Origin of the sequence: Pseudomonas cavernicola (assembly GCF_003596405.1) — a bacterium.
Taxonomy (GTDB): Bacteria; Pseudomonadota; Gammaproteobacteria; order Pseudomonadales; family Pseudomonadaceae; genus Aquipseudomonas; species Aquipseudomonas cavernicola.
Genome location: NZ_QYUR01000002.1, coordinates 1,535,010 through 1,591,761 on the forward strand (window position 1 = coordinate 1,535,010; position 56,752 = coordinate 1,591,761).

The window sequence follows — 56,752 nt, forward strand, 5'->3', positions numbered from 1 at the left end:
ATCGCTTTGCATTCAGTCATGGCTTTCTCCTCAGTTCTATTTTGGAACCCTGTCGAATAGTCAGTTCCTTTTTGGAACCTGTCAAGCTATGGTGAGCCATCGGCTTACAGAGGTTTCGTCATGCGTTGGGAAGAACTCGATCAACAGCCTTGCTCTTTGGCGCGCACGTTGTCGGTGGTGGGGGATCGTTGGACCCTGCTGGTGCTGCGGGAAAGCTTTCTTGGTGTGCGGCGTTTCGATGATTTTGAAAAACGCCTGGGCATCACCCGGCATGTGCTCGCCGATCGGCTGAAGAAACTGACCGAGGCCGCGGTGCTGGTTAAGCAGGCGTATCAGCAGCGTCCGCTGCGCGAGGAATATCGGCTGACCGACAAGGGCCACGAGTTATACCCGGCGGTGCTGGCGCTGGTGAACTGGGGCGACCGGCATATGAGCGGTGTCGAAGGGGCGCCGATTCGGCATGTGCACAAGGCTTGCGGGCAGGCCATGCACGGCGTGCTGGTGTGCTCCGAGTGTGGTGAGCCGCTGGTGTCGCGGGATGTGGATCTGCACGAGGCGCCGGCCTTGCAGGGCCAGTTGTTGCCGGCGCACTGGCACGCCAAGTCGCGGGCCTAGAGCCTGTTCACGATCCGTTGCCGAACTAGATTAGTCGGGTGGAATCCCCGGAGGGGCTCCCACCGCCTGCCCGAACCAACTGGCCACTAGGGCTTCGGATCGTTTGAGCGTCTCGCGTTTGCCCGATTTGGTGGATTAGAACAGCCGGGCGATGAGCGCGGTGACGGCGGTTTCCACCCGCAGGATGCGCTCGCCGAGCTGTACCGGCTGCAATCCAGCAGCGTGCAACTTCTCGACTTCGTAAGGAATCCAGCCACCTTCCGGGCCGATGGCCAGGGTCACCGGTTGTTCGACGGCACGCGGGCAGGCCGGGTAGTCGCCGGGGTGGCCGACCAACCCGAGACTGCCCGCCGCCAGTTGTGGCAGGCGATCTTCGACGAAGGGTTTGAAGCGTTTCTCGATCAGCACTTGTGGCAACCGCGTATCGCGCGCCTGCTCAAGGCCGAGGATCAGTTGTTCATGGATCGCTGCAGGTTCGAGAAACGGTGTCTGCCAGAAGCTTTTTTCCACCCGGTAGCTGTTCAGCAGAATCAGCCGTGGCACACCCATGCTGGCGACGGTCTGCAGTACCCGCCGGAGCATCTTCGGTCGCGGCAGGGCGAGCAGTAGGGTCAGCGGTAATTTGGCCGGCGGCGGCTGATCCAGGCTGATCTGTAGCTCGGCCTCCTGGGTATCGAGACGCAGCAGCTGGCCTCGGCCCATCAAACCGTTGAGGCGACCAACGCGCAGGCTGTCGCCGGACTCGGCGCGATGCACTTCCTGCAGGTGCTTGAGACGGCGGTCGCGCAGAATCACGCGATCCGCCGCGACGAAGTCGGCATCCTCCAGCAGCAGTAAATTCACGGCTGGGTAGCGGGCGGTTGGTCGCCGTCGTCAGGGCTGACTGGGTCATCGTCCGGGTGCTCGCCGCGCTTGCGGATCATGCCACCGAAGAACAGACCGATCTCGAACAGCAGCCACATCGGCACCGCCAGCAGGGTCTGCGAGAAGATATCCGGCGGGGTCAGCACCATGCCGACCACGAAGCAGCCGATTACCACATAGGGGCGGATCTTGCGCAGGTAGACGACGTCGACCACGCCAATCCAGATCAGTAGCACCGTCGCCACCGGAATCTCGAAGGCCACGCCGAAGGCAAAGAACAGCGTCAGGACGAAATCCAGGTAGCTGTTGATGTCGGTCATCATCGACACCCCTTCGGGGGTGACGCTGGCGAAGAAGTGGAATATCAGCGGGAACACCAGGAAATAGGCGAAAGCCATGCCGGCGTAAAACAGCACGATGCTGGAGACCAGCAATGGCATGGCTATGCGCTTCTCGTGCTTGTACAGGCCGGGTGCGATAAAGCCCCAGACCTGATGCAGGATCACCGGCATGGCGAGGAACAATGCCACCACCATGGTCAGCTTGAACGGCGCGATGAACGGTGAGGCCACGTCGGTGGCGATCATCGTGGCGTTTTCCGGCAGGTAGGCGCGCAGCGGGGCAGAGACGAAGGTGTAGATCTTCTGGGCGAAGTAGAACAGCCCGGCGAAGATCAGGAAGGTCGCGGCGACGCAGCGCAGCAGACGCGTGCGCAGTTCGGTGAGGTGCGAGACCAGCGGCATTTGCTGGTCGTGTTCCGGGGTTTCGGCGCTCATGGGGCTCGCGGTGGCTGTTGCGGATCGGTGGCAATGGGCATGGCTGCAGCCGGGCTGACGGTGCTGGGTTGCGCAGCTGCCGGAGTGTCGGCAACCAGCGTCTCGCTGGCGGCAGGCTCGCTGATAGGCGCCGGCGGCTGTGGCGGGGCGATGAGGTTTTTCGCTTCTTGCTCCAGCGCCATGATGTGCTCGTTGTGCAGTTGGCGGCGAATCTCGTCGGCGCCGATCTCGCGCTCGACTTCCTGCTTGATCGCGTTGAAGCTGCGCTTCAGCCGACCGATCCACAGGCCGGCCGTGCGCGCCGCTCCAGGCAAGCGCTCGGGGCCGAGCACCAGCAGCGCGACCAGGGCTACCAGCAGCAACTCACTGAAGCTAATGCCGAACATGTTGCTAGTCCTTTCTGGCCGGCTCTTCGACCTTCTGCGCTTGCGCGTCGATGGTGTGTGGCGGGTTCAGCGGTGCGGACGGTTGCACCGGCGGCTCGCTGGGTTTCTCCTCGTCGCTCATGGCCTTGCGAAAGCCTTTGATCGACTCGCCGATATCGCTGCCCAGGCCCTTGAGCTTCTTGGTGCCGAAGACCAGTAAGACGACGATCAGAATGACGAGCCAGTGTTTCCAGTCAAAAATACCCATGGTGCCGCTCCTCTCAATAAATGCGTTATGCCGAAGGTTCGCGGGCGGCCTTTTCGGCATGCCCGGACAGACCGAAACGCCGATCCAGCTCATCCAGCACTGCCTGGGGATGCTGGCCGAGGGCGGCGAGCATGACCAAGCTGTGGAACCAGAGGTCGGCGGTTTCGTAGATCAGGTCACTGCAGTCGCCGCTGACGGCGGCGTCTTTGGCGGCGAGGATGGTTTCCACCGACTCTTCGCCGACCTTTTCCAGAATCTTATTCAGGCCCTTGTGGTACAGGCTGGCCACGTAGGAGCTGTCGGCCGCGGCACCTTTACGGGCTTCGAGCACTTCGGCCAGGCGGGTCAGGGTGTCACTCATGGCTGTGTCCTGCTGAGCTGTGTGGCGCACTGTAGATGGCGTGCGGGTCTTTCAGGACGGGGTCGACAATCTTCCAGGCGCCATGTTCGAACACCCGATAGAAGCAGCTTTCCCGTCCAGTGTGGCAGGCGATGCCGCCGATCTGCTCGACCATCAGGATGATGACATCGGCATCGCAGTCCAGGCGTAGTTCATGCAATTTTTGCACATGGCCGGACTCTTCGCCTTTGCGCCAGAGTTTGCCGCGTGAGCGTGACCAGTAGATGGCGCGGTTCTCACTGGCGGTGAGGCTCAGCGCTTCACGGTTCATCCAGGCCATCATCAGTACGCGGCCGGTTTTGTGGTCTTGGGCAATGGCGGGAACCAAGCCCTCGGCATTCCAGTTGATGTCGTCCAGCCAGTCGTTCATGCGTTATCCGTTAATGCGTATGTAGGGGGTAGCGCCGCGCGTCACCCGCCGTAATCCTGAGCGGTTAATAAGCTCAGTGTGCCAGCGCGCCGCCGCCCTGGCTATCGGCGCACGACCAGGTAAAGCCCGGCGCCGAGCATGATCCAGGCCGGCCAGGCGCTCAGAGCCGCCAGTGAGGCGCTGGTTGCCGCCAGACTGGCGCCGCCGACCATTAGCGCGGCACCGGTCAGGCGCAATAGCCAGCCATGGCGCTGTTCGCCCCCGGTTGGCGCAGGGGCCGTGGGCTGCGGCTGAGACAGGCGTTCGAGCAGCTCACGGGTCATGTGCGCCAGGTGCGGCACCTGCTCGACCTGAGCCTGTAGGCTATGCAGCAGACTTTTCGGGCTGATCCGGTCGCGCATCCATCGTTCGAGGAACGGCTGCGCGGTGCTCCACAGATCCAGGTCCGGGTAAAGCTGGCGACCCAGGCCTTCGATATTCAGCAGGGTCTTCTGTAGCAGCACCAGTTGCGGCTGGACTTCCATATTGAAGCGTCGCGCGGTCTGGAACAGGCGCATCAGCAACAGGCCAAAGGAAATGTCTTTCAGCGGCCGCTCGAAGATCGGCTCACAGACGGTGCGAATCGCCGCCTCGAAATCATTAACTTTGGTTTCCGCCGGCACCCAGCCGGAGTCGATATGCAGCTGCGCGACCTTGCGGTAGTCGCGTTTGAAGAAGGCGATCAGATTGCGCGCCAGGTAGTCCTGATCTTCCGGGGTCAGGCTGCCGATGATGCCGCAGTCGACCGCAATGTATTGCGGGCTCCACGGTTGGCGGGTGCTGACGAAGATGTTGCCGGGGTGCATGTCGGCATGGAAAAAACTGTCGCGAAACACCTGGGTGAAGAAAATTTCTACGCCGCGTTCGGCCAGCAGTTTCATGTCGGTGCGCTGATCGGCGAGGGTCGCCAGATCGGTCACCTGAATGCCGTAGATGCGCTCCATCACCAGCACTTGCGGCCGGCACCAGTCCCAGTACACCTGCGGTACATAGAGCAGCGGTGAGCCTTCGAAGTTACGCCGCAGCTGGCTGGCATTGGCCGCCTCGCGGAGCAGATCGAGTTCGTCGAAGATGGTTTTCTCGTAGTCGCTGACCACCTCGACCGGGTGCAGGCGGCGCGCTTCAGCGGAGATGCGTTCGGCCAGTTTGGCCAGCAGGAACAGCCAGGCCAGATCCTGGCGGATGACGGGCTTGAGGCCCGGGCGAATCACTTTGACCACCACTTCCTCGCCGCTTTTCAGCTGCGCGGCATGCACCTGGGCGACCGACGCCGAGGCCAGCGGCTGACTGTCGAAGCGCGCAAACACGCTGCCGACCTTGGCGCCCAGTTGCTCCTCGATCAATGCCAATGAGTGTGCGGGGTCGAAGGGCGGTACTTGATCCTGCAACTTGGCCAGTTCGTCGGCTATATCCACGGGTAGCAAGTCGCGGCGGGTGGAGAGCAACTGGCCGAACTTGATAAAGATCGGCCCGAGGTCTTGCAGCGCCAGGCGCACACGCTCGCCGCGCGATAGCGGCAGCGCTGTGCGCGGCAACCAGCGCCAGGGCAGGGTATAGCTCAGCGCGCGCAGCCACCAGGGGAGCGGCAGCTCGAGCAGCAAGTCATCGAGGCGGTAGCGGATGACCACGCGCTGGATGCGCAACAGACGGCGGACGGCAAGCAGCTTCATGCGGGTTCGCTAGGCTTTTGGGTGAGGGGGAGTTTGACGGTGAGGCGTTCAAAACGCGCGTCGAGGCGATCGAGGGCGAGTTTGAGGCTATCCAGTTCGGCGAAGCGCGCTTCGGCTTCGCGCTGGCCGACCAGACTGCGCGACTCCTCGTTGAGGTAGTCGGCGAGGTTCTGGCGCAGGCTGCCGAGGCTTTGGCCGGTCCAGCGCACGCGGCTTTTCAGGTGGCTACCGAGCAGTTGGCTACCCAGCGGACCGAGCCAGCGGGACAACTCGTATTCCCAGTCCAGCTCGAGATCCTGAAGGATGCCGGCGAGCTCCAGTAATACGCCGCTGTCACCGTGCAGTTCGACTGCCGGGCTGTGCAGCACGGCGGTTTTATCTTTGCTGGTGGCCAGGCGCAGCAAGCTGGCAGCCGGCGCGCGCAGTTGGCACGCGACGGCGCCTTCCCAGTTCGCCGCCAAGCGCAGGCCAGCGCCATCGGCGAGGATGAACAGCTGCGCCGCCGGGGCGCTGCAGTCCACCGCGATGACTTTGCCAGCCAAGCGCTCAAGTCGTGGCAGCGCAGTGCTGTCCAAGCGCAGCATGCGATTGACGCCGTGCTCCACGCCGGCCAGCAGAGCCTGAGTCAGCATCAGGGCTTGATGCCGCGGTGCAGCGCGACGATGCCGCCAGTCATGTTGTGGTAGGTGGCGCGCTCGAAACCGGCCTCGACCATCATCGCCTTGAGGGTTTCCTGATCCGGGTGCATGCGGATCGACTCGGCGAGGTAGCGGTAGCTTTCCGAGTCGTTGGTGATCAGCTTGCCCATCATCGGTAGCAGGCTGAACGAATAGGCGTCATAGGCCTTTGACAACAGGCTGCTGGTTGGCTTGGAGAACTCCAGCACCAGCAGGCGGCCACCTGGTTTGAGCACGCGCAGCATCGAGCGAAGGGCGTCTTCCTTGTGGGTGACGTTGCGCAGGCCGAAGGCGATGGTCACGCAGTCGAAATGGTTGTCCGGAAACGGCAGCTTCTCGGCGTCGGCCTGGACAAATTTGACGTTGCCGGCCACGCCCAGATCGAGCAGGCGATCGCGGCCGACTTTCAGCATCGAAGCGTTGATATCGGCCAGCACCACCTCGCCGGTCGGCCCGACCAGGCGGGCGAATTGCTTGGTCAGGTCGCCGGTGCCGCCAGCGATATCCAGCACGCGGTTGCCGGTGCGCACGCCTGACAGTTCGATGGTGAAGCGTTTCCACAGGCGATGCACGCCGGCGGACATCAGGTCATTCATCAGGTCGTACTTGGCCGCCACGGAGTGGAAAACCTCGGCGACCTTGTCGGCCTTCTGGCTTTCCGGCACGTTTTGGTAGCCGAAATGGGTGGTCGGTTCGGCATCACTGCCTTTGCGCGGATCGTTCATATCGCTGTCACCGGAAGAAAGTGCCGGCCATTCTAATCCCGGTGACCGGCTTTGTCTTGGCAACGGACGCCAGCGGTTGGCGTGCAAGGTGGTGTGGGCTGCTATAGTCGCGCGACCTAAGGTCGCAGTCAGGAGTTACCCATGGCCCGTTTTACCGTCGAGCGTTCGCATTCCCTTGGTCGTGAGGCCGCCCGCGCGAAAGCGGAGAAGCTCGCAGCGCGCCTGGCCAGTGAGTATGACGTGCGCTACCAGTGGGCTGGCGATGCTCTCGAGTTCAAGCGCAGCGGCGCTGAGGGGCGGATTGTGGTCGGTGATGATCGGGTGCGCGTCGAGCTGAGCCTGGGGCTGTTGCTGTCGGCCATGAGCGGCACAATCAAGCGCGAAATCGAAAAAGGCCTGGATGAGTATCTGGTCTGACGCGATAGCGGGCGCAGGCTGGATTAGCGGCGTGAACGCGCCGGTTTCGATCAATGCGATTGCTGCTGCCGCGTAACCCGGCATTGCGGTGGCGCTGGCACCTGTGTATCGCTGGGTTACGGCGCGCCTAACCCAGCCTGCGTTCCGGTTTGGCGTACAGAACCTAGGGCGTACAGAACCTAGTATGTAGATTCTAATTTTCCTCGTTACCTTGCGCTCAAGCCTGCATTTCGTGGGCGTTTCCTCAAACCTTTTGAGCGTGAGGTGCACCATGGCCAAAGTTGCTGTCAAAAAGAAAGCCGCAAGCAAAACCAACCTGCTGACCGACGTTAAGCATTACGGTCGTCAAATCTGGCTGGCGGGCCTGGGTGCCTACGCCAAAGCCGGTCAGGAAGGCGCAGGCTACCTGAAAGAGCTGGTCAAGGCCGGCGAAGGCGTTGAGAAGCAAGGGAAGAAACTGGTCACAGGTCAGGTCGAAGCGGCGAACAGCCAGATCGATACGGTGAAGAGCAGCGTGAGCGATAACGTGACTAGCGTTAAAAGCAAAGTTGAAGTGCAGCTCGACAAAATCGAGAAGGCTTTCGATCGCCGGGTTGCTAGTGCGCTGAATCGCTTCGGGATTCCTTCTCGTCAGGACGTTGATGCGCTCTCTGCTAAGCTGGACGTGTTGAATGAGTTGGTTGCACGCGTCGCTAAGACTCAATAAGGAGAGCGGGATGGTCGCTAAAAAGAAAGTCGAAAAAGAGAACAGCTCTTGGATTGGCGAAGTTGAAAAATACTCGCGCCAAATCTGGCTGGCCGGCTTAGGTGCTTACTCGAAGATCAGCAAGGACGGCAACAAGCTGTTCGATACCCTGGTCCAAGATGGCGAGAAAGCCGAGAAGTTGGCCAAGAGCGAAGTCGAGAAACAAGTCGGTGCCGTGAAGTCATCGGCCAAGTCGGCCAGATCCAAGGTCGATGAAGTTAAAGGTCTGGCCTTGGGCAAGTGGGGCGAGCTGGAAGAGGCGTTTGATAAGCGTCTGAACAGCGCGATCTCGCGTCTGGGCGTGCCGAGTCGCAACGAAGTGAAAGAGTTGCACGGCAAGGTGGAAACCCTGACCAAGCAGCTGGAAAAACTGACCGGGATTTCCGCCAAGTCGGTGAAGCCGGCGGCTAAGCCTGCCGTTAAAGCGGCGGTCAAGCCCGCCGCTAAGCCCGCCGCAAAAGCTGCGGCGAAACCTGCGGCCAAGGCGGTAGCTAAACCAGCCGCCAAGCCCGCGGCTAAACCAGTGGCAAAAGCTGCCGCCAAGCCAGCCGCGAAACCGGCAGTCAAAGCCGCGCCAAAAGCAGCTGCCAAACCCGCAGTGAAGCCGGCCGCGAAACCTGCGGCTAAAGCTGCCGCTAAACCTGCTGCCGCTAAGCCAGTAGCTGCCAAACCTGCTGCGCCTGTAGCAACGCCGGCTACCGCGCCTGCCGCAGCGCCTGCTGCAACGCCGGCGGCAACCACCGCAGTGGTGACGCCAAGCAACCCGTCCTGAGTCTTTCAGGATCAAAAACGCCCGGCCTAGCGCCGGGTGTTTGCGTTTGGTGCTCGGGTAGTATTCGTAGGCTGGTGTAGAGCGAAGCGAAACCCAGCGGGGTATGGGTTGAGTTTTGCCTAGCTCTACCCAACCTACGCGTCTAAATAGCGCTGCGCCAACTGCTCAGCCGCCTGGCGGGATTCGGCGCGGAGGTGCGGCGCTACCAGCATCATCACTTGGAATACCACCAGACGAATCTCGCCACTGCTGCCGAGGATGCGTTGGTAGTCGAGGGAGAACAGTAAGGTCAGGGTTATCTGCTCGACCAGCACGCCGAGCGCCTGGGTATCGCTGACCAGCTGATTCTCGGCCTTCAGGCGGGCCAACAGTGAGGCGAGGGTGCGCTTCAAGGCGTTCAGCCAATTGCGGATGCCACGCGCCAGCTTAGGTAGGCGCCCGGCGAGGTTGGACAGGTCTTGGAACAGAAAGCGGTAGTGCGCCAGGCGTTCGACGATCAGGTGCAGGAACAGCCAATAGTCCTCGACATCCAAGCGTGCATCAGCGGGCGGGTCGAGCAGCGGTGCCAGTTCATTCTGGAAGCGCTCGAACAGCTCCATGATCAGCGGCTCTTTGCCGTGGAAGTGGTAGTAAAGGTTGCCCGGGCTGATCTCCAGTTCATTGGCGATCTCCAGCGTGGAGACGTTGGGTTCGCCCTGCTGATTGAACAGCGTCAGGGCGCATTCGAGGATGCGGTCGCGGGTTTTCATCCAATCTTCTTATGTTGGCCGCCAGGCGGCAGACGGTAACTGGCCGGGTGGTCTCCGGCCGGCCTTCTCAAGGTTTAAGCCAAGGTTTAACGCACATGCACATAGGTGCCGGGGGCTGCCTCCATCGGCGGATGGTTCTGGCTGCCCAGCGCCAGCAGGGTTTCCCGTTGCTCGCCGGAGCGTTGCTGAATCCAGTCCAACCATTGCGGCCACCAGCTGCCACTGGCTTGTTTGGCGTCGTAGTACCAGGCACGCGGGTCGGAGCTGAGTTTGCCGCTTTCGAAATAGTTGGCCTTGGGATTACCCGGCGGATTGAGGATGCTCTGGATATGCCCGCTGTTGGACAGTACGAAGCGACTGTCGCCGCCGAGCAGCAGGGTCGAGCGATAGACCGCGTCCCAGGGCGTGATGTGGTCGTTGATGCCGGCGATGCTGAAGCTGTCGACCGTGACCTTATGCAGGTCGATCGGGGTGCCGCAGACCTCCAAACCGCCAGGATGGGTGAGTGGGTTGTGCTTGAAGAAGTCCAGCAGATCGCCGTGCAGGGCGGCCGGTAGGCGCGTGTTGTCGTTGTTCCAGTAGAGAATGTCGAAGGCCGGGGGTTGCTTGCCGAGCAGGTAGTTGTTGACCCAATAGTTCCAGATCAGATCGTTCGGGCGCATCCAGGCGAAGACCTTGGCCATGTCGCGGCCATCCAGCACGCCTTTCTGATAGGAGCGGCGCTTGGCGGCCTCGAGGGTTTTCTCATCGGCAAATAACATGGCCGGGCTGTCGATCTGACTGTCCAGCAGGCTGACCAGGTAGGTGGCGCTGGAGACTTTGCGCAGCTGCCGTTTGGCTTGCAGGTGGCCTTGCAGGGCGGCGATGCTCAGGCCGCCGGCGCAGGCGCCCATCAGGTGGGCCTCTTTGCTGCCGCTGATGGCGCGGGTCACATCGAGGGCTTCTTCGATGGCCTGTACATAACTCGAGAGACCCCACTCGCGATGGCGGGCGTCCGGGTTGCGCCAACTGATGATAAACACCTGCAAGCCGTTCTTCAGTGCGTACTGGACGAAGCTCTTCTCCGCGCTGAGGTCGAAGATGTAGTACTTGTTGATCTGCGGCGGCACGATCAGCAGCGGGCGGGCGTACTGCTTTTCGCTCATCGGCTTGTACTGGATCAGCTCCAGTAGTTCGTTGCGAAATACCACCGCACCCGGAGTGGCGGCCAGGTTGCGGCCAACTTCGAAGGCCTGTTTGCTGACCTGGCTGGGCAGGCCATGGTTGTGCAGGAGGTCATCGTATAAGTGGCCCAGGCCCTTGAACACGCTGCTGCCGCCACTGTTGAGCAGTTCCTTGATCGCCAGCGGGTTGAGCAAGCTGTTGGAGGGCGCCAGCGCATCGCTGAGCAGGGTGGCGACGAAGCGCGCGCGGGTGCGGTCATCCGCCGGCAGGTCGCTCTCGTCGATCCAGCTGTTCAACTGCTGCTGCCAGGCCAGATAGGCCTGCAGGCTGCGGCGATAGAAGGGGTTGAGACGCCAGGCCGGATCGGCAAAGCGTGGATCGTCGGGGTTGTGCTTATGCAGCGTGTCGCCAAGCAACACGCGGCCCAGTTGGCCGCCGAGGGCCAGCGCATGCTTGGCGCTGTACACCGGTCGACGCAGGCCCTGCAGGGTCAGGGAGCGCACGGTGGCAAACAGATCTCGGCCGCGCAGGCCGAGCATGGCGTTTTGCGCATTCATAAAGGCTGCGGGTACGGGCACAGGGTCCGCAGCAGATTTGTCTCGCATGGGGGCAACACTCCGTCGTCAAACCATTAAGGGAATCAACGTCAATTGGTAAGCAGCAAGGCTTGTACCAAGGCGCGCCGGAGGTGCATTCCAGACAGCCGCGCAAAGAAACAACGGTGTTACATGAGGCCCACTATTGGGTCAAGTGGGTAGGCGTCGTACTAAATTGGTGCGCGTGTTCAAGGCGCTGCTCAGTGACTGCGCAGTGGGGTCGGCTGCGGGTGCATCACCGCGCGCTGCCGCTCCTCCTGCAGAAACTTCATGATGATCGGCGCGACGGCCTCGGCCCGGGTGATCAAGAATAGGTGACCGTCGTCGATCACATGCAGTTCGGCATTCGGAATCCGCCAGGCCAGCAGGCGCATGTTGATGAGCGGAATGAGCGGGTCATCGTCGCCGGCCAGCACCAGGGTTGGCTGGCTGATCTTGTGCAGCCAGTGGATGCTCGTCCAGCCGAAACCGGCGAACAGCTGCCAGTAGTAGCCGAGCTTGCCCGAGGAACGCACTTTGCTGGCGTGCGCCAGGGCCAGATTGGGGTCGCGGCGGAACGCCCCGCCGTAGATATCCGGGGCGATCTGCACGCCGTAAGACGGCTGGATGTAGCGCCGTGGGCTGGCCATGCGCCAGAGCACCTTGGGCTTGCCCGGCACCATGATGGCGCCGGCCGAGGTGGCGGCGAGCACCAGCTTCTTGCAGCGTTCGGGATAGTCGTGGGCGAACTGTTGCGCCAGGGCACCACCCCAGGACACCCCAATTGCATTGACTTGGCCGTAATCCAGGTAATCGAGCATGCGCGCGACGAGTTTGGCCAGGCCCGGGAAGCGGTAGGGCTGGCTGGGCGTCGAGGAACCACCCACGCCTGGCACGTCGAAGGCGATCACTTCCTGATCGGGGTCGAGGGCCTGAACGAACGGAAATACCAGCTCCAGGTTGGCGCCGATGCCATTGAAGATCAGTAGCGGGGTCAGGTGCGCCTTGCCTGGGCGGACGGCCGTGCGGATGGTCTGCCCGTCGAGGTCGATGGTGCGAAAAACGAATGGTAACGGCATGCGCAGAGCCCTATGGATTGAACTGCTGGGAACGCGGTCCGGCGCTTCCCAGAATGACGAAGCTAGCCGTCCTGCAGGCTTCGTGGCTGTCGCCTCAGCCGGTAAGGGCTGGAGCGGCGGGCGGCACTTCCGAGTACCGCGGGCAGTGTGACGCAAGCTGTTGCGCTTTTAGGGTGCAGGCTCGGTAGCCGAGGCTGCACGCTGAGCGTTCATCCTTCCCCAGGAGTCTGTTGGCCTTTCTCGCTACTGACGTTTAAGCCCGACAGGCTCCTAGCGCTCATGTACATACGTGCCCGGCGCCGCCTCGGCAGCCGGATAGGCTTTGTTGCCAAGGGTACCCGGGGCTTTTTTCAGTTTGCCGGAGCGCTCGGCCATCCATGCTTGCCAGTGCAGCCACCAGGAGTCGGCATGTTTGGTGGAGGCGTCTTGCCAGACTTTCGGGTCGGCCGGCAGCTTGTCGCTGGTCATAAAGCGCGCTTTCGGGTTGCCTGGTGGATTGAGGATGCTCTGGATATGTCCGCTGTTGGACAGCACGAATTCGATCTTGCCGCCGAACAGCAGCGCCGAGCGGTAGCAGGCTTCCCACGGAGTGATATGGTCGTTGGTGCCGGCCAGGCAGAAGATGTCCGTGGTCACCTGCTTCAGGTCGATCGGCGTGCCGCAGACTTCCAGGGCGTTCGGCCGCGTCAGCGGGTTGCTTTTGAACAGCTCGATCAGGTCGCCGTGGAAGGCCGCGGGCAGGCGGGTGGTGTCGTTGTTCCAGTAGAGGATATCGAACACCGGCGGCTCGTTGCCGAGCAGGTAGTTGTTGACCCAGTAGTTCCAGATCAGATCATTCGGGCGCATCCAGGCGAACACCTTGGCCATGTCGCTGCCTTCCAGCACGCCGGCCTGATAGGAGCGGCGCTTGGCGGCTTCCAGAGTCTGGTCATTGATGAATAGGGCTACCGAGGTATCCAGCTTCGTATCCAGCACGCTGACCAGCAGGGTCAAGGCGTTGACCTTCTTCTCGCCGATCGCGGTGTAATGGCCGAGCAGGGCGGCGGTGGTGATGCCGCCGGAGCAGGCGCCGAGCATGTTGACGTCCTTGCTGCCGGTGATGGCGATGATCACGTCGATGGCTTCTTTCAGCGCTTCGATATAGGTCGACAGGCCCCATTCGCGCTGGGCCTTGGTCGGGTTGCGCCAGCTGACGATAAAGGTCTGCAGGCCGTTGCGCAGGCAGAAGCGCGCCAGGCTCTTCTCTTGCGACAGGTCGAACACATAGAACTTGTTGATCTGCGGGGGCACCACCAGCAGCGGGCGTTCGTGCACTTGTTCGGTGCTCGGCTTGTACTGGATCAGCTCCAGCAAGTCGTTGCGAAACACCACTGAGCCTTCGGTCGTGGCCAGGCTCTTGCCGACTTCGAAGGCGTCCATGTTGACCTGGCTGGGCATGCCGCCGTTGTTGACGATGTCCTTGGCCAGGTGGGAGAGGCCATCGAGCAGGCTTTTGCCGCCGGTTTCGAAGAAGCGTTTGAGCGCAGCCGGGTTAGCCATGCTGTTGCTCGGTGCCATGGCTTCGGTCATCAGGTTGATCACGAAGTGGCCGCGGTTGGTGTCGGTTTCGGACAGGTTGCTCTCCTCAACCCAGTCGTGCAGTTCTTTGCGCCACGCCAGGTAGCTCTGCAGGTAGCGCTTATACAGCGGGTTGTGGCTCCAGGCGGGATCGGCGAAGCGGCGATCACCGTCTTCCGGCTGGAGTTCTGAGCTGCCGAGCAGGACGTTTTTCAGCTCCAGGCCGAAGTGGGCAACGTGCTTGGCGCTGTGGATAGGTTGTTTGATGGCCTGGGTCAGGACCATGCGGGCAGTAGCCAGAATGTCTTTGCCGCGCAAGCCGATCACCGGGTTGAGCCCTAGGGTGTTTTCCGAGGCTTGACGCTGCAGATCTTCGTTACTCTTGTTGCTCATCTACGACGCTCCATTGTCCTGAGACAGATACCGGCGTGCGGCTGTGCGCGGCGACACAGGGCTTAGGGCCTAGTACTGCTCGGGTTACCGGGGGCGGAGCGAACTCCGCATCATTCATTGCATGTGGCTCAGCCAAATGCAGGGAACCTGCCAGTTCCTTGGTTACCCGAGTTTACGAGTTTGCGCAAGCTGGCCAGTCAGTTGGCCATGCGCGCGGGAGAGTATGCCGAGACGGATTAGAAAGTTCGCCCTAACCACGGGCGAGCTGCAACTTAGAGCATCAGCTTGACCACCGACTCGGCGGGATCACGGGATTTTCCGGCGTGCGCCAGTTCGGCGAGGTAATCGGCCCACAGCTGTTCCTGGCGTTGCGCCAGCTGGTCGAGGTAATCCCAGGTGAACAGGCCGCTGTCATGGCCGTCATCGAAGCACAGTTTTAGTGCGTACTGCCCGGCCGGCTCGATCTTGCTCAGGCCGACACCGAGCTTGCCGACTTGCAGGATGGGTTTGCCGTGGCCCTGCACTTCGGCCGACGGTGAGTGCACACGGAGGAACTCGGCGGACAGGTTGTAGATCTCGTCGGGCCCATATTTCAGGGTTAGGGTCTTCGAGGCTTTGTGCAGCTCGATGGCAGAGGGAATGCGCATCTTCGAGCCTCCGGCTAGAAGTAGGGCGGATAACGAGCAAGGTTACCCGCCGGGTTTTCTGACACATAACACTTAGTTGTGCATCGAAGTCGTTGCGGCGACTAAAGCGCTTCAGGCTTTAGCCGCCCTGCAAGGCCTGGCCCCTTACAGAATATAACGCGACAGGTCTTCGTCTCGCGCCAGTTCGCCGAGGTGGCTATTCACATAGGCCTCGTCAATATGGATCGGCTTGTCGCTGTGCTCGCTGGCCAGATCGGCGGCGCTGAAAGAAACTTCTTCCAGCAGGCGTTCCAGGACGGTGTGCAGGCGTCGCGCGCCGATGTTCTCGGTCTTCTCGTTGACCTGCCAGGCAATCTCGGCGAGGCGCTTGATAGCGTCCTCGGTGAATTCGATTTCCAGGCCTTCGGTCTTCAGCAGCTCGCGGTATTGCTCGGTCAGCGAGGCGTACGGCTCGGTGAGGATGCGCTCTAAGTCCTGCGGGCTCAGCGCCTTCAGCTCGACGCGAATCGGCAAGCGGCCTTGCAGCTCCGGCACCAGATCGCTCGGTTTGCTCAGGTGGAAGGCGCCGGAGGCGATGAACAGGATATGGTCGGTTTTCACCATGCCCAGCTTGGTGTTCACCGTGCAGCCTTCGATCAGCGGCAGCAGGTCGCGCTGCACGCCTTCGCGGGAGACGTCGATGCCGCCGGTGTTGCCGCGCTTGGCGACCTTGTCGATCTCGTCGATAAACACGATGCCGTGCTGCTCGACCGCCTCCAAGGCGCGCGCCTTGAGCTCTTCCTCGTTGACCAGGCGCGCGGCTTCTTCGTCGCCGACCAGCTTCAGGGCTTCTTTGACCTTGAGCTTGCGGGTTTTCTTTTTGCCCTTGCCCATGTTGGAGAACAGGCTCTGCAGCTGGTTGGTCATTTCCTCCATGCCGGGTGGGGCCATGATTTCGACGCCGGCCGGATGCTCGGCGACCTCGATCTCGATGTCCTTGTCGTCCAGCTGGCCTTCCCGCAGGCGCTTGCGGAACAGCTGGCGGGTGTTGGAGTCATTGCTCGGCACCGGGTCTTCATTGAAGCCGGGGCGCGCCGGCGGCAGCAGCGCGTCGAGGATGCGCTCTTCGGCGGCATCTTCGGCGCGATGGCGAACTCTGACGATCTCCTGCTCGCGCAGCAGCTTGATCGCAGCATCGGCCAGGTCACGGATGATCGACTCGACGTCGCGACCGACGTAGCCCACTTCGGTGAACTTGGTCGCTTCGACCTTGATAAACGGCGCATTGGCCAGTTTGGCCAGGCGGCGGGCGATCTCGGTTTTACCGACGCCGGTCGGGCCGATCATCAGGATGTTTTTTGGCGTCACTTCGGCGCGCAGCTCGACCGGCAGCTGCATGCGCCGCCAGCGGTTGCGCAGGGCGATGGCGACGGCGCGTTTGGCCTCGTCCTGGCCGATGATGTGGCGACTGAGTTCGTGGACGATTTCGCGGGGAGTCATAGGCATAAGATTTGGCGGGCCTCAGACAGCGAGGTCCAACTCCTCGATGGTCAGGTGGTGGTTGGTGAAGACGCAGATATCGCCGGCGATACCCAGCGCGGTCTCGGTGATTTCAAGGGCGGACAGGTCCGTGTGCATCAGCAGTGCGCGGGCGGCGGCCTGGGCGAACGGGCCGCCGGAGCCCATGGCGATCAGACCCTCCTCGGGTTCGACCACATCGCCGTTGCCGGTGATGATCAACGAGGCGTCTTTATTGGCAACCGCCAACATGGCTTCCAGGCGGCTCAGCGAACGGTCGGTGCGCCATTCCTTGGCCAGCTCGACGGCAGCGCGCACCAGGTGGCCCTGGTGTTTCTCCAGTTGCCCTTCGAAGCGTTCGAACAGGGTAAAGGCATCCGCAGTGGCGCCGGCGAAACCGGCAATCACCTGGCCGTGGTAGAGGCGCCGAACTTTCTTGGCGTTGCCTTTCATCACGGTGTTGCCGAGGGAAACCTGGCCGTCGCCGCCCATAACGACTTTGCCGTGGCGGCGTACTGAAACGATGGTGGTCAAGGGTGAGTCTCCACGCAGCGGGGCGAAATGCCCTAATGGAAACTCATATGGGGGACGCCTGCCGGCATTTCAACCGGCAGGCTCTGAGGAGCGGCTTAACGGCTTTGGCGTTGCTGTAACAACAGATTACTGAAGCCGTTGCCGGCGAGTTTCTTCTGCGCGCCGGTGAGCTGTTCACGGTTGCTGAACGGCCCGACCAGCACGCGGTACCAGGTTTCCTCGCGCACGGTGCCGGACTCCACTTGCACGTTTTGCCCGAGCAGGAGGATCTGCGCGCGCACCTTGTCGGCATCTTCCTGTTTGCGGAATGAGCCGGCTTGCAAGAAGTACTGGGTCACCGCGGCTTTGATGGCAACGGTCAGCGGCGGCGGTGTTTCACCTTTCAATGCTGCTTCGGCGCGAGCCGCGTCGGCTTTGGCCAGCTCGGCTGGGGTCGGTGCTGGTGGGGTTTTCTCTGGCACGGCATCCGCTGGGACTATGACCTCGGATTCCGGCAGCAGGGTGTAGAAGTCGTACTTCGGCTTCACCGGTTGCTGTGGGGTTGGCGTGCTAATCGGTGCTTTTGGTGCTGACGCTTTGCCGGCGCCCTGCTGCTCAGGCTTGAGCCGTTTGACCTCGTCGCGGCCCGGCTCCAGCTTCATCAATAGCACCACGAAGGCGCCGATGGCCAGGCCACAGGCCAGCCAGACCCAGCCCGGCACCGGTTGCCGGCGTGGTGCTTGATAGCGGCTGGCGCCGCGTTTGGGTGCTGGTTTTTTCTTGGCGGCCAACTTACATACGCTCCAGCGTTTCCAGACCCAACAGCTCCAGGCCTTGCTTGAGGGTGCGGCCGGTCAGCGCGGCCAGGCGCAGACGGCTTTGCTGAGTGGCTTCGTCCTCGGCGGAGAGGATCGGGCAATGCTCGTAGAAGCTGGAGAACAACCCGGCTAGCTCATAGAGGTAGGTGCAGAGAATGTGCGGGGTGCCTCTCTCGCCGACGTTGCGCAGAATTTCGCCGAACTGCGCCAGTTTGGTGGCGAGGTCTTGTTCCTGCGGGGCATCGAGGCTGAGCTGGCCGTCGACCTGTGCGTAGTTCTTGCCCAGCTTGCGGAACACGCTGGCCACACGGGTGTAGGCGTAGAGCAGATAAGGCGCGGTGTTGCCTTCGAAACTGAGCATCAGTTCGAAGTTGAAGCTGTAATCGCTGGTGCGGTGCTTGGACAGGTCGGCGTATTTCACCGAGCCGATACCGACGACGCGCGCGATGTTGCGCAGCTCGTCTTCGGCCAGGTCCAGGTTCTTTTCTTTGACCAGCGTGTAGGCGCGCTCTTCGGCTTCATCGAGCAGGTCGATCAGCTTCACCGTGCCGCCATCGCGGGTCTTGAACGGTTTGCCGTCGGCGCCGTTCATGGTGCCAAAGCCCATGTGTTCCAGCTGCATGCCTTCGTGGACGAAGCCGGCGCGGCGCGCCACTTCGAACACCTGCTGGAAATGCAGGGCCTGGCGCTGATCGACGAAGTACAGCGCGCGATCGGCCTTCAGCACCTGGCTGCGGTAGCGCATGGCCGCCAGGTCGGTGGTGGCATACAGATAACCGCCGCCGGCTTTCTGCACGATCACCGGCAGTGGGTTGCCTTCGGCGTTCTTGAATTCGTCGAGGAATACGCACTGGGCGCCGTTGCTCTCGACCAGCAGGCCTTTGGCCTTGAGGTCGGCAACCACCTGGGCGAGGTCGTCGTTGTAGGCGCTTTCACCTTTGACGTCGGCCGGGGTCAGTTTGACGTTCAGGCGGTCGTAGGCCTTCTGGCAATGCGACAGGGAAATTTCGTTGAAGCGATGCCACAGGCGCATGCATGCCGGCTCTCCGGCCTGCAACTGCACCACCAGCTCCCGGGCACGGTCAGCGAACTCGGCAGACTCGTCGAAGCGCTGCTTGGCCGCCCGGTAGAAGCCTTCCAGGTCGGACAGCTCGGTTTCACTGGTTTCCGGGTTTTCCTGCAGATAAGCCAGCAGCATGCCGAACTGTGTACCCCAGTCACCGACGTGGTTCTGCCGGATCACCTCGTCGCCGAGGAATTCCAGCACCCGCGCCACGCCGTCGCCGATGATGGTCGAGCGCAGGTGGCCGACGTGCATCTCTTTGGCCAAGTTCGGTGAGGACAGATCGACCACCACCCGTTGCGCCGGGCCGGTTTTGCGCACGCCGAGTTGGGCATCGGCCAGGGCGGCGTCGAGGCGGCCAGCCAGGGCCTGATTGTCCTGGTAGAAGTTGAGGAACCCGGGGCCGGCGATCTCGACTTTAGTGACTTGTGCGTCGGCCGGCAGTGCGGCAATCAGCTTCTCGGCCAGCTCGCGCGGCTTCAGCCCGGCCGGCTTGGCCAGCATCATGGCGATATTGCTGGCGAAGTCGCCGTGGGTTTTGTCCTTGGTGTTCTCGACCTGAATCGCCGGGGTGAGGCCTTGCGGCAGCACGCCTTCGCTGACGAGACGGGTGAGGGCTTGCTGGATCAGCTGGCGAATGGTGTCTTTCATGGTCTGCTCTTGCGGCCATCGGGGCGACAGTGCGCCGGGAAGCGGGTGGAAAATTGGCCATTATCCGTGGCCGTGGCGGCCTTGCCAACCGCACTGGTCGGTTGCGCTCAAGGGGCGAATGGTAGCTCGGTGCTCTATATAGGGGCTTGCGACAATTCTGCGTGACGCTAGGAGTCTGTCAGGCTTAGGTGCCCGTAGCGAGAAAGTCTGGGATTGAGACCGTTTTTTCACTCAGTCGAGGCGAATAGTCATTCTCTTTAACGAGGCTGAGTGGAAAAACGGGCCAATATCCAGGCTTTCGCAGTAGGACAGTTCTAAGCCTGACAGACTCCTAGAACAGGTCTATCGGGTCGACATCCAGCGACCAGCGCACCGCGCGCCCGGCAGGTATTTTCTCCAGCGCCAACAGCCAGTTGTTGAGCAGGCGATGCAGTGGGGCGCGGGCGTTAGCCTGCAACAACAATTGTGCGCGATAACGGCCGGCGCGGCGTTCCATCGGCGCCGGTACCGGGCCGAGGAGTTCAATGCCGCTGAGGTTCAGCTCGCGCAGCAAGTGTTCGGCTTCTGTGCAGGCCTCGTCGAGAAAACCTTCCGCTTGCCCGGGTTTATGGGCCTCGGCGCGCAGCAGCGCGAGGTGGCAAAAGGGCGGCAGGCCGGCGGCGCGCCGCTCGCTCAGGGCCTGTTCGGCGAAGGCGAAGTAGCCTTGTTCGGTCAGTTGCACCAATAGCGGGTGATCGGCCAGATGGGTCTGGATGATCACTCGGCCAGGCTCCTCCGCGCGCCCGGCGCGGCCGGCGACCTGCACGATCAGCTGGGCCATGCGCTCGCTGGCGCGGAAGTCGGCGGAGAACAGTCCGCCGTCGGCATCCAGAATCGACACCAGCGTCACCCGTGGGAAGTGGTGGCCTTTGGCGAGCATCTGCGTACCGATCAGGATGCACGGCTCGCCACGTTGGATGGTGTCGAACAGTTGGTTCATCGCATCTTTGCGCGAGGTGCTATCGCGGTCGACGCGCAGTACCGGGTAATTCGGGAAGAGGATGGCCAGACGCTCTTCGGCGCGCTCGGTGCCGGCGCCGACCGGGCGCAGGTCGACCTTGCCGCATTGCGGGCAGTTGCTCGGCTGGCGTTCGACATGACCGCAGTGGTGGCAGCGCAGTTCGCCCGAGCGCTGGTGCACGGTCATCCGCGCATCGCAGCGCGGGCATTCGGAGAGCCAGCCGCAGTCGTGACACAGCAAGGTCGGCGCGAAGCCGCGGCGGTTGAGGAATACCAGCACCTGCTGGCCGGCCGCCAGGGTCTGGCCGATGGCCTGCTGCATGGGGCCGGAGATGCCGCTGTCGAGTGGCCGACTCTTGATATCCAGGCGCAAGAAGCGCGGTTGCTGGGCGCCGCCGGCCCTTTGGGTCAGGCGCAGCAGGCCGTAGCGGCCGGCGTGGGCGTTCTGCAGGCTTTCCAGCGAAGGGGTGGCGGAGCCGAGCACGATCGGGATGTTTTCCTGCCGCGCACGGACCAAGGCCAGATCGCGGGCGTGGTAGCGCAGCCCTTCCTGCTGTTTATAGGAGGCGTCGTGCTCCTCGTCGATGATGATCAGTCCTGGGTTCTTCATCGGGGTAAACAGCGCCGAGCGGGTGCCGATGATGATGTCCGCCTCGCCATCACGCGCTGCCAGCCAGGCATCCAACCGTTCGCGGTCGTTCACCGCCGAGTGCAGCAGGGCGATGCGCGCGTTGAAGCGCCGCTCGAAGCGCGCCAGGGTTTGCGGGCCGAGGTTGATCTCCGGGATCAGCACCAGCGCTTGCTTGCCCGCCTCCAGGGTTTCGCGGATCAGCTGCAGATACACCTCGGTCTTGCCGCTGCCGGTCACCCCGGCCAGCAGAAAAGCGTTGAAGCTGTCGAAACCGGCCCGAATCGCCTCGGTCGCCGCGCGTTGCTCGGGGTTCAGCGGCAGCTCCGGTTGCGCCAGCCAGTTGGCGTGACGCTCGCTTGCGGCATGACGGCGGACCTCGATACTGACCAGGCCTTTCTCGCGCAGCAGCTCGAGGCTGTCTTTATTCAGCTGCAAGTGGCTGAGCAGTTGGTGCGCTACGCCATGCGGATGCTGCGCGATGGTCGCCAGGGCGTCACGTTGACGCGGTGCGCGAGCCAGCCGCGGATCGTCGAGGCGGGCTCCTTCAGTCAGATGCCAGAAGCGCTCTTGCCGGGCTTCGGCCGGCTCGCCTTGGCGCAAGAGTGTCGGCAGTGCCCAGCTGAACGTATCGCCGAGGCTGTGCTGGTAATACTGCGCCGTCCACAGGCACAGCTTGAAAAAGGCCGCGGGCATCGGCGACTGCGCGTCGAGCAATTGCAGCGCCGGTTTCAGTTTGTCTGCTGGCACCTCGCTGTGATCGCTGACTTCGACCAGAATGCCGATCAGCTCGCGCCGGCCGAACGGCACACGCAGGCGCATACCCGGCTGCAAGTCGGCGCGATGCAGGCCAGCCGGCGCTCGATAGTCGAACAGGCGGCGCAGTGGCGAGGGCAGGGCGAGGCGCAGAATGGCGTCGGGCACGCGAGGGGGCTCCTAGGCTCTGTTGATGTAAGCGAATGGGCGGGGCGCGATCTTAGCACGCAGGCAGACGACGGCCGGCGTCGTGAGTGGCTTGCGTCGCTGCGGCGCTCTGGTATTATCCGCGGCCTAATTCCGTGCGGTACTCGACAATAGTGTCGGGCGGCGGCACGTCAGACCCGAGGAATACACCATGAAAGCTGATATTCATCCTACCTATGAAGCCATCACCGCCACTTGCAGCTGTGGCAACGTGATCGAAACTCGCTCCACTTTGGCCAAGCCGCTGAGCCTGGACGTGTGCAACGAGTGCCACCCGTTCTACACCGGCAAGCAAAAAGTGCTGGACGTGGGCGGCCGTGTTGATCGCTTCAAGCAGCGTTTCGGTGTGTTCGGCTCCAAGGCCTAAGTGGCTTTGTCGTCTCGGAAGGCCTGATGGGCTTCTCCGTGCTGTTGAAAAAGGCGTCCCTTGCGGGCGCCTTTTTCGTTTCTCTCGCCACCGTTTTCCCAGCCCAGGCGTTTTGCCCGGCGCCGGCCGGGCTGCCGATCGTCAGCGTGCAGCGAGTGGTGGATGGCGACACGCTGAAGCTTAGCGACGGTCGCAGCGTGCGCTTGATCGGCTTGAATGCCCCTGAACTTGCGCATCATGGGCGCTCGGCCGAGCCGTTTGCCGAGATGGCCAGGCGCCGTCTGCAAGCGCTGGTCAGTGCCAGTGACGGGCGTATCGGTTTGCAACCGGGGCGCGAGGCGAAGGATCACTACGGCCGCACCTTGGCGCACGGCTATGACGGCGAGGGGCGTAATCTGGAGGCGCAGCTGCTGGCCGAGGGTTTGGGTTATCTGGTGGCGGTGGCACCGAATGTGGCGTTGGTGAGTTGTCAGCAGGCCGCCGAGCGCGCTGCGCGGGCCTCGCAGCTTGGCTTATGGCGCAAGTCGCCGGTGCAGACACCGGAGCAACTGAGCGCTGGTGGTTTCGCCTTGATTCGCGGGCAGGTGGAGAAGGTCGAGCGCAATCGCGGCGGACTGTGGCTCGAGCTGGACGACTCGCTGGTGCTGCATGTCGCGCCGAAGTCGCTCGGCCAATTCGATCTTAAGAGCTTGCAGGACCTGGCTGGCCGGCGTGTTGAGGCGCGCGGCTGGGTGATTGACCGCTCCCGCCGTGGCGGCGTAAAACCAGGGCAAGCCCGCTGGATGTTGCCCCTGACCCATGCGGCGATGCTCGAGGTGTTGCCATGAGTGCGCGATTATCGGTTTTACTGCTGTTGTTGGCTGCTTTGAGTGGTTGTGCGCTGAACCCGGCGACGGGCGAGAGCAACTTCGTGATGATGAGCGAGCGGCAGGAGCTCGATCTCGGTCGCAGTTACAGCCAGGAAATCGCCAAGCAATACCCACGTTATGCCGATGAAAAGCTCCAGGCCTATGTGCAGCAAGTCGGCGAGCGCGTGGCTCAACACAGCCATCGCAGTAACTTGAGCTACCGTTTCACGGTGATCGACAGTCCTGATATCAACGCCTTCGCCCTGCCGGGAGGCTACATCTATATCCATCGCGGGCTGCTCGCCTACCTCAGCTCGGAAGCCGAATTGGCCGCTGTGCTGGGGCATGAGGTCGGCCACGTCACCGCTCGTCACAGTGTGCAGCAGCAGAGTCAGTCGCAGGCGTGGGGCATATTGGGGCAGGCGGTCGCGATCGGTACCGGGGTGGGGGCTGCGGGCGATCTGACCGGCGCTTTAGGCTCGGCTTTCGTGCGTGGCTATGGTCGCGACATGGAATTGCAGGCGGACGGCCTCGGGGCTCAGTACCTGGCGCGCAGCGGCTATGATCCGCAGGCGATGATCGAAGTGGTAGAGGTGCTGAAGAACCAGGAAGACTTCGCCCGCGATCAAGCGGCCAAGAACGGCCAGCCCGCACCGGCCAGTGGCTACCATGGTTTGTTCGATACCCATCCAGGTAACGATCAGCGACTGCAACAGGTGATAGGTCCGGCCCGGGCTTTGGCTAGCGGGCAGCAGGAGATCAACCAAGAGGTCTTTTTGCAGCACCTGGAAGGCTTGCCGTTCGGCGATTCGGAAGCAACCGGCGTGCGCCGAGGCCAGCAGTTCTATCATGCCGGCCTGGGTTTTACCTTGAGCTATCCGCAAGGCTGGGCGCTGCTCAATCGGCCCGACGCGTTGATAGGGCAAACCGCGGGTCAGCAGGCTTTTATCGCCATGACCCTGAATCAGGTCAAGCCAGGCCAGACGCCTGCAGAATTTATCAAACAGCGCTTGGGTGGGCGGCGACTGGCGGCGGAGGAGTCGCTGCAGCAGGCGGGGCTGCAAGGTTACACCGCGGTTATACCTGGGAATGCGGCAAGGCGTGTAGCGGTGCTCTTCAAAGGGCAGCAGGCCTATCTCTTTGTCGCTGCTGCCAAGGCGCCGGCCTCGCTGGAAACCGAGGACGCTAACTTCCTCAAGGTGATCAAGAGCTTTCGCCCGCTTAAGGATGATGAGCGTAAGCTGGCGCAACCGCTGCGGCTGCACATGATTAAGGCCAAAAGCGGGCAAAGCATGGCGGCGCTAGCCCAGGAAAGTAAGCTGCCGGGCGACTCGGAATCCCGTTTGCGCCTGCTCAATCATCTCTACCCAAGCGGCGAGCCGCGCCCTGGCGATTGGCTTAAAGTCTTACGCTAGAGGCCTTGACACAGCTGACTGATCAGTCTTGTTAGGCTTCTGCATCTTGCGTATCCTCGGCTGCCTGTCTGTTCAACAGCAAAAAAAGCGGAAATGCCAACATGTCTGATCTGAAAACTGCCGCTCTCGAATACCACGCCAATCCCCGTCCAGGGAAGCTGAGTGTCGAGCTGACCAAGCCCACCGCAACCGCCCGCGATTTGTCGCTGGCCTACAGTCCGGGTGTGGCTGAGCCTGTTCGTGAGATCGCTCGCGATCCCGAGCTGGCCTACAAGTACACCGGTAAGGGCAACCTGGTGGCGGTGATTTCCGACGGCACAGCGATTCTCGGCCTGGGTAACCTGGGCCCGCTGGCTTCCAAGCCGGTGATGGAAGGTAAGGGCGTGCTGTTCAAGCGTTTCGCAGGTATCGACGTATTCGATATCGAAGTCGACTCGGAAAGCCCGCAAGCTTTCATCGATACCGTTAAGCGCATTTCCATCACCTTCGGTGGTATCAACCTGGAAGACATCAAGGCACCAGAGTGCTTTGAGATCGAGCGCGCGTTGATCGAACAGTGCGATATTCCAGTGTTCCATGATGATCAGCACGGCACCGCCATCGTGACCGCGGCCGGCATGCTCAACGCCCTGGAAATCGTCGGCAAGACTCTGCCTGAAGCCAAGATCGTCTGCCTCGGCGCCGGCGCAGCAGCCATCTCCTGCATGAAGTTGCTGGTGAGCATGGGGGCGAATATCGAGAACATCTACATGGTCGACCGCAAAGGCGTGATCCACGCTGGTCGCGACGACCTGAACCAGTACAAGGCGGTGTTCGCTCACGAGACTGACAAGCGCTCGCTGTCGGATGCGCTCGACGGCGCCGACGTGTTCGTCGGTCTGTCCGGGGCCAATCTGATCAGCGCCGAAGACCTCAAGCGTATGGCGGCTGATCCGATCGTGTTCGCCTGTTCGAACCCGGATCCGGAAATTGCACCAGAGCTGGCCCATGCCACGCGCAACGATGTGATCATGGCTACCGGTCGTTCGGATTACCCGAACCAGGTCAACAACGTGCTCGGCTTCCCCTTCATCTTCCGTGGTGCGCTGGACGTGCGCGCGACTCGTATCAACGAAGAGATGAAGATCGCCGCCGCCCTGGCTCTGCGCGAACTGGCCAAGCTGCCGGTGCCGCAGGAAGTCAGCGACGCCTATGGTGGGGTCAAGTTGGCGTTCGGGCGCGAGTACATCATTCCGAAGCCGATGGATGCGCGCCTGATTACCGTGATTTCCGATGCCGTGGCCAAGGCCGCGATCGAGAGCGGTGTGGCGACGCTGCCCTATCCGAAGCACTATCCGCTGAAGTCGGTGGATGACGTGTTCAACGGCTAAGGTGCTTTCGCTTGCAATAAAAAGCCCCGCATCTCAGATTGTGTGAAAACCTAGCGTTCTGATTGGTAGTTGAAGAAAATGCCCGCATCGAAAGATACGGGCATTTTTCGTTATGGCGTACATCCAAGGAGAGGCGCGAGACCAGACCAGTCTGTTTCCGGTTTCGCTGGAAGAGTTGATTCCCGACGACCATCTGGTCCGTGTGATCGATGCCTACGTGGCTCGACTGGACCTCAAGCTACTCGGGTTTGCCAAAGCCACTCCCAAGAGTACGGGGCGTCCTGCCTACGATCCGGCGGACCTGCTCAAGCTGTACCTGTATGGCTATTTCCAACGCATCCGCTCCTCCCGACGCCTCGAAGCTGAATGCCTGCGCAACGTCGAAGTCATGTGGTTGCTCAATCGGCTCAAGCCGGACTTCAAGACCATCGCCGATTACCGCAAGGACAACGGACAAGCGTTCAGCGCGACCTGTCGGGCCTTCGTGCAGTTTTGCCGTCAAGCCGGGCTGATCGCCGGAGAGTTGGTGGCCATCGATGGCAGCAAATTCAAGGCCGTGGCCTCAGCGCGTCGGCATGTGGATCTGAAGAAGCTCAAGCGTCAGCAAGAGAAGCTGGATAAGCGTATCGCCCAGTACCTGGCGGAGCTGGATGAGGCGGACAAGTCCGAAGCCAATGAGGCCGTTGACCGTAGCGCGGTAAAAACGGCGCTGGAGCGACTGCAAGCCAAACAGGCCGACAACCTGACTTGCCAAGCACTGATGCAGGCCCTGGAGCTTGAGCAATTCATCACCACCGAGAGCGATGCCCGGATGATGCGTACCCCTCGGGGTGGGCGCGTCGCTTACAACGTGCAAACAGCTGTGGACGCCGAGCATTGCCTGATCCTGCATCACGAGGTCACACAGGACGGCAACGATACCCAGCAGCTCGAGCCGATGGCTAAAGCCGCCCAGTCCGAGTTGCAGCAGGACGTGCTGACGGTCACTGCCGATGCCGGTTACTCCAACGGCGAGCAGTTCCAGGCATGCGAAGATGCCGGCATTACCGCCTATGTGCCGCCCAACCGGGCAGTTAACAACCGGGGTGGTGATACGCAGCTGTTCGAGCGAAGTGATTTCACTTACGACGCAGAGAGCGACCAGTACCGCTGTCCGGCAGGCAAGTTGCTGACGCTCAAGCAACTGAATCGCGGGGAGCGTATCTACCACGCGGCGATCAGCGACTGCAGCGCTTGCCCGCTCAAGGCACAGTGCACCAACGCCCAGCGTCGCTACCTGAGACGCCATGCCCACGAGGCGGCCTTTGAGCGAATGGAGCAGCGGCTGCAGGCGCAGCCCGAGATGATGGCGAGTAGGCGGTCCATCGTCGAGCATCCATTTGGCAACCTCAAACAATGGCTATTTGGTAATGGTCGCTTCCTGCTTCGCCAATTGAAGGGAGCACGAACCGAAATGGCCTTAGCGGTACAGGCCTATAACCTCAAAAGAGCGATCAACGTGCTCGGCGCACGCCACCTCATCGGATTGATGGGCTGATACAGCCTTTTTCTCCCCTGGGTCCGCACACAGCAAAACGCCCCGAACCAGTCGGGGCGTTTGCTTGGTCAACCATTAGTACGTTTTCGCACAGCCTGATCTGCGGGGCTTTTTATTGAGCGCTTTTTACGTCAGAACAGGTCGATAGGAGCGGCTTCGTCAGCTGGGAGTGGGCTGCCGGGTATCGCGAGATTGGGGTCGAGCTCGCTCATCGGTGGCGGTGTATCCTCGCTCTTGAACAGCTCGAAATAGGCATTCGGCGTGCCCGGCGTAGCGGCGCGACCGCTCAGTGGATCGATGCGCAGGGTCAGCAGGCCTTCCGGCTCGGGCAGCATATGTGCGGGTTTATCTTTGAGTGCGGCACTCATGTAGCTCATCCAAATCGGCAATGCGACGGTGCCGCCGAACTCGTGGCGGCCGAGGCTTTCCGGTTGGTCGAAGCCGGTCCAGACCGTGGTTATGTAGTCGGCGTTGTAGCCGGAGAACCAACTGTCCTTGGACTCGTTGGTGGTCCCGGTTTTGCCGGCCAGATCGCTGCGGCCCATCGCTAAAGCGCGGCGCCCGGTACCGCGTTTGATCACGTCCTGCAGCAGGCTGGTCATGATGTAGCTGGTGCGGGCATCGACAATCCGCTCGGCAACTACTGGCTCCAGGTTGGAAGCGGGGAGCTCGGTAGTGATTTCGCCGCTGGCTGCTGGAGGTTCGGCCGTAGTCGCGGCGCCGGCGGGGGCTGTTGCGCCGCTGGGTACGCTGGCGGGATTGGCAATATACAGTGGCTCGCCGTTACGGCTATGGATGCGTTCGATCAGATACGGCTGCACTTTGTAACCACCATTGGCGAAGGTGCTCCAGCCGCCGGCGATCTCCAGTGGTGTCAGGTTAGCGGTGCCAAGGGCCAAGGAGAAGTTGCGTGGCAATTCCTGCTTATTGAAGCCGAAACGGCTGACATAGTTCAGGGTGTATTCGATGCCGATGGCTTGCAGTAAGCGAATGGAAACCAGGTTGCGCGACTTGTACAGCGCTTCACGCAGGCGGATCGGGCCGAGGAAGGTGTTGGTGTCGTTCTTCGGGCGCCAGGCTTCGTCCATGCCGGCTTCCTGGAATACGATGGGCGCATCATTCACCAGGGTCGCAGCGGTGTAGCCTTTATCTATTGCGGCGCTATAAATGAAAGGTTTGAAACTGGAGCCGGGTTGGCGCTTGGCTTGAACGGCACGGTTGTAGTTGCTCTGGTCAAAGGAAAAGCCGCCCACCAAGGCGCGGATAGCTCCGTTTTGCGGATCGAGAGATACCAGCGCGCTTTGCGCGGCAGGCAACTGGCTGAAGAGCAGGCTGCCATCTTCTTGGCGCAAGACGCGGATCAGGTCGCCAACCTGCGTGACATCTTCGGGCTTCTGTGGGCGAGGCCCGAGGCTGTTGGTGTTGAGGAATGGGCGCGCCCATTTCATGCTGTCCCAACTTACTGTTTCTTCCTGGCCGTTGCGGGTCAGCACCAGAATTCCGCTTTTTTCCACTTGGCTGACGATGGCGGGCTCAAGGCCATTCAGTGTTTTCTGTTTGCCTAGCTCCAGTTGCCAAGTCTCGCGCGTCATGCCGGGAAGGCGGGTCTCTGGGCCGCGGTAGCCATGGCGCTGGTCATAATTGATCAGGCCTGTGCGAACTGCGTTGTTGGCCGCTTCCTGCAATTTGCTGGGGACGGTGGTGGTGACGTGGAAGCCTTCCGTGTAGGCCTCGCTGCCATAGCGCCCGACCATTTCTGCGCGGGCCATTTCCGCTATATAGGGGGCCGCGAGTTCCGGTGTGGGGACGTGGTAACTGGCATTGATCGGCTCATGGATGGCAGCCTGATAGCGCGCCTCGTCGATCTTTCCAAGCTTGTACATGCGTCCAAGAATCCAGTCGCGACGCTCCTGGCTGCGTTGCGGATTCACTAATGGGTTGAAACGCGACGGAGCTTTGGGCAGCCCGGCGATCATCGCCATCTGCGCCAGGCTGAGATCGCGCATGGATTTGCCGTAATAAACCTGGGCCGCAGCTTCGATGCCATAGGCGCGGTTGCCCAGGTAGATCTTGTTGACATAGAGCTCAAGGATTTCATCCTTGCTGAGCTCACGCTCAATCTGTAACGCAAGAAGGATCTCATTGATCTTGCGCGAAAAACTTCTTTCGCTAGTGAGGAAGAAGTTCTTCGCCACCTGCATGGTAATGGTGCTGCCGCCCGATTGAATCTGCCCGCTTTTTAATAATTGCGTGGCAGCGCGCATTAGGCTGGTAAGGTCGACGCCATAATGATTGGCGAAGTTGTCATCTTCGGCGGACAGCAGTGCTTTTATGAAGTCGGGCGGGATGTCGGCGAAGCGGATTGGAGAGCGGCGCATCTCGCCGAATTCGGCAATCAGCTTAGCGTCGCTGCTATAGACCCGGAGGGGGATCTGCAGCTGAATGCTGCGGAGCGATTCGACGGATGGCAGGGCGGGGCTTAGGTAGAGAAAAGCGCCGCTAAGACTGAGCAACAGTCCACAAAAAACGGCGACGCAGCACCACCAGAAAAACTTCAGCAGACGCATCAAAATTTTTGGATTTCCAGGTAAAAGAAAGAGTTAAGCGGAAGGCGATGTTAAAAGGGAAAAACTGGTCACATTATAAGCGTTTTTTTTCCTGGGTAGCCATTTGCGCTTATGTCAAGACTGTTATTTAATGTGAAAAAACATAAATAGTCCGTAAGTCGCGGATGCCAATAGGAAATCGGTCGTGCTAGGGCTCTTCAATAAGAAAGCGAACACGCTGCTGGGGATCGATATCAGTTCGACCTCAGTCAAGCTCCTCGAATTGAGTCGCTCAGGAAGCCGCTACAAAGTAGAGGCCTATGCTGTCGAGCCACTCCCCCCAAATGCTGTGGTCGAGAAAAATATCGCTGAGCTGGAAGGCGTGGGTCAGGCGTTGTCTCGAGTCTTGGCCAAGGCTAAGACTGGGGTGAAAACGGTAGCGGTAGCAGTCGCTGGCTCTGCCGTCATTACCAAAACCATCGAGATGGAAGCGGGCCTCTCAGACGATGATCTGGAGAACCAGCTGAAGATCGAGGCCGATCAATACATTCCTTATCCGCTCGAAGAGGTTGCGATCGACTTCGAGGTGCAGGGGCCCTCGGCGCGCAACTCTGACCGGGTCGATGTGCTGCTGGCAGCATGTCGTAAGGAAAACGTCGAAGTTCGTGAGGCGGCACTTGCGCTCTCCGGCATGACGGCGAAAGTCGTCGATGTCGAGGCATATGCTCTCGAGCGGGCTTATGGCTTGCTGGCCGCTCAGTTGGGGAGTGGGCATGACGAACTGACGGTCGCGATCGTCGATATCGGGGCGACCATGACCACGCTGAGCGTGTTGCACAATGGCCGCACCATTTATACCCGCGAGCAGCTCTTTGGTGGCAAGCAGCTGACCGAAGAGATTCAGCGTCGTTACGGGTTGTCTGTGGAGGAGGCTGGCCTTGCTAAGAAGCAGGGTGGTCTTCCAGATGACTACGACAGCGAAGTATTGCAGCCGTTCAAAGAGGCGGTGGTGCAGCAGGTTTCTCGTTCTCTGCAGTTTTTCTTCGCAGCTGGCCAGTTCAATGATGTCGATTACATCCTGTTGGCGGGTGGTACGGCCTCGATTCCCGATCTGGATCGGCTGATCCAACAAAAAATCGGTACCCAGACCTTGGTGGCAAATCCCTTCGCTGATATGGCGCTTAGCGGCAAGGTCAATGCCGGGGCTTTGGCCAGTGATGCTCCGGCGCTGATGATTGCCTGTGGTCTGGCGATGAGGAGTTTCGACTGATGGCGCGCATCAACCTACTTCCCTGGCGGGAGCAGTTGCGCGAGGAGCGCAAGCAACGCTTTTTGGTCACTTTGGCCGGCGTATTGATCGTAGCCGGCAGCACGGTTTTCCTTGGTGATCAGTATCTAAATGGCGCTATCGAACAACAGAACGCTCGCAATGATTATGTGCGTAAAGAAATTGCAGTGCTGGATGCGCGAATTAAAGAAATCAGTGAGCTTAAGACGCGCCGTCAACAGCTTTTAGAGCGAATGAAGATTATTCAGGATCTTCAAGGTAATCGCCCAATTATTGGACGGGTATTCGATCAGCTGGCGCGCACTTTACCTGATGGTGTTTATTTCAGTGCTCTGAAAATGACTGCTAAGAACATCGCCATTGACGGGGCAGCTGAGTCAAATAACCGAGTCTCTAATTTGATGCGTAATCTGGATGCTTCGCAGTGGCTGGATGCGCCTAATCTGACTGCGGTTAAGGCAATTACCGCCGGGGCGCTAGATCAGGCAAATGTCTTCCAGTTGACAGTGCAACAAACGCAGCCGTCGGTCGAAGCAGAAGGAGTCAAGAAATGAGCCTGGCGGACTCTCTCGAGAACCTGCGCAAAATTGACCTTGGGGACCTTGATGTTAATAACCTTGGTTCCTGGCCTGCTGCGGTTAAAGTTGTAGCGTGCTTTTTATTGCTGGTTGCGGTATTGGCATTAGGGTACAACTTCCATCTTAAGGATTTGCAGGCGCAACTGGATCAGCAGCGCAGTGAGGAGGAGACTCTCAAGCAGCAGTTTTCCACGAAGGCCTTTCAAGCCGCTAATCTAGAGGCTTATAAAGAGCAGATGAAAGAGATGGAAGTCTCTTTCGGTGCTCTTTTGCGACAATTGCCAAGTGATACCGAAGTGCCTGGGCTGCTGGAGGATATAACTCGTACAGGTCTAGGTAGTGGCTTGGAGTTTGAGGAAATAAAATTGTTGCCGGAAGTCGTGCAGCAATTTTATATCGAGTTGCCAATACAGATTTCGGTTGTTGGTGCCTATCACGATTTGGCGACCTTTGTCAGTGGTGTGGCTAGCTTGCCACGAATCGTAACTTTGCATGATTTTGAAATTAAACCACTTGGTACTGATAATACCTCGAAGCTGCGCATGAGCATCCTTGCCAAGACTTACCGTTATAACGATAAGGGGCTACAAAAATGAAGAGCTCCCGTCTGATGTTGTGCGGTCTGTTGTTTGCTAGCTTGGCCGGCTGTGGTTCGAGTAGCGATTTCAATGATCTTCAGGCTTATATGGATGAGGTGCGTGCTCGTCCTAAGGGTTCCATTGAACCCTTACCGAAATTTCAGGCGTATGAGGCGTTTACTTACAGTGCCGCTGCACTGCGGAGCCCATTCCAGCCACCAGTAAAAATTGATCTGGTCAACCGGCCGAAAGGGTCTAAAGAGATCAAGCCTGATGAGACTCGGGTCAAACAGTTTCTGGAAGGTTTCAATATTGAAGTCTTTGAGATGGTGGGGACGCTCTCTAACGATGGCGGAATGTTCGCTCTGGTTAATGGGGCTGGTGGTGTACACAGGATAAAAGTGGGGGATTACCTGGGGCGCAACAATGGTCGCATCTTGGCAATTAATGAAGCGAAAATCGATGTGATCGAAATTGTTCCTGATGGTGAAGGTGGCTGGCTGGAGCGGCCGCGAAGCCTCTCTCTCAAGGAGCGCTCTTAAGGGCGGGTTGGAATATGAAAAATAATTACCGGTCTGTACAACGGAACCTGAGAATGAATAGCTCTCTTTCGCGCCTCTGCATGTCCCTGTTGGCTGCTGTAATGTCACCGGCTCTGCTGGCCGCCAATCTGCAAACCCTTGATGTCGCTGCCTTGCCTGGTGACCGGGTGGAGCTAAAGCTGGCGTTTGACGAGCCGGTGGTGGCGCCGCGTGGCTACACCATCGAACAACCTGCACGTATTGCTCTTGATTTGCCGGGCGTAACCAATCAGTTGGGCTCTAAGAATCGTGAATTGGGTGTCGGTAATGCTCGTAGCGTTACAGTGGTTGAGGCTAAGGACCGCACGCGACTGATTATCAATCTTTCGACATTGGTTCCTTATAGCACTCGCGCTGAAGGCAATAATCTATATGTCGTTGTGGGGGATAGCGCAGGCAATGTCGCAGCTGCTGCCCCCGTTGTTGCGCCTGCTAAAGTGCAGTCTCAAGTGGCGTCGAAGAAAACCTACGCATCTGTTGGTAAGGCGATTAGCAATATCGACTTCCAGCGCGGCGAGCAGGGCGAGGGTAATGTTGTTATCGAACTGTCGGATCCTTCTGTAAGTCCAGATATTCAAGAACAGGGCGGCAAAATTCGCTTGAGCTTTGCAAAGACTCAGCTGCCAGAGTCTTTACGTGTACGTTTGGATGTGAAGGATTTCGCTACTCCTGTTCAGTTTGTCAGCTCTGCTGGGGAGGGCGATAAAGCAACTATCACTATCGAACCGACCGGGTTCTATGACTACTTGGCTTATCAGACTGATAATAAGCTGACGGTCAGTGTCAAGCCGCTAACTCAAGAAGCTGTCGAGAAACGAAAGACTGAGCGTTTCGCCTATAGCGGTGAGAAGCTTTCCTTGAATTTTCAGGATATTGATGTTCGCTCGGTCTTGCAGTTGATTGCCGACTTCACGGATTTGAACCTGGTGGCGAGCGACACCGTGCAGGGTAATATCACGTTGCGCTTGCAGAATGTACCGTGGGATCAGGCGCTAGATTTGGTGCTGAAAACCAAAGGCCTTGATAAGCGCAAAGTAGGCAACGTCCTGCTGGTTGCACCGGCAGATGAAATTGCGGCTCGTGAGCGCCAGGAGTTGGAGTCGCAGAAGCAAATTGCTGAGCTCGCGCCTCTGAGCCGCGAGTTGATTCAGGTTAACTATGCGAAGGCTGCAGATATTGCGAAGCTGTTCCAGTCGGTAACGAGCGGTAATGAGAATCCAGATGAGCGGGGCTCCATTACTGTAGATGATAGAACTAATAGCATTATTGCCTACCAGACTCAGATCAAGCTTGATGAGTTGCGTCGCATAGTCGCGCAGCTGGATATTCCGGTTCGCCAGGTGATGATTGAGGCGCGGATTGTCGAGGCGAACGTCGACTATGACAAGGCACTCGGAGTGACTTGGCGTGGTGTGGGTGTAGGGGATAATAATTTTGTTGTGGGCGGCGGTAGCGCTGGTCGTCCGGTTGCCGGTCCGGCCAATAACCCCAATCTGGCAAACGGGTCGTTCGTGGATATGGGGGCTGTTGCTTCTACTTCCAGGATTGGTATCGGTTTTATCACCGACAACACCATCCTTGACCTTGAGTTGTCGGCCATGGAGAAAACCGGTAATGGCGAGATTGTCTCCCAGCCTAAGGTCGTGACCTCTGATAAGGAAACGGCAAAAATTCTCAAAGGCTCTGAAATTCCTTACCAGGAAGCCAGTTCCAGTGGTGCTACTAGTACTTCCTTCAAAGAGGCTTCGTTGTCTCTAGAAGTTACTCCGCAGATCACTCCTGATAATCGAATTATCATGGAGGTGAAGGTAACGAAGGATGAGCCGGACTTTGCGAATGCTTTGAACGGTGTGCCTCCGATCAAGAAAAATGAAGTCAATGCTAAAGTTTTGGTAAGTGATGGGGAAACCATCGTAATTGGTGGCGTGTTCTCTAATACTCAAACCAAGGCTGTAGATAAAGTGCCGTTCCTGGGGGATCTGCCCTTCTTGGGGCGCATGTTCCGGCGTGATGTGGTGCAGGACAATAAATCTGAGCTGCTAGTGTTTCTCACTCCTCGTATAATGAACAATCAGGCTATTGCTGTGAGCCGTTAATTCAGTGCGAAATTTGATACTCGTAGGCCCGATGGGTGCCGGTAAGAGCACCATCGGGCGCTTGCTTGCTAAAGAGCTGAGGCTGCCGTTCAAGGATTCTGACAAGGAAATTGAGCAGCGGACGGGTGCCAATATTCCTTGGATTTTTGATGTCGAGGGTGAGCTTGGCTTTCGCGAGCGCGAGCAGGCAGTAATTGGCGAGCTCTGTGAGTTGGACGGTGTGGTGCTGGCTACGGGTGGTGGCGCTGTCTTGCGGCCGGAAAACCGCTCTGCGCTTCGTGCCGGTGGGCGGGTTGTCTACCTGCATACCTCCGTGGAGCAGCAGTTAGATCGCACCTCGCGCGATCGGAATCGGCCCCTATTGCGCACGGCTGATCCTGGTAAGGTGCTCGGCGATTTGATGCGTATTCGTGATCCGCTTTACCGTGAGATTGCGGATGTGGTGATTGAAACCGACGAGCGTCCTCCTCGCATGGTGGTGCAGGAGATTCTCGAGCGCCTCGAGGCGCTACCTCCACGTTAAAGCCTAAGCGGAATTGCGCTATCCTAGAGCCCTTTTTACGCGAGGGCCTCATGCAAACTCTTCAGGTCGAGCTTGGCGAACGTAGCTATCCCATCTATATCGGGGCAGATTTGCTTGCCCGGGCCGAGTTGTTCGCGCGGCATATTGCTGGGCGGCAAGTGGCTGTCGTCACTAATGAAACCGTAGCTCCCCTCTATTTGGATGCTCTGACTCGGTCGTTAGCGGGCTTCGAGGTGGCTACGGTCATCTTGCCGGATGGTGAGGCCTTCAAGGGCTGGGAAACGCTGCAGACTATTTTTGATGGCTTGCTAACGGCACGACATGAGCGCAGTACCACGGTGATTGCCCTGGGCGGCGGTGTGGTTGGTGATATGGCTGGTTTTGCCGCGGCTTGCTATCAGCGTGGTGTCGACTTTATTCAGGTGCCGACCACCTTGCTCTCGCAGGTCGACTCCTCGGTGGGTGGGAAGACTGGGATCAATCATCCGCTGGGCAAGAATATGGTGGGGGCTTTCTATCAGCCGAAGGCGGTGCTGATTGATACCTCGACTCTTGCGACGTTGCCTGCGCGTGAGCTGTCGGCTGGTCTGGCGGAAGTGATCAAGTACGGCCTGATCTGTGATGAGCCCTTTCTGGTGTGGCTTGAAACCAATATCGAGGCTCTGCGCGCGCTTGATCAGGCGGTGCTGACTGAGGCGATCGGGCGCTCCTGTGCTGCTAAGGCGCGAGTTGTCGGGGCTGACGAGCGTGAGTCGGGAGTGCGCGCGACCCTTAACCTGGGGCACACCTTCGGGCATGCCATAGAAACGCAGCAAGGCTATGGTGTTTGGTTGCATGGTGAGGCGGTGGCCGCTGGCACTGTTATGGCCTTGGAGATGTCCAGCCGTCTGGGGTGGATCACGGCTGCTGAGCGCGATCGCGCTATACGCCTATTTCAGCGGGCAGGCCTGCCTGTGATACCGCCGGAGGATATGACGGCGGATGATTTCCTCAAGCACATGGCGGTCGATAAGAAAGTCCTGGGTGGTCGTTTGCGCTTGGTGCTGTTGCGCCAGATCGGCGATGCCGTAGTGACTGGCGATTTTTCTCGCGAGATTTTGGATGCCACCTTGGCTGCGGATTACCGCGCGTTGGTGGAACAGCTTAAAGACTAATTGAGAGTCCCATGACCAGTTTGCATGCCGATGAGGCCTTTCTCGGCCACTACCAGTTCAGTCACGATCCTTTCGCAGCGCGCGTGCCCGGTTTTAAGTTTTTCCCGGCGCAACGTAAGCCCGTGCTGGGTCAGCTTCACCATCTAGCCCGCTACAGCCAGTTATTGCTGGTTGTCAGTGGGCCGCCGGGGAGCGGTAAGACCCTGCTGCGCCAAGCGCTTGTGGCTAGCACCAATAAGCAGGCGGTGCATAGCGTAGTGGTCTCTGCCCGTGGTGCGGCGGATGCCGGCGGGTTGATGCGGCAGATTGCTCAGGGCTTGAACTCTCCGCAGTCTGAGGCCCAAGCCGTCTTGGTTCATGTCGCACAGTTGTCGTTGACGGGGCAAGAGGTCTATCTGCTGGTCGATGATGCTGAGGCGCTGGATGATTCTGCGCTGGATGCCTTGTTGGTGCTGGCTGCTGGGAATGCCGAAGGGCGAGCGCATGTTTTCTTGTTTGGCGACTCCGCGCTGCTGCCACGTCTCGAGTTGTTAGCGGATGGTGAGGAGCGTTTCCATGCCATTGAGCTGCAACCTTATAGCGAAGATGAAACACGCGAGTATCTGGCGCAACGTCTCGATGGCGCGGGGCAGGGCGTGGAGATTCTGTCCGACGAGCAGATAGCTGATATCCATCAGCAGTCGGCGGGCTGGCCAGGGGCGATTAATCAGGTTGCGCGCGATACCTTGATTGAGGCGATGCTGGCTCGGCGCGGTGCGGCTCAGCGCGCGGGTTTCAGTTTCAATCTTCCGAAAAAGCATTTGTTGGCATTGGTCGTGGTCGCTGTCGCTGTCGGCGCTGCTTGGTTGATGCAGGGGCGTACCGACAGTGAGCCGGCTGCTCCGGCGTCGGCCCAATTGCCGCTGGGCTCTACGGTGGCTCCGGTGGCGGAGGGGGCTGCGCCTGTTGTGGGGTCGAATCAGAATGGCCCGCCTATCGAGTTCGCTGGTTCGACTCAGCCGCTGCCCCTGCCTCTGGTGGGTGAGGCGCAACCGGTCATTCGCGAGCCTCTAGCTCAGGCTGCCGGGTTGGCGGATGACGAGGATGCGGGTGCGATTGAGTCACTGACAAGTTCGGTGTCGCCGCCTGTAACCAGTATCGCGCCGCCACAGGGCACGGTGGCGGGGACTGCTCCGGCCACACCAGTTGTTGCGCCAGTCGCTCCTCCAGCCCCGGCGGCTGTGCCGAGTCAGCCGATTAGCACGGCTGTTGCTCCGGCGCCTAAGCCGGTAGCTGTTGCTCCTGCTCCTGCTCCTAAGCCGGTTGCGGCGCCGGTGAAGCCTGTCGCTAAACCGGCGGAGAAGCCCGTCGCTAGTGCTTCAGCGGCAGGGGGGGGCTGGTATCGCAGTCAGGCCGGGACCAGTTATGCGCTGCAGATTCTGGGGACTCGTTCGGAGGGCAGTGCGCAAGCGTTTGTGCGTCAGCAGGGCGGCGAGTATCGCTACTTCAAAAAGGTGCACCAAGGGCAGCCGCTGTATGTGGTGACTTATGGCAGCTTTGCGACTCGAAATGCTGCGCAAGCGGCAATCAAGGCCTTGCCGGCCAAAGTCCAAGCGAGCAAGCCCTGGCCGCGCAGTTTTGCCAGCATCCAGCAGGAGGCTCAAGCGCGCTGAGGCGCTAAGCCCCTGAGCATAATGACCAGGCAGTCCATAGCACGACCATCTGGTCTTTTTCTTCTAAAAAAGCGACATAAGGTTTCGCAGTATCGCCGCGAGGCATTTGTGAGCCTCTGTGTGGCTGTGTACAATGACCCCCCTTTTGCCTGCGCAAAGCTGGCGCAATGACCTGCGCGCAAGGTAAGTGTTTGAATTAGATAAAAGTTTGCCTGGTGAGAGTCCCTATGAAAGCAGGTCTGTACCATCCTGATGAGTTCAAGGATAACTGCGGCTTCGGCCTTATCGCTCATATGCAGGGCGAGGCGAGTCATCACTTGCTGCAGACTGCCATTGAAGCCCTGACCTGTATGACCCACCGCGGCGGGATCAACGCCGACGGTAAGACCGGGGATGGCTGTGGTCTGCTGATGCAGAAGCCCGATGCCTTTTTGCGTGCCAAGGCCCAGGAGCATTTCTCCGTCGAGCTGCCCAAGCAGTATGCCGTGGGTATGGTGTTCCTGAACCAGGACGAAGCCAAGGCAAGTGTTGCGCGTGAAAACATGAATCGCGAGATTCTGGCGGCCGGTTTGCAACTGATCGGCTGGCGCAAGGTGCCGGTGGATATCAGCGTGCTGGGCCGCCTGGCTCTGGAGCGTCTGCCGCAGATCGAGCAGGTGTTCGTCGGTGGCGAAGGTCTCAGCGACCAAGAGTTTGCGATCAAGCTGTTCTGCGCCCGTCGTCGCTCCTCGGTGACCAACGCGGCCGACAGCGAGCACTACATCTGTAGCCTCTCGTCCAAGACCATCATCTATAAAGGCCTGATGATGCCGGTCGACCTCGCTCAGTTCTTTCCGGACCTGGGTGATGAGCGCCTGCAGACCGCAATCTGCGTGTTCCATCAGCGTTTCTCCACCAATACCCTGCCGAAGTGGCCGCTGGCCCAGCCGTTCCGTTTTCTCGCCCATAACGGCGAGATCAATACGATCACCGGCAACCGCAACTGGGCTCAGGCCCGGCGCAGCAAATTTACCAATGATCTGCTGCCGGATCTGGACGAGTTGGGGCCTCTGGTCAACCGTGTCGGTTCTGACTCCTCCAGCATGGACAACATGCTGGAGTTGATGGTCACTGGCGGGATGGACCTGTTCCGCGGCATACGCATGATCATTCCGCCGGCGTGGCAGAACGTCGAAACCATGGATGCCGACCTGCGTGCCTTCTACGAATACAACTCCATGCACATGGAGTCGTGGGATGGTCCTGCCGGCGTGGTGCTGACGGATGGCCGCTATGCCGTCTGCCTGCTCGATCGTAACGGCTTGCGCCCGGCGCGCTGGGTGACCACCGACAATGGTTACATCACCATCGCCTCCGAGATTGGCGTCTGGGGTTATCAGCCGGATGACGTAGTCGCCAAGGGGCGCGTCGGGCCGGGGCAGGTGCTTGCCGTGGATACCGAAACCGGTCAGGTGCTGAGCACCGACGATATCGACAGTCGCTTGAAGTCACGCCACCCGTATAAGCAGTGGTTGCGCAAGAACGCCCTGCGTATTCAGGCGACCATGGAAGACGACCATGGCGCGGCCAGCTACGACGCCGAGCAGCTCAAGCAATACATGAAGATGTTCCAGGTCACCTTCGAAGAGCGTGACCAGGTGCTGCGTCCGCTGGCCGAACAAGGCCAGGAAGCCGTCGGCTCGATGGGCGACGACACGCCTATGGCGGTGTTGTCCAGGCGCGTGCGTTCCACCTACGACTACTTCCGTCAGCAGTTCGCCCAGGTCACCAACCCACCGATCGACCCGCTGCGCGAAGCTATCGTGATGTCGCTGGAGATCTGCCTGGGCGCTGAGCGCAATATTTTCGAGGAGTCGCCGGCGCATGCCAGCCGCGTCATCCTGAGCTCGCCAGTGATCTCCCCGGCCAAGTGGCGTTCGCTGATGGCGCTGAGCGCGCCGGGCTTCGAGCGGCAGGTCATCGACCTCAATTACGACGAAACCCTCGGCCTCGAGGCGGCGGTGCGCAATGTCGCGGATCAGGCAGAAGAGGCCGTGCGTGGCGGCAAGACTCTGCTGGTGCTGACCGACCGACACATCGCACCGGGTAAATTGCCGATGCATGCCTCGCTGGCCGTAGGGGCAGTGCACCACCGGCTGGTGGAAAAAGGCCTGCGTTGCGATTGCAACATTTTGGTGGAAACGGCCACCGCGCGCGACCCTCACCACTTTGCGGTGTTGATCGGTTTTGGCGCTTCGGCGGTTTACCCGTACCTGGCCTACGAAGTGCTGGCGGATCTGATCCGTACCGGTGAAGTGCTCGGCGACCTCTATGAAGTGTTCAAGCACTACCGCAAAGGCATCTCCAAAGGCTTGTTGAAGATCCTCTCGAAGATGGGCATCTCCACCGTGGCTTCGTATCGCGGTGCGCAGCTGTTCGAAGCCGTTGGCCTGTCCGATGAAGTGGTCGAGCTGAGCTTCCGTGGCGTCGCCAGCCGGATTAAAGGCGCGCGCTTCGTCGATATCGAAGCCGAGCAGAAGCTGCTGGCTCTCGAAGCCTGGAACAACCGCAAGGCGATCCAGCAGGGTGGTTTGCTGAAGTTCGTCTATGGCGGCGAATACCACGCCTACAACCCGGATGTGGTGAATACCCTGCAGGCCGCTGTGCAGCAGGGCAGCTACGCAAAGTTCAAGGAGTACACGACCCTGGTGGATACTCGCCCGGTGTCGATGATTCGCGACCTGCTCAAGGTGAAAGTTGCCGATCAGCCGCTGTCGCTCGACGAAATCGAGCCGCTGGAAGCCATTCTCAAGCGCTTCGACTCAGCCGGCATTTCCCTCGGCGCCTTGTCGCCCGAGGCTCACGAAGCCATTGCCGAAGCGATGAACCGCCTTGGTGCGCGCTCCAACTCCGGTGAGGGTGGAGAAGACCCGGCCCGTTACGGCACTAACCGCAGCTCGAAGATCAAGCAGGTGGCGACCGGCCGTTTCGGCGTCACGCCGGAGTATCTGGTCAACGCCGAAGTGCTGCAGATCAAAGTCGCCCAGGGTGCCAAACCCGGTGAAGGTGGCCAGTTGCCGGGTGGCAAGGTCAACGGCCTGATCGCGCGTCTGCGTTATGCCGTGCCTGGCGTGACCCTGATTTCGCCGCCGCCGCACCATGACATCTACTCCATCGAAGACCTGTCGCAGCTGATTTTCGACCTTAAACAAGTCAACCCGTCCGCCCTGGTCTCGGTGAAGTTGGTGGCAGAGGCTGGCGTCGGCACCATTGCCGCCGGTGTGGCCAAGGCGTACGCCGACCTGATCACCATCTCCGGTTACGACGGTGGGACCGGTGCTTCGCCGCTCACCTCGATCAAGTACGCTGGCGCGCCGTGGGAACTCGGCTTGGCCGAAACGCACCAGACCCTGCGCGGCAACGACCTGCGCGGCAAGGTCCGGGTACAGACCGACGGCGGCCTGAAAACCGGCCTCGACGTGATCAAGGCAGCCATCCTCGGCGCCGAAAGCTTCGGCTTCGGTACCGCGCCGATGATCGCCCTGGGCTGCAAATACCTGCGTATCTGCCACCTGAACAACTGTGCCACTGGCGTAGCCACCCAGAACGATAAGCTGCGCAAGGATCACTTCATCGGCACCGTCGACATGGTGGTGAATTTCTTCACCTACGTCGCCGAGGAAACCCGCGAGTGGCTGGCCAAAGTTGGCGTGCGCAGCCTGGAAGAGCTGATCGGGCGTACCGATCTGCTGGAAATGCTGCCGGGCGAAACCGAGAAGCAGCAGCACCTGGATCTGACTCCGCTGCTCGGCAGTGACCATATCCCGGCCGACAAGCCGCAGTTCTGCCAGGTCGACCGCAACCCGCCGTTCGATCTTGGCAAACTCGCTGAGCAGATGGTCGAGCTGGCTAAGCCGGCTATCGACGGCCTGACCGGTGCCGAGTTCGAGCTGGAGATCTGCAACTGCGACCGTTCCATCGGTGCCCGTGTCTCTGGCGAGATCGCCCGGCTGCACGGTAACCAGGGCATGGCCAAGGCACCGATCACCTTCCGCTTCAAGGGCACTGCCGGGCAGAGCTTCGGCGTGTGGAACGCCGGAGGTCTGAACCTCTACCTGGAAGGCGACGCCAACGACTACGTCGGTAAAGGCATGACTGGCGGCAAGCTGGTCATCGTTCCGCCGGCCGGCAGCCCGTTCAAGACCCAGGACAGCGCCATCATCGGCAACACTTGCCTGTACGGTGCCACCGGCGGCAAGCTATTCGCTGCGGGTACGGCCGGCGAGCGTTTCGCCGTGCGTAACTCCGGCGCGCATACTGTAGTTGAAGGTACCGGTGACCACTGCTGCGAGTACATGACTGGCGGGTTTGTCTGCGTGTTGGGCAAGACGGGCTACAACTTTGGCTCGGGCATGACCGGCGGTTTCGCCTACGTACTGGACCAGGACAACAGCTTCGTTGACCGCGTGAACCACGAGCTGGTGGAAATCCAGCGGATCAGCGGTGAGGCCATGGAGTCCTACCGTAGCCACTTGCAGCGCGTGCTTGCCGAGTATGTTCAGGAAACTTCCAGTGAGTGGGGGCGCAACCTCCTGGAAAACCTGGACGACTACCTGCGCAAGTTCTGGCTGGTCAAGCCGAAGGCTGCCAGTCTCGGGTCGCTGCTCTCCAGCACCCGCGCCAACCCACAATAATTTGCGCCAAGGGGTGTGTTCACACTAAATGACGATCCGTTATTGAGTGTGAACACGCCCCCCCAGTTTGATGAGGTTTTGAAATGACTGAACGTCTGAATAACGACTTCCAGTTCATCGAGGTCGGGCGCAAAGATCCGAAGAAGAAGCTCTTGCGTCAGCGCAAGAAGGAATTCGTCGAGATCTACGAGCCCTTCAAGCCAGCGCAAGCTGCAGACCAGGCACATCGCTGCCTGGGTTGCGGCAACCCGTATTGCGAATGGAAGTGCCCGGTGCACAACTACATTCCGAACTGGCTCAAGCTGGTTTCGGAAGGCAACATCCTGGCCGCCGCTGAACTGGCCCACCAGACCAATACCCTGCCGGAAGTCTGCGGTCGCGTGTGCCCGCAGGATCGTCTGTGCGAGGGTGCCTGCACCCTTAATGACGGCTTCGGCGCGGTCACCATCGGTTCGGTGGAGAAGTACATCGCCGATACCGCGTTCGCCATGGGCTGGCGTCCGGACATGTCCAAGGTCAAGTCGACCGGCAAGAAGGTCGCGATCATTGGTGCCGGCCCGGCCGGTCTCGGCTGTGCCGACGTGCTGGTGCGTAATGGCGTGAGTCCGGTGGTGTTCGACAAGAACCCGGAAATCGGCGGTCTGCTGACTTTCGGCATTCCCGAATTCAAGCTGGAAAAAAGCGTACTCAGCCGTCGCCGAGAAATCTTCACCGGCATGGGCATCGAGTTTCGCCTGAACACCGAAGTCGGCACCGACGTAACCGTCGAGCACTTGCTGGCCGACTACGATGCCGTGTTCATGGGCATGGGCACTTACACCTACATGAAGGGCGGCTTCCCCGGTGAGGATCTGCCGGGTGTGTACGACGCTCTGGACTTCCTCATCGCCAACGTCAATCGCAACCTCGGTTTCGAGAAGGCGCCGGAAGACTTCATCGACATGAAGGGCAAGAAGATTGTGGTGCTGGGCGGTGGCGACACCGCGATGGACTGCAACCGCACCTCGATTCGCCAGGGTGCCAAGGCCGTGACCTGTGCCTATCGCCGCGATGAAGAGAACATGCCGGGCTCGCGTAAAGAGGTGAAGAACGCCAAGGAAGAAGGGGTGAAATTCCTCTACAACCGTCAGCCCATTGCCATCGTCGGCGAGGACAAGGTCGAAGGCGTGAAGGTGGTCGAGACCCGTCTCGGCGAGCCGGATGCCCGTGGCCGTCGCAGCCCTGAGCCGATCCCGGGTTCGGAAGAGATCATCCCGGCCGACGCCGTGATCATCGCCTTCGGCTTCCGTCCAAGCCCGGCGGACTGGTTCGAGCAGCACGAGATCAGCATCGACAACCAAGGCCGCGTGGTGGCGCCGGAGCAGAGCCAGTTCAAGCACCAGACCAGCAACCCGAAAATCTTCGCCGGTGGCGACATGGTTCGTGGTTCCGATCTGGTGGTGACCGCGATTTTTGAAGGTCGGCAGGCCGCCGAAGGCATCCTCGATTACCTGGGGGTCTAAGCTGCTGCGCTCGGCCATGCTGCGTTGAAAACAGGCTCGGAATGCTCATTGACTACAGTCAACTCCGCCTCCTCACCTGTTTTCGCCTTGCCTGACCTTCGCTCGCGACGCTTAGAATCGCAGGCCGGGTAGAGCGAAGCGAAACCCAGCTTTGTCGCCAAGCAGGCTGGAGGGCGAGGCAAATCGTCGCGATAGACAAAAGGCACGGCACTCGCCGTGCCTTTTGTTTTGTGCTTTGCGACAATGCCTGATCTTTTCGCCTGTGGGTGGCGGATTACGCCGTGTTACGGCTAATCCACCCTACAAAATGCCCACACTTTTTTGCTGGACGCTGCCATGACTGCCTTGAAGAACGACCGCTTCCTCCGTGCCCTGCTCAAGCAACCCGTCGACGTCACCCCGGTGTGGATGATGCGTCAGGCCGGTCGCTACCTGCCGGAGTACCGCGCCAGCCGCGCCAAAGCCGGTGACTTCATGAGTCTGATGCAGAACCCGGAGTTCGCCTGCGAAGTCACCCTGCAGCCGCTGGATCGCTACCCGCAGCTGGATGCGGCGATCCTCTTCTCCGACATCCTGACCATTCCGGATGCCATGGGCCAGGGGCTGTATTTCGAGACGGGTGAAGGCCCACGTTTCAAGAAGGTCATCAGTACGCTGGCTGATATCGAGGCGCTGCCGATTCCCGATCCGGAAAATGACCTCGGCTATGTGATGAGCGCCGTACGCACCATCCGCAGTGCCCTGAATGGCCGCGTCCCGCTGATCGGCTTCTCCGGCAGCCCCTGGACCTTGGCCACCTATATGGTCGAAGGCGGTTCGTCGAAGGACTTCCGCAAGTCCAAAGCCATGCTCTATGACAACCCGCAGGCCATGCACCTGTTGCTCGACAAGCTGGCGCAGTCAGTGACCAGCTACCTGAACGGGCAGATTCGCGCCGGAGCCCAGGCCGTGCAGATATTCGATACCTGGGGCGGCAACCTGTCCGCTGCGGCGTATCAGGAGTTCTCCCTGGCCTATATGCAGAAGATCGTCGACGGCCTGATCCGCGAACACGACGGCCGAAAGGTGCCGGTGATCCTGTTCACGAAGAACGGCGGCCTCTGGCTGGAGGACATGGCGGCCACCGGCGCCGATGCCCTGGGATTGGACTGGAGCTGCGACATCGGCGACGCCCGCCGCCGCGTCGGTGACAAGGTCGCTCTGCAAGGCAACATGGACCCCACCGTGCTGTACGCCCAGCCCGCCGCGATCCGCGCCGAAGTGGCGCGCATCCTCGCCAGCTACGGCAAGGGTAGCGGCCATGTGTTCAACCTGGGCCACGGCATCACCCCGGAAGTCGACCCGGCGCATGCCGGCGCCTTCCTCGAGGCGGTGCATGAGTTCTCGGCGCAATATCACGCCGGATAACCAGGGCGGCTACCGCCAGGCAGCGGCGCCCCAGAGAGTCTCCTCCCTGCGCGTCAGGTAACGGTCAACCGAGCCCTTATGGTTGTTGTTTATGCGCGTGGGGCAGCTTATTGACGCGGATGCCGCTGATGCCCAGGACCTCGGCCTGCTCCAGAATGTCTTCGGGCGAGGCACCGGCGGCGGGCATCAGCAGGCTGTTCTCGGCGTCGGCGTGGTGTAGCGCGATCAGGCGCAGCGCGGCGAGGTGAGCGTCGAGGCGCCCGGCGTCCGACTCGACGATCCTGGTGTGCGGTTCGTCCTGGTAGCGATAGTTGATCTCGAATCTGTGCTGACTGGACATCGGGGCACCTCTGCTGCTGGGGCGGCGGATGACAATGGCGAGGGCGCTGCCGGTCATAGTCGCTGGCCGCTCGACTCGATCTTTTTCAGTGTAATAGCTCTGTCGGCAGCGCGAACGCCCTGGCATTGCCGGAACTTCGGTTCACGCGGCGGCAGTCAGGGTTGGCGCAAGCCTCTTGCCCGCCTGCACCAGCGCCTGCAGTTCGATGGCGCTGAGCGCCTCGGCGAAGGCCGGCATCGCGCCCGTCCCCTTGCGGATAGCCGCGAGGATCTCCCCGTCGTTTTCCTTATCCTGCCAGCGCGCGCTGCTCAGCCTCTTGGCGTAATAGAGATAACCGCGCCAGGTATTGGCGCGGCAGTCCTCTGCATGGCACTTGGCGCAGTTTTTATGGCTGCCGGGTTATGTATGGGCCGCTGTCTCGCGGCTCATCGCGCGCGCCTGCCATGCGCAGCAATAGGCGATGGCCAACGCCGTTGCTCCAGTTGAAGCTGTTCTGCAGCACTACCACGGCGGCCTTGTGCTGTGTGTCCAGGCCTAGATAACTGGAGTAGCCCGCGACCAAACCGACTTGATAGGTGATTTTCCGCCCGCCGATGTCATCGACAATCCAGGCGATTGCGGCCGCTTCTTTGCGGCGATTGACGCGCACCTGCAAGGTGTCCAGTAGCGCTGCATCCATCTTCGTGTTGGCGCTACTGTGCAGATGTGCCGCCGCGTAACTGAGCAAGTCATCGGCGTTGGAGTAGAGCGCGGCGGTGCCGTGCAGGATGTCGCTGAACTACCAGTCGGGAACGAGTTGCCCCCGGCGAATGAACTTGGGTTGGTCGCCGGCGTGGCCGCGCGCCCGGCTGGCGTAACCGGGTAAATGTTCCGGCAGGTAATCGGTGTTACTCAGCCCAAGAGGGGCGGCGACCCTCTCCTGCAACAATTCATCGACCTTCTTACCGGTGCGCAACTCCAGCACATAACTCAGCAGACCATAACCGATGTTCGAATATTGTGGTTCGGCCTGTTCGGGCCTGTCGAAGTCGGCCAAGTAGTTAAGCAGATAGGTGTGATCGAAATGCCGGTAGAAGCTGTTGCCAGTGAACAGGTATTCAATGAAATAACTGAGTGTTTGCGGCGTCATCGGTTGGCGTGGCAGCCCGGAGGTGTGGGTGGCCAATTGCAGCAGGGTGATGTTCTTGGCGTCGTCACTCAGCGCCGTGTTGGCTGGCAATAGGCTCTCGAGGCTGTCATTCCAGCTCAGCGTGCCGTCTTGCACCAGCAACGCGGCGATATCAGCCAAAAAGCCTTTGCTCAATGAGCCGACGGCGAACAGCGTATTGCCATCGGGCTTTTTGCCACTGAGCCGATCGGTAACGCCATAGCCGAAGAAGTGTTTTTGCCCATCGGCGGTCAGCACGCCAACTACGATGCCAGGGGTTCGTTTCTCGTCGACCAGCGGCTGGGCCAGGGAATCCACCTCGGCCTGTAAGTTGCCGCTGCGAGCAAAGCGCAGCGCTTGCTGATCGGAGGGATCGATCTGTATGCGCGATAAGGTGCCGCAGGCCGTCAGGGAAAACAGGGCCAGGGCATAGCCGATGAGTTTGCCAAACGAATGCTGGCTGAATGCAGAGCTACATGGCCACACGGCGATATCTGGAGCTGATGGAGGGTTCAACCATGCTGGGTTTAGCGCTGCCCTAAGCTTTGCGTTTGTAACTCTTGGAGGATGCTGTTGCGCAGGTTGTTTACCCAGCGGTTGTAGTTGCGATGAATTTCCCCGTCCTCGTAGTCGAGGCCCCAACTGCTGCGGTATTCGATGGCGAACTGGCTGGCGCTGTAGGGAATGCTGATTTCCGCGTGGTGACGGCCGCGTTGGGTGATCTCTGCGCGGATCTCGGTTGGGCTGACGTGCTGCACCAACCACTGGCGTTTGTTCAGGGCGCTGACAATCGCACGCTGCATTTCGGCGTCACTGCGTATGCTGGCGGCCGGGGCGCTTTGCTGGATGTTCTCGACAGGCTTGCTGGTACAGCCAACCAGGGTGCTCAGTCCGATGGACAGCAGCAGCGCACGAATCAGGTGGGACATTCCTTAATCTCCGTTAGTTATGGGTTGGCTTCAGCGCCAGCGGCGGAAAATCAACGACGTGTTGACCCCGCCAAAGGCAAAGTTGTTGTTCATCACGTACTCGTTGCTCATCCGCCGAGCCTCGCCGCGCAGGTAGTCCAGCTCGCCGCACTGCGGGTCGATGTGGTCGAGGTTGAGGGTGTGGATGTAGTTGTCGCGGTTGAGCATCTCGATGCTGAACCAGGACTCCAGTGCGCCGCAGGCTCCCAGGGTGTGGCCGAGAAAGCTCTTCTGCGAGCTGATCGGCATGCGTGCGCCGAACAGGCTGCTGGTGGCCAGGGTTTCGGCGATGTCGCCTTGCTCGGTCGCGGTGCCGTGACCGTTGACGTAGCCGATGGCGGTGGGCGGCAGGTTGGCATCTTCCAGCGCCAGCTCCATCGCCCGGCGCATGGTCAGCTGTTCGGGCTTGGTGGCGTGCTGGCCGTCGGCATTGCTGCCAAAACCGACGATCTCGGCATGGATCTGCGCGCCGCGGGCGAGGGCATGCTCCAGCTCTTCGAGTACCAGGATGCCGGCGCCTTCACCGATCACCAGGCCGTCGCGGCCGCTGTCATAGGGGCGTGGCGAGGTGTGCGGGGCATCGTTCTTCAGGCTGGTGGCATAGAGCGCGTCGAAGACCATCGCCTCGGTCGGGCAAAGCTCTTCGGCGCCACCGGCGAGCATCAGCGGCAGGCGGCCGAACTTGATCGCCTCATAGGCGTAGCCGATGCCCTGGCTGCCGCTGGTGCAGGCACTGGAGGTCGGAATCAGCCGGCCCTTGAGGCCGAAGAAGATGCTGATATTGGCCGCCGTGGTGTGCGGCATCATGCGGATATAGGAGTTGGCGTTGAGGCCATCGGCGACCGAGTTGATAAGCATATTGCCGAAAGTCTTCATCTCGTCGGTGCTGCCGGTGGACGAGCCGCAAGCCACCCCCATGCGCCCGTCGCGGATCGATTCATCATCGAGCAGTCCGGCATCCGCCAGGGCTTGCTCGGCGGCCAGCACCACCAGCCGCGAGACCCGGCCCATGCTGCGCAGCTGCTTGCGGGTCCAGGCCTTGGGCACGGAGAAATCGTCGATTGGCCCGGCCAGACGGGTGTTCAGCTCGGTAAAGCGATCCCATTCGTGCATCCGCCGAATGCCGCTGCGGTTGGCGCGAAAATTCGCCTCGATGCTGGCCCAGTCGCTGCCGAGCGAGGTGATGCCGGCCATGCCGGTGACGACCACACGTTTCATTAACAGAGCCCTCCGTTGACCGCGAGGACTTGGCGGGTGATATAGGCCGCTTCATCCGACATCAAAAAATTCACCGCGCCGGCGACTTCCTCGGGCGTGCCCAGGCGTTGGGCCGGGATCATCTTCAGCAGTTCCTCGACCGGCACCTGCTCATCCAGCAGGGCGGTGTCGATCAGCCCTGGGGCAACGCAGTTGACGGTGATCTTGCGCTTGCCCAGCTCGATCGCCAGGGCCTTGGCCGCACCGATCACACCGGCTTTGGAGGCGCTGTAATTGACCTGGCCACGGTTGCCGATCAGCCCGGAGACCGAGGTGATGCAGACGATCCGTCCGGCTTTGCGCCGACGGATCATCGGCATGATCAGCGGATGCAGGACGTTGTAGAAACCGTCCAGGTTAGTGCGCACGACCAGGTCCCAGTCCTCTTCGCTCAGCGCCGGGAAGGCGCCGTCGCGGGTCAGGCCGGCGTTGCAGACCACCCCATAGTAAGCGCCATGGGCTGCGACATCGGCTTCCAGTTGCTCGCGGCAGGCTGCGCGCTCGGCCACATCGAATTGCAGGATGCGCGCCTGGCGGCCGAGGCCGAGGATTTGTGCGCGTACCGCTTCGGCTTCGGCACGGCCACTGCGGCAGTGCAGCACCAGGTCATAGCCGGCGCGGGCCAGGCGCAGCGCAATGGCGCGGCCGATGCCACGGCTGGAGCCGGTTACCAGAATCGATTCAGTCATGTGCGGGCTCTTGAAAGTCTTGACGGTGGCGCCCCATCGCGCGGGCTACAAGGCCACGGCTGGAGCCAGTTACCAGAATCGATTCAGTCATGTGCAGGCTCTTCAAGGTAGCTGGCCACTTGTGGTGGGCGAAACACATTCAGGCGGGCTTCGGCATGAATATCGGGGCCGCGCAGGTGGCATTCGAAAACGCCCATGCCGTTGTCGTCCTGTAGCGAGCGGATAGCGTGGATCTGCAACTCAGTTCCGGCCGGGAAGGCCTCGACGTTGCACTGAAAACTGCGGGTGCCGAGTAGAAAACCCAGCTCCACCGACTCCCCGGCCTGTCGCGCATGGCAACCGGCATACGCGGCGATGCTCTGCGCCATCAGTTCGACGCCGACCCAGGCTGGCAGGCTGCCGTCAGCCCGGTTGAACAGACCGCCGGGGCGCACGGTAAGTTGCGTGCGCACGTCCTCCTCACCGAAGCTGAGAACCCGGTCCAGCAGGATCATGTCGCCGGCGTGCGGCAGCAGTTCGGCGATAGGCCAGAGGCTCATGGCGTGTTCTCCGCCAGGTTGCCGAGCACCAGGCTGACATTGCTGCCGCCGAAGGCGAAGGAGTTGCTCATCATCCGCCGTGGCGTGTCACCGGTAAGGCGGCTCTGCGCCGTCGTCAGCTTGAGGGCGGGCAAATGCGGGTCGGCCTCGGCGTCCCATAGATGCGGCGGCAAGCGCTGCTCGCGGTTCTCGGCGGACAGGCTCAGCCAGCAGAACGCAGCTTCCAATGCACCTGCCGCCCCCAGCGTGTGGCCGGTCAGCGGCTTGGTCGATGAACAGGGCACACCCGCCGGGAACACCGCGTCGACGGCCAGGCTTTCCATGGCGTCGTTATGGCTGGTGGCGGTGCCGTGCAGGTTCAGATAATTGATCTGCTCGGCCGCCAGGCCGGCATCCGTCAGGGCCGCGCGCATCACCTGCTGGGCGCCTCGGCCCTGCGGATCGGGCGCGGAGATATGGTGCGCATCGGAGTTGGCCGCAGCGCCGAGCAAGGCGATAGGTACGGCCGTTTGGCATAGCCGCTCTTTCGTCATGAGGAAGAGCACCGCCGCTTCGCCGATATTGATGCCGGCGCGGTTGCGCGAGAACGGATTGCAGCGTTCGCTCGCCAGCGCCTCCAGCGAGCCGAAGCCGTTCAGCGTCAGTTGGCAAAGCGAGTCGACGCCGCCGCAGAGCACCGCATCGCAAATGCCGGAGTCGAGCAGGCGGCGGGCACTGAGCAGGGCGCGAGCGCTGGAGGTGCAGGCGGTGGAAATCACATAGGCCGGGCCGCTCAGTTGCAGCCAGTCGGCGAGAAAGGCGGCTGGGGCGGCCAGTTCCTGTTGCCCATAGTGGTAGGTCGCGGGGAACTCGCCGTCCTGCAGGTAGCCGGAAACCCCCTGAGTGGCTTCATGGATACCGCTGGTGCTGGTGCCGAGGATCACCCCGACCCGCGCGCGACCATAGCGGGCGATGGCCTGCTGGATGTCCGTGTCGATCTCCAGGGCGGCCGCCAGTAGCAGCCGATTGTTGCGTGTCGCCTGGGAGGTGCTTACGCCGGGTAGCTCAGGCAAGGCGCTGGTTATCGCGCCGACCGGCAGGCTGCGTTCCGGCACCCAGCCGTCTTGTCGGCGCAGGCCCGAAGCGTCGCCGGCGTACAGCCGTTCAGCCACGGCCTGCTTGCCACTGCCGAGTGCGCAGAGCAGCCCGAGGGCATTCAGGTACGCGGTCATTGGAGTGGGCCTTGCTTGATCATTACAGCGTCTCGACGCGATAGCTCAGACCGTTGGCGGTCTTGAGCTGAAAATTCAGGGGTTGCTGGTAACGGATCTGCCAGCGCGGGCTGCCGGCCTCGCGCAGCGTGCGTTGCTGGCCCTGTACCTGCCAGTCGTCCGTGGCATAGCGTTGCGCCAGTTCTGTTTCCGGGGTCAGGGCAAACAGCAGGGCGGCGAACAGTTCACGGGCTTGCGGGTTAGGCGGCAGCAGGCCGTCATTTTGCCATTGACTGCCGGTCAAAAGCTGACGGGCCAGCGGAATTCCCAGCGGGTCGAGCAGCGACCAGCGCAGTGCAAGGGTTTCTTGCTGCACCACCAAGAGCCAGTCCTGGGTCTGTCCGGCTTGCTCGCGCTGTACATGCAGTTGCAGCGGCCACGCCAGTGTCGGCGCGGTGCTGGGTAACGGTGCTTGCTGAGCGCAGGCCGCCAGCAACAGCAGCAGGGGCAGCCAGAGCCGGCGCATCATCATGGGTTCGGTTCCAACGGTTTGCGCACGGCGGCGTTGATCAGGGTTTCCTCGCGTTGGCCAAACGGCTTCGGCTGGCGCAGGCCCCAGCGCTCCAGCAGGCCGAAGTCGCGGGAGCGGCTCCACCACAGATAGGGGTAGGACAGATTCTGCGGGCCGAACTCGAAGCCCTGTTCGCGCAGCATCCGCAGGTAGCCGTCGGCGCTTTTTTGCACCTGCATCGGGTGGCGAAACAGCCAACGGATCACCCAGGTGTCGATATAGGCCTTGGTCGATTCGGCGAACAGCAACCAGCCGCCCGGTTTCAGCACGCGCCAGAACTCGGCCAGCGCCTGCTGCTGTTCGACCAGATGATGGAAGGTTTGGTGGCAGAAGAGGATGTCGACACTCGCCGAGGGCCGCTGGATGGCGGCGCAGTCACTGCTGAACAGCTCGACGGTGAGGCCTTGGCGCCCGGCTTCGGCACGGCTCAGGGCCAGGCTTTGCGGGTCGGCATCCAAGCCCTGCAAATGTTGCGGCGCAAAGGCCTCCTGCAACAGGCGGAAGGATTTGCCCTGGCCACAACCGACATCGAGCAGCACGACGTTAGTGGGCAGTGGCTGGTCGATCAAGCGTTGCAGGTCGTTGATCGCCACGCGCAGCACATGCTGCTGCCAGACCTGGCTCTGCAAGAACCAGAAGCCGAAGCGGGTTTCTGCAACGTAGTTAGCGGCGGCTGGGTTCATAGAAGTCCTTTTCTGTTTCTAAGTGCAGTCAAGTCGAAGCGCATTCATTTCGAGGCGCATAGTTCAGCGAGCACGCGCAGGCGCCGTTGGGGTTCCGTGACATAGGGGTTGCGCGGATCCCAGGCGTAGCCGGCGAGGATCGAGCTGATCATCTGACGGATCGCCGGGGAACCGCCCGAGTGGTAGATCACATCCTGGAAGCTGCCATCGTACCAACCCTCGACATAGGCCCGGAAGGTATCCACACCGCGCTTCAGCGGCACGGCGAACTGGCTTTGCCAATCCACCGTTTCGCCTTGCAGCTGACGGTGCAGCAAGCCGGCCGCCATGCTCGCCGAACGCATGGCGATGGTCACCCCGGAGGAAAACACCGGGTCGAGGAATTCCGCCGCATTGCCGAGCAGGGCAAAGCCTGGGCCGTGCAGGCTTTTCACGTTCGCCGAGTAACCGCCGAGGCTGCGTACCGGGGTGTCCCACCGGGCATTTTTCAGCAAGCGGCGCAGATTCGGGGTTTCCTCGACGAACTGGCGCAGGCAGGCATCCAGATCCACCGGGCGGCCCTCGTAGCGCGTGGCTTCGGCGACTACGCCGAGCGAGCAGCGGCCATGGCTGAACGGGATCAGCCAGAACCACACATCGCGCAGCTCGGGGTGGGTGCTGATCAGAATCTTCTCGCGGTCGAAGGCCGCATCGTCGATGCGATCCTCGATATGGGTGAATAGCGCCTGGCGCAGCGGAAAGTTCGACGGCGCCTCCAGATCGAGCAAGCGTGGCAGCACCCGGCCATAGCCACTGGCGTCGAGGACGAAGTCCGCCTGCACGCTGTATTCGCTGCCATCGGCACGCCGCGCCGTTAACTGCGGCTGAGCCGTGAAGTCGGCGGCAACGATTTCTTCTTCGTAGCGGATTTCCACGCCCTGCAACGCGGCCTGATCGGCCAGCAGTTTGTCGAACTGGGCGCGCTGCACCTGGAAGGTCCAATCTTTACCCTCGGTGAATTTGTCGCGAAAGTCGAAGTGCGTGTAGCGCTCACCCCAGGCGAAGGCCGCGCCGTTCTTGCGTTGGAAGCCGGCGGCTTCGACGGCCTCGAGCATGCCCGCTTCCTCGACGAAATCCAGGCAGTGGGCCAGCAGGCTTTCACCAATCGAGAAGCGTGGAAAGCGCTGGCGTTCGAGGATCAGCACATCGTGGCCCTGACGTTTCAATAGCGCGGCGGCGATGGCGCCCGATGGCCCGGCGCCGATCACCAGCACGCTACGCTGTTCGCGTTCAGCCTTTTCCTTGTCAAACGGCACCATACGAGCTCCTTGCTGCGGGTTGTGCTGCGCGGGATTTGCGGATGCCGAGCAGGGCTGGCAACAGCGTGGAAAACAGGCTCATCAGCAGCAGGCTGAAATACACCTGGGCGTCGATCAGATGTTGTTGCAGTAGCAGGTTGAGGAAGATGATCTCGGTCAGCCCGCGGATATTCAGCAGCAGGCTTTCCCGCCACTTCGCCCGCGGGCCGGCGGTCGGGTCGGCCCAGCTCAGGCCCAGCCAGTTGCCGGCCAATTTGCTCAGCACCGGCAGTACCAACAGGGCGCCGAGGTACAGCCAGGAATAGTTTTGCCAGGCGCTGTCGAAATCGACCTGCAACAGACCACAGCTGAGGATCAGTGGGATCGCCAGACCGTTCTGCAGCCACTGCCAGAGCGTTTTCGGCAGCGGTAGCTGGAAGGGTTGTTTCAACCAGGCGAGGCAGAGCATGTAGCCGATGCCGAAGACCAGGGCGTTGAGCTTGAGTTGCTGCAAAAGCAGCATCAGAGCGAAGAATGGCAGGCTGTAAAACAGCCCATGGCGCAGCCGCAGCAATTTGTGCAGCAGCAGTGGCAGCAACGCGCCGAGCAGCGGCCAGAGCAGTTGCTCGGGTTGGCTGCTGCCCTGAGCCAGGGCGAACAGGCTCCAGCACATCACGTCCATCAGGATCGCCGCATGCAGCAGGCGCTTGGTGGCGGCCGGCGGATAGTCGATGTTCTGTAGATAGAGGTAGAGCACCGGAATCGCGGTGATCGAAAACAGCAGACCGATCGCCACGCTGCTCAACCAGGACTGCTCTGGTAATAGCCACAATGCGCAGCCCAGGCCACAGCAGAATGGCAGCGCGAAACTCGGCAGGGCGATCTTCAGGCTTTGCGGGCTTAGCTCCAGGTCGATCACATCGCTGAGGATGTGGCCGAGCAGCAGGGCGAAACTCAGGCCGTAGAGTGCTTGCAGCCAGGTCGGTGCGAGCAGTTGCGCGGCGCTCAGTTGCCAGTGCGGCTCGACCCAGAACAGCAGCAAGGTCGGGATGCCCAGACTGGCCAGCAGGAGTTGGCTGACGATCGGGATCAGTTTGACCCGCGTGCCGAGCCAGGTGGCACCGGCGAACAATGCCAGCAGCGCGAGCCAGAACAGCGCGGTGCTCATCGTGCCGCCTCCGGCTGCAACTGCTCTTGCGCGTGCGCGTGCTCTTCACTGGCTGCCCAGGGTGCCAGCAGGAAGCTGAACACCAGGCCGAGGCCGACGGCCAGGCCGAAGTTGCTCACCGCCGGTGTACTCGACAGCGCCAGCAGGCCGAACGATAGCCAGGTGGTCAGTGCCGCGAGCAGGGTGCCGAGCAGGCTGGTGGCCGCGCCGCCGACCCGCTCGCGCATGATGATCGCGTAATCCACGCCAATGGCGGTGACCAGCAGCAGGCCAAACAGGCTGAACAAGGTCAATGGCTGACCGAGCCAACCGAGGCTGGCCAGGCTGGCCAAGGCGGCGAGCAGCGACACGGCCAAGGTGCGCAGCGCGCCGCTCAGGCCGAACGGCAGGCACAGCAACGCGAGGATCAACAGGCAAGACAGGAGCTTGAGTTCTGCCGCGCTGATCTGCGTGCTGGCGAACAGCCGATTCAGCTCACCCAGCCGATCGACCAGTTGCACGCCCGGCAACCCATGCGCCTGGGCGGCGAGCACGCTGGTGTCGCTCAAGCCTTGCAGGCTGACCAAGCCGGCAACACCCTCCTGGCGTGCTTGGCTGCTGTCTTTGCCCAGCCATAGCGGTCGCCAGATTTCGCCGAGTGGACCGGCCAAGGCTTGTTCGAGGTTCTGCTCGGGCAATGCCTGCAACTGCTGTATTTCTGCCGCCAACGCTTGCGCTGATACGCCCAGTGCCAGCAGCGGCTGGGCATGGGCCGGCAACTGCGTGAGTGCCTGGCGTAGCCGCCGTTGTTCGGCAGCTGGTGCCAACAG

The 56,752-nt window shown here is 60.9% G+C and carries 52 protein-coding genes and 2 pseudogenes (2 of these 54 only partly in view); 20 read left to right on the plus strand and 34 right to left on the minus strand.

Annotated elements, in window-relative coordinates; translation table 11 throughout:
* Positions 1-20 carry the 5' end (the start) of an SDR family oxidoreductase gene (locus D3879_RS07515; RefSeq protein WP_119953429.1) on the minus strand. Its footprint begins 709 nt before the window's first position, so only the first 20 of its 729 coding nucleotides appear in the window; its start codon is at positions 18-20; its stop codon lies beyond the left edge, outside the window.
* A 100-nt stretch (positions 21-120) separates the two neighbouring features.
* Here D3879_RS07515 and D3879_RS07520 point away from each other — a divergent pair, with 100 nt between their 5' ends.
* The gene (locus D3879_RS07520; RefSeq protein ID WP_119953430.1) at positions 121-615 is read left to right on the plus strand and encodes a winged helix-turn-helix transcriptional regulator; all 495 of its coding nucleotides are present in this window, start codon (positions 121-123) and stop codon (positions 613-615) included.
* A gap of 135 nt (positions 616-750) precedes the next feature.
* On the opposite strand, the gene D3879_RS07525 is transcribed toward D3879_RS07520, so the two are convergent.
* From D3879_RS07525 to ubiE, 9 genes are all read right to left on the minus strand, one after another.
* Positions 751-1,458: a 16S rRNA (uracil(1498)-N(3))-methyltransferase gene (locus D3879_RS07525; protein ID WP_119953431.1), complete on the minus strand. Its 708-nt coding sequence runs from the start codon at positions 1,456-1,458 to the stop codon at positions 751-753.
* Positions 1,455-2,255 (minus strand): twin-arginine translocase subunit TatC, encoded by an 801-nt coding sequence (tatC, locus tag D3879_RS07530; RefSeq protein WP_119953432.1) that lies wholly within the window; start codon positions 2,253-2,255, stop codon positions 1,455-1,457. Before tatC ends, D3879_RS07525 begins: the two co-directional genes overlap by 4 nt.
* Positions 2,252-2,641, minus strand: a complete 390-nt coding sequence (tatB, locus tag D3879_RS07535) for a Sec-independent protein translocase protein TatB (protein WP_119953433.1) — start codon at positions 2,639-2,641, stop codon at positions 2,252-2,254. The genes tatC and tatB overlap by 4 nt, the downstream gene beginning before the upstream one ends.
* Before the next feature lie 4 nt (positions 2,642-2,645).
* Positions 2,646-2,888 (minus strand): twin-arginine translocase TatA/TatE family subunit, encoded by a 243-nt coding sequence (locus D3879_RS07540; protein ID WP_119953434.1) that lies wholly within the window; start codon positions 2,886-2,888, stop codon positions 2,646-2,648.
* A 25-nt stretch (positions 2,889-2,913) separates the two neighbouring features.
* The gene (locus tag D3879_RS07545; RefSeq protein ID WP_119953435.1) at positions 2,914-3,249 is read right to left on the minus strand and encodes a phosphoribosyl-ATP diphosphatase; all 336 of its coding nucleotides are present in this window, start codon (positions 3,247-3,249) and stop codon (positions 2,914-2,916) included.
* A complete protein-coding gene (gene hisI / locus D3879_RS07550) occupies positions 3,242-3,658 on the minus strand; it encodes a phosphoribosyl-AMP cyclohydrolase (RefSeq protein ID WP_119953436.1) in 417 nt (138 codons plus the stop codon). The genes D3879_RS07545 and hisI overlap by 8 nt, the downstream gene beginning before the upstream one ends.
* Before the next feature lie 101 nt (positions 3,659-3,759).
* A complete protein-coding gene (ubiB, locus tag D3879_RS07555) occupies positions 3,760-5,367 on the minus strand; it encodes a ubiquinone biosynthesis regulatory protein kinase UbiB (RefSeq protein WP_119953437.1) in 1,608 nt (535 codons plus the stop codon).
* Entirely contained in the window at positions 5,364-5,999 is a 636-nt protein-coding gene (locus D3879_RS07560; protein ID WP_119953438.1) for a ubiquinone biosynthesis accessory factor UbiJ, read from the minus strand. The genes ubiB and D3879_RS07560 overlap by 4 nt, the downstream gene beginning before the upstream one ends.
* The gene (gene ubiE, locus D3879_RS07565) at positions 5,999-6,769 is read right to left on the minus strand and encodes a bifunctional demethylmenaquinone methyltransferase/2-methoxy-6-polyprenyl-1,4-benzoquinol methylase UbiE (protein ID WP_119953439.1); all 771 of its coding nucleotides are present in this window, start codon (positions 6,767-6,769) and stop codon (positions 5,999-6,001) included. Before ubiE ends, D3879_RS07560 begins: the two co-directional genes overlap by 1 nt.
* 141 nt (positions 6,770-6,910) lie before the next feature.
* Between ubiE and D3879_RS07570 the strand changes: the two genes are divergently transcribed.
* The 3 genes from D3879_RS07570 to D3879_RS07580 all read left to right on the plus strand — a co-directional run bounded on the left by D3879_RS07570 (position 6,911) and on the right by D3879_RS07580 (position 8,703).
* Complete coding sequence (locus tag D3879_RS07570) at positions 6,911-7,186, plus strand: polyhydroxyalkanoic acid system family protein (RefSeq protein WP_119953440.1); 276 nt, start codon at positions 6,911-6,913, stop codon at positions 7,184-7,186.
* Between the two features lie 271 nt (positions 7,187-7,457).
* Positions 7,458-7,892 carry a phasin family protein gene (locus D3879_RS07575; RefSeq protein WP_119953441.1) on the plus strand — a complete coding sequence of 145 codons (435 nt, stop codon included), beginning with the start codon at positions 7,458-7,460 and terminating at the stop codon, positions 7,890-7,892.
* A gap of 10 nt (positions 7,893-7,902) precedes the next feature.
* Positions 7,903-8,703 (plus strand): phasin family protein, encoded by an 801-nt coding sequence (locus tag D3879_RS07580; protein WP_119953442.1) that lies wholly within the window; start codon positions 7,903-7,905, stop codon positions 8,701-8,703.
* Between the two features lie 134 nt (positions 8,704-8,837).
* Here the strand turns inward: D3879_RS07580 and D3879_RS07585 are convergent, their stop codons facing one another.
* From D3879_RS07585 to D3879_RS07630, 10 genes are all read right to left on the minus strand, one after another.
* Positions 8,838-9,452: a TetR/AcrR family transcriptional regulator gene (locus tag D3879_RS07585; RefSeq protein ID WP_119953443.1), complete on the minus strand. Its 615-nt coding sequence runs from the start codon at positions 9,450-9,452 to the stop codon at positions 8,838-8,840.
* 86 nt (positions 9,453-9,538) lie between these two features.
* Positions 9,539-11,221: a class II poly(R)-hydroxyalkanoic acid synthase gene (gene phaC / locus D3879_RS07590; RefSeq protein ID WP_119953444.1), complete on the minus strand. Its 1,683-nt coding sequence runs from the start codon at positions 11,219-11,221 to the stop codon at positions 9,539-9,541.
* A gap of 191 nt (positions 11,222-11,412) precedes the next feature.
* On the minus strand, positions 11,413-12,270 hold the full coding sequence (phaZ, locus tag D3879_RS07595; RefSeq protein WP_119953445.1) for a poly(3-hydroxyalkanoate) depolymerase: 858 nt from the start codon (positions 12,268-12,270) through the stop codon (positions 11,413-11,415).
* A gap of 270 nt (positions 12,271-12,540) precedes the next feature.
* On the minus strand, positions 12,541-14,220 hold the full coding sequence (gene phaC / locus D3879_RS07600; RefSeq protein WP_119953446.1) for a class II poly(R)-hydroxyalkanoic acid synthase: 1,680 nt from the start codon (positions 14,218-14,220) through the stop codon (positions 12,541-12,543).
* A 272-nt stretch (positions 14,221-14,492) separates the two neighbouring features.
* The gene (locus tag D3879_RS07605; RefSeq protein WP_119953447.1) at positions 14,493-14,867 is read right to left on the minus strand and encodes a gamma-butyrobetaine hydroxylase family protein; all 375 of its coding nucleotides are present in this window, start codon (positions 14,865-14,867) and stop codon (positions 14,493-14,495) included.
* A gap of 144 nt (positions 14,868-15,011) precedes the next feature.
* Positions 15,012-16,352 (minus strand): HslU--HslV peptidase ATPase subunit, encoded by a 1,341-nt coding sequence (hslU, locus tag D3879_RS07610; RefSeq protein WP_119953448.1) that lies wholly within the window; start codon positions 16,350-16,352, stop codon positions 15,012-15,014.
* Positions 16,353-16,367: 15 nt separating this feature from the next.
* Positions 16,368-16,898, minus strand: a complete 531-nt coding sequence (gene hslV, locus D3879_RS07615; protein ID WP_119953449.1) for an ATP-dependent protease subunit HslV — start codon at positions 16,896-16,898, stop codon at positions 16,368-16,370.
* Between the two features lie 95 nt (positions 16,899-16,993).
* On the minus strand, positions 16,994-17,668 hold the full coding sequence (locus D3879_RS07620) for an SPOR domain-containing protein (RefSeq protein ID WP_119953450.1): 675 nt from the start codon (positions 17,666-17,668) through the stop codon (positions 16,994-16,996).
* 1 nt (position 17,669) lies between these two features.
* A complete protein-coding gene (argS, locus tag D3879_RS07625; protein WP_119953451.1) occupies positions 17,670-19,409 on the minus strand; it encodes an arginine--tRNA ligase in 1,740 nt (579 codons plus the stop codon).
* Positions 19,410-19,740: 331 nt separating this feature from the next.
* On the minus strand, positions 19,741-21,960 hold the full coding sequence (locus D3879_RS07630; RefSeq protein WP_119953452.1) for a primosomal protein N': 2,220 nt from the start codon (positions 21,958-21,960) through the stop codon (positions 19,741-19,743).
* Between the two features lie 190 nt (positions 21,961-22,150).
* On the opposite strand from D3879_RS07630, the gene rpmE reads away from it, so the two are divergent.
* The 5 genes from rpmE to D3879_RS07655 all read left to right on the plus strand — a co-directional run bounded on the left by rpmE (position 22,151) and on the right by D3879_RS07655 (position 27,536).
* Positions 22,151-22,366: a 50S ribosomal protein L31 gene (gene rpmE / locus D3879_RS07635; RefSeq protein WP_119953453.1), complete on the plus strand. Its 216-nt coding sequence runs from the start codon at positions 22,151-22,153 to the stop codon at positions 22,364-22,366.
* 26 nt (positions 22,367-22,392) lie between these two features.
* Positions 22,393-23,193 carry a thermonuclease family protein gene (locus tag D3879_RS07640; RefSeq protein ID WP_119953454.1) on the plus strand — a complete coding sequence of 267 codons (801 nt, stop codon included), beginning with the start codon at positions 22,393-22,395 and terminating at the stop codon, positions 23,191-23,193.
* A complete protein-coding gene (locus tag D3879_RS07645; protein ID WP_119953455.1) occupies positions 23,190-24,629 on the plus strand; it encodes a M48 family metalloprotease in 1,440 nt (479 codons plus the stop codon). The genes D3879_RS07640 and D3879_RS07645 overlap by 4 nt, the downstream gene beginning before the upstream one ends.
* A gap of 101 nt (positions 24,630-24,730) precedes the next feature.
* A complete protein-coding gene (locus tag D3879_RS07650) occupies positions 24,731-25,999 on the plus strand; it encodes a malic enzyme-like NAD(P)-binding protein (RefSeq protein WP_119953456.1) in 1,269 nt (422 codons plus the stop codon).
* A gap of 112 nt (positions 26,000-26,111) precedes the next feature.
* On the plus strand, positions 26,112-27,536 hold the full coding sequence (locus D3879_RS07655; RefSeq protein ID WP_119952353.1) for an IS1182 family transposase: 1,425 nt from the start codon (positions 26,112-26,114) through the stop codon (positions 27,534-27,536).
* A 131-nt stretch (positions 27,537-27,667) separates the two neighbouring features.
* Here D3879_RS07655 and D3879_RS07660 read toward each other — a convergent pair whose 3' ends face one another.
* Positions 27,668-30,103 (minus strand): penicillin-binding protein 1A, encoded by a 2,436-nt coding sequence (locus tag D3879_RS07660; protein ID WP_420800905.1) that lies wholly within the window; start codon positions 30,101-30,103, stop codon positions 27,668-27,670.
* Positions 30,104-30,287: 184 nt separating this feature from the next.
* On the opposite strand from D3879_RS07660, the gene D3879_RS07665 reads away from it, so the two are divergent.
* From D3879_RS07665 to hemE, 11 genes are all read left to right on the plus strand, one after another.
* Entirely contained in the window at positions 30,288-31,352 is a 1,065-nt protein-coding gene (locus D3879_RS07665; protein WP_119953458.1) for a pilus assembly protein PilM, read from the plus strand.
* The gene (locus tag D3879_RS07670) at positions 31,352-31,924 is read left to right on the plus strand and encodes a PilN domain-containing protein (RefSeq protein ID WP_119953459.1); all 573 of its coding nucleotides are present in this window, start codon (positions 31,352-31,354) and stop codon (positions 31,922-31,924) included. The genes D3879_RS07665 and D3879_RS07670 overlap by 1 nt, the downstream gene beginning before the upstream one ends.
* Positions 31,921-32,544 carry a type 4a pilus biogenesis protein PilO gene (gene pilO, locus D3879_RS07675; protein ID WP_119953460.1) on the plus strand — a complete coding sequence of 208 codons (624 nt, stop codon included), beginning with the start codon at positions 31,921-31,923 and terminating at the stop codon, positions 32,542-32,544. The genes D3879_RS07670 and pilO overlap by 4 nt, the downstream gene beginning before the upstream one ends.
* Positions 32,541-33,068: a type 4a pilus biogenesis lipoprotein PilP gene (gene pilP / locus D3879_RS07680; protein WP_119953461.1), complete on the plus strand. Its 528-nt coding sequence runs from the start codon at positions 32,541-32,543 to the stop codon at positions 33,066-33,068. The genes pilO and pilP overlap by 4 nt, the downstream gene beginning before the upstream one ends.
* Positions 33,069-33,121: 53 nt before the next feature.
* Positions 33,122-35,203 (plus strand): type IV pilus secretin PilQ, encoded by a 2,082-nt coding sequence (locus D3879_RS07685; protein WP_119953462.1) that lies wholly within the window; start codon positions 33,122-33,124, stop codon positions 35,201-35,203.
* A 4-nt stretch (positions 35,204-35,207) separates the two neighbouring features.
* Positions 35,208-35,726: a shikimate kinase AroK gene (aroK, locus tag D3879_RS07690; protein WP_119953463.1), complete on the plus strand. Its 519-nt coding sequence runs from the start codon at positions 35,208-35,210 to the stop codon at positions 35,724-35,726.
* A 50-nt stretch (positions 35,727-35,776) separates the two neighbouring features.
* Positions 35,777-36,880, plus strand: coding sequence for a 3-dehydroquinate synthase (gene aroB, locus D3879_RS07695; RefSeq protein ID WP_119953464.1), 1,104 nt, complete (start codon positions 35,777-35,779; stop codon positions 36,878-36,880).
* An 11-nt stretch (positions 36,881-36,891) separates the two neighbouring features.
* A complete protein-coding gene (locus D3879_RS07700; protein ID WP_119953465.1) occupies positions 36,892-38,532 on the plus strand; it encodes an AAA family ATPase in 1,641 nt (546 codons plus the stop codon).
* Between the two features lie 227 nt (positions 38,533-38,759).
* Positions 38,760-43,205, plus strand: coding sequence for a glutamate synthase large subunit (gltB, locus tag D3879_RS07705; RefSeq protein ID WP_119953466.1), 4,446 nt, complete (start codon positions 38,760-38,762; stop codon positions 43,203-43,205).
* Between the two features lie 83 nt (positions 43,206-43,288).
* Positions 43,289-44,707, plus strand: a complete 1,419-nt coding sequence (locus D3879_RS07710; RefSeq protein ID WP_119953467.1) for an FAD-dependent oxidoreductase — start codon at positions 43,289-43,291, stop codon at positions 44,705-44,707.
* Positions 44,708-45,043: 336 nt separating this feature from the next.
* Positions 45,044-46,114, plus strand: coding sequence for a uroporphyrinogen decarboxylase (hemE, locus tag D3879_RS07715; protein WP_119953468.1), 1,071 nt, complete (start codon positions 45,044-45,046; stop codon positions 46,112-46,114).
* A 76-nt stretch (positions 46,115-46,190) separates the two neighbouring features.
* Here hemE and D3879_RS07720 read toward each other — a convergent pair whose 3' ends face one another.
* From D3879_RS07720 to D3879_RS07780, 13 genes and pseudogenes are all read right to left on the minus strand, one after another.
* Positions 46,191-46,454, minus strand: a complete 264-nt coding sequence (locus tag D3879_RS07720; protein ID WP_119954919.1) for a hypothetical protein — start codon at positions 46,452-46,454, stop codon at positions 46,191-46,193.
* A gap of 141 nt (positions 46,455-46,595) precedes the next feature.
* Positions 46,596-46,829, minus strand: a pseudogene (locus D3879_RS27440) (c-type cytochrome); the annotation flags it as partial.
* 10 nt (positions 46,830-46,839) lie between these two features.
* Positions 46,840-48,087 (minus strand): annotated as a pseudogene (locus D3879_RS26915) (serine hydrolase domain-containing protein).
* Positions 48,088-48,128: 41 nt separating this feature from the next.
* Complete coding sequence (locus tag D3879_RS07735; RefSeq protein ID WP_119953470.1) at positions 48,129-48,530, minus strand: hypothetical protein; 402 nt, start codon at positions 48,528-48,530, stop codon at positions 48,129-48,131.
* Between the two features lie 30 nt (positions 48,531-48,560).
* Positions 48,561-49,787, minus strand: coding sequence for a beta-ketoacyl-ACP synthase (locus D3879_RS07740; RefSeq protein ID WP_119953471.1), 1,227 nt, complete (start codon positions 49,785-49,787; stop codon positions 48,561-48,563).
* Positions 49,787-50,515 carry a 3-oxoacyl-ACP reductase FabG gene (gene fabG / locus D3879_RS07745; RefSeq protein ID WP_119953472.1) on the minus strand — a complete coding sequence of 243 codons (729 nt, stop codon included), beginning with the start codon at positions 50,513-50,515 and terminating at the stop codon, positions 49,787-49,789. Before fabG ends, D3879_RS07740 begins: the two co-directional genes overlap by 1 nt.
* 83 nt (positions 50,516-50,598) lie before the next feature.
* Complete coding sequence (locus D3879_RS07750; protein WP_119953473.1) at positions 50,599-51,054, minus strand: hotdog family protein; 456 nt, start codon at positions 51,052-51,054, stop codon at positions 50,599-50,601.
* Entirely contained in the window at positions 51,051-52,265 is a 1,215-nt protein-coding gene (locus D3879_RS07755; protein ID WP_119953474.1) for a beta-ketoacyl-[acyl-carrier-protein] synthase family protein, read from the minus strand. The genes D3879_RS07750 and D3879_RS07755 overlap by 4 nt, the downstream gene beginning before the upstream one ends.
* A gap of 22 nt (positions 52,266-52,287) precedes the next feature.
* Positions 52,288-52,773 (minus strand): DUF3261 domain-containing protein, encoded by a 486-nt coding sequence (locus D3879_RS07760; protein WP_119954920.1) that lies wholly within the window; start codon positions 52,771-52,773, stop codon positions 52,288-52,290.
* Complete coding sequence (locus D3879_RS07765; RefSeq protein WP_119953475.1) at positions 52,773-53,498, minus strand: class I SAM-dependent methyltransferase; 726 nt, start codon at positions 53,496-53,498, stop codon at positions 52,773-52,775. Before D3879_RS07765 ends, D3879_RS07760 begins: the two co-directional genes overlap by 1 nt.
* Positions 53,499-53,542: 44 nt before the next feature.
* Positions 53,543-54,796: an NAD(P)/FAD-dependent oxidoreductase gene (locus D3879_RS07770; protein ID WP_119953476.1), complete on the minus strand. Its 1,254-nt coding sequence runs from the start codon at positions 54,794-54,796 to the stop codon at positions 53,543-53,545.
* A complete protein-coding gene (locus tag D3879_RS07775) occupies positions 54,783-55,943 on the minus strand; it encodes a cation:proton antiporter domain-containing protein (protein WP_119953477.1) in 1,161 nt (386 codons plus the stop codon). Before D3879_RS07775 ends, D3879_RS07770 begins: the two co-directional genes overlap by 14 nt.
* Positions 55,940-56,752, minus strand: the final stretch of a protein-coding gene (locus D3879_RS07780; protein WP_119953478.1) for an MMPL family transporter. 1,551 nt of this gene lie beyond the right edge of the window; 813 of the gene's 2,364 nt are visible here — the last part of the coding sequence; the start codon falls outside the window, past its right edge; the stop codon is at positions 55,940-55,942. Before D3879_RS07780 ends, D3879_RS07775 begins: the two co-directional genes overlap by 4 nt.

Bases quoted from the DNA above. Each gene is read 5' to 3' on its own strand.
- phaC (WP_119953446.1), bottom strand. From the start codon at position 14,220: ATGAGCAACAAGAGTAACGAAGATCTGCAGCGTCAAGCCTCGGAAAAC.
- D3879_RS07770 (WP_119953476.1), bottom strand. From the start codon at position 54,796: ATGGTGCCGTTTGACAAGGAAAAGGCTGAACGCGAACAGCGTAGCGTG.
- tatB (WP_119953433.1), bottom strand. From the start codon at position 2,641: ATGTTCGGCATTAGCTTCAGTGAGTTGCTGCTGGTAGCCCTGGTCGCG.
- D3879_RS07700 (WP_119953465.1), top strand. From the start codon at position 36,892: ATGACCAGTTTGCATGCCGATGAGGCCTTTCTCGGCCACTACCAGTTC.
- phaZ (WP_119953445.1), bottom strand. From the start codon at position 12,270: ATGCCGTTACCATTCGTTTTTCGCACCATCGACCTCGACGGGCAGACC.
- D3879_RS07650 (WP_119953456.1), top strand. From the start codon at position 24,731: ATGTCTGATCTGAAAACTGCCGCTCTCGAATACCACGCCAATCCCCGT.
- D3879_RS07765 (WP_119953475.1), bottom strand. From the start codon at position 53,498: ATGAACCCAGCCGCCGCTAACTACGTTGCAGAAACCCGCTTCGGCTTC.
- D3879_RS07660 (WP_420800905.1), bottom strand. From the start codon at position 30,103: ATGCGTCTGCTGAAGTTTTTCTGGTGGTGCTGCGTCGCCGTTTTTTGT.
- D3879_RS07755 (WP_119953474.1), bottom strand. From the start codon at position 52,265: ATGACCGCGTACCTGAATGCCCTCGGGCTGCTCTGCGCACTCGGCAGT.
- D3879_RS07775 (WP_119953477.1), bottom strand. From the start codon at position 55,943: ATGAGCACCGCGCTGTTCTGGCTCGCGCTGCTGGCATTGTTCGCCGGT.
- pilO (WP_119953460.1), top strand. From the start codon at position 31,921: ATGAGCCTGGCGGACTCTCTCGAGAACCTGCGCAAAATTGACCTTGGG.
- aroB (WP_119953464.1), top strand. From the start codon at position 35,777: ATGCAAACTCTTCAGGTCGAGCTTGGCGAACGTAGCTATCCCATCTAT.
- D3879_RS07740 (WP_119953471.1), bottom strand. From the start codon at position 49,787: ATGAAACGTGTGGTCGTCACCGGCATGGCCGGCATCACCTCGCTCGGC.
- ubiE (WP_119953439.1), bottom strand. From the start codon at position 6,769: ATGAACGATCCGCGCAAAGGCAGTGATGCCGAACCGACCACCCATTTC.
- hemE (WP_119953468.1), top strand. From the start codon at position 45,044: ATGACTGCCTTGAAGAACGACCGCTTCCTCCGTGCCCTGCTCAAGCAA.
- D3879_RS07720 (WP_119954919.1), bottom strand. From the start codon at position 46,454: ATGTCCAGTCAGCACAGATTCGAGATCAACTATCGCTACCAGGACGAA.
- D3879_RS07575 (WP_119953441.1), top strand. From the start codon at position 7,458: ATGGCCAAAGTTGCTGTCAAAAAGAAAGCCGCAAGCAAAACCAACCTG.
- tatC (WP_119953432.1), bottom strand. From the start codon at position 2,255: ATGAGCGCCGAAACCCCGGAACACGACCAGCAAATGCCGCTGGTCTCG.
- D3879_RS07685 (WP_119953462.1), top strand. From the start codon at position 33,122: ATGAATAGCTCTCTTTCGCGCCTCTGCATGTCCCTGTTGGCTGCTGTA.
- hisI (WP_119953436.1), bottom strand. From the start codon at position 3,658: ATGAACGACTGGCTGGACGACATCAACTGGAATGCCGAGGGCTTGGTT.
- gltB (WP_119953466.1), top strand. From the start codon at position 38,760: ATGAAAGCAGGTCTGTACCATCCTGATGAGTTCAAGGATAACTGCGGC.
- fabG (WP_119953472.1), bottom strand. From the start codon at position 50,515: ATGACTGAATCGATTCTGGTAACCGGCTCCAGCCGTGGCATCGGCCGC.
- hslU (WP_119953448.1), bottom strand. From the start codon at position 16,352: ATGCCTATGACTCCCCGCGAAATCGTCCACGAACTCAGTCGCCACATC.
- D3879_RS07585 (WP_119953443.1), bottom strand. From the start codon at position 9,452: ATGAAAACCCGCGACCGCATCCTCGAATGCGCCCTGACGCTGTTCAAT.
- D3879_RS07750 (WP_119953473.1), bottom strand. From the start codon at position 51,054: ATGAGCCTCTGGCCTATCGCCGAACTGCTGCCGCACGCCGGCGACATG.
- pilP (WP_119953461.1), top strand. From the start codon at position 32,541: ATGAAGAGCTCCCGTCTGATGTTGTGCGGTCTGTTGTTTGCTAGCTTG.
- D3879_RS07670 (WP_119953459.1), top strand. From the start codon at position 31,352: ATGGCGCGCATCAACCTACTTCCCTGGCGGGAGCAGTTGCGCGAGGAG.
- rpmE (WP_119953453.1), top strand. From the start codon at position 22,151: ATGAAAGCTGATATTCATCCTACCTATGAAGCCATCACCGCCACTTGC.
- ubiB (WP_119953437.1), bottom strand. From the start codon at position 5,367: ATGAAGCTGCTTGCCGTCCGCCGTCTGTTGCGCATCCAGCGCGTGGTC.
- D3879_RS07580 (WP_119953442.1), top strand. From the start codon at position 7,903: ATGGTCGCTAAAAAGAAAGTCGAAAAAGAGAACAGCTCTTGGATTGGC.
- D3879_RS07645 (WP_119953455.1), top strand. From the start codon at position 23,190: ATGAGTGCGCGATTATCGGTTTTACTGCTGTTGTTGGCTGCTTTGAGT.
- D3879_RS07655 (WP_119952353.1), top strand. From the start codon at position 26,112: ATGGCGTACATCCAAGGAGAGGCGCGAGACCAGACCAGTCTGTTTCCG.
- D3879_RS07520 (WP_119953430.1), top strand. From the start codon at position 121: ATGCGTTGGGAAGAACTCGATCAACAGCCTTGCTCTTTGGCGCGCACG.
- D3879_RS07605 (WP_119953447.1), bottom strand. From the start codon at position 14,867: ATGCGCATTCCCTCTGCCATCGAGCTGCACAAAGCCTCGAAGACCCTA.
- D3879_RS07735 (WP_119953470.1), bottom strand. From the start codon at position 48,530: ATGTCCCACCTGATTCGTGCGCTGCTGCTGTCCATCGGACTGAGCACC.
- D3879_RS07570 (WP_119953440.1), top strand. From the start codon at position 6,911: ATGGCCCGTTTTACCGTCGAGCGTTCGCATTCCCTTGGTCGTGAGGCC.
- D3879_RS07710 (WP_119953467.1), top strand. From the start codon at position 43,289: ATGACTGAACGTCTGAATAACGACTTCCAGTTCATCGAGGTCGGGCGC.
- D3879_RS07545 (WP_119953435.1), bottom strand. From the start codon at position 3,249: ATGAGTGACACCCTGACCCGCCTGGCCGAAGTGCTCGAAGCCCGTAAA.
- D3879_RS07640 (WP_119953454.1), top strand. From the start codon at position 22,393: ATGGGCTTCTCCGTGCTGTTGAAAAAGGCGTCCCTTGCGGGCGCCTTT.
- phaC (WP_119953444.1), bottom strand. From the start codon at position 11,221: ATGCGAGACAAATCTGCTGCGGACCCTGTGCCCGTACCCGCAGCCTTT.
- D3879_RS07560 (WP_119953438.1), bottom strand. From the start codon at position 5,999: ATGCTGACTCAGGCTCTGCTGGCCGGCGTGGAGCACGGCGTCAATCGC.
- argS (WP_119953451.1), bottom strand. From the start codon at position 19,409: ATGAAAGACACCATTCGCCAGCTGATCCAGCAAGCCCTCACCCGTCTC.
- D3879_RS07540 (WP_119953434.1), bottom strand. From the start codon at position 2,888: ATGGGTATTTTTGACTGGAAACACTGGCTCGTCATTCTGATCGTCGTC.
- D3879_RS07760 (WP_119954920.1), bottom strand. From the start codon at position 52,773: ATGATGCGCCGGCTCTGGCTGCCCCTGCTGCTGTTGCTGGCGGCCTGC.